Here is a 57,671-nt window from a genome sequence, read left to right on the forward strand (position 1 = left end):
GGGCGACCGAGTCGACACGGTGGAGACCACCCACCCGTCCTCGCGCCACTCGGCACCGGACATCGCGGTGCTCAGGCGCAGATGCCGCTCGAGGCCCTCGTCGCGCACGATCCCCTCGAGGTACGCGCGGATCTCCGTGCCCGGGGCGAAGGTGCGAGACCAGTCGGGCGACGGGTGGCTCGAGAGCCCGTAGAGGTGCGCGGGAACGTCGCACGCGACCCCGGGGTACACGTTGTCGCGCCATGTTCCGCCCACGGCATGCGCCCGCTCGAGGATCACGAAGTCGGAGATCCCCTCCGCGCGCAGGGCGAGCGCCGCGGCGATGCCGGCGAACCCCGCGCCGACGATCACGGTCTCGACCCGGCGCGGCAGATCCGAAGGGATCTGCAGATCCGAAGGCGCGGTCATCCGGCTCCCTCTTCGGATGCGTCGACCCCTTCGGATCCGCGGCGTCCGGTGGCCCGCACCGCGGTGAGCCCCGCGCGGATGGGCGCATCGCCGTAGGTCGTGGAGCGCTGGCGGAAGGGGCGGAACAGGCGTCGCGCGATGTCGCGCGCCTCGGAGATCGGCAGCTCGAGTCCCCGCTCGACGCCCGCACCGGGAAGCACGCGCCCGTCGAGCAGCGTGCCGCCGAGGTCGTCGCCGCCCGAGCGCAGCAGCTCGACGGAGGTCGGTACGCCGTGCCGGGTCCACGGGATCTGGATGTGCGGGATCACTCCCGACAGGAAGAGTCGCGCGACGGCGACCATCGCGCGGTGCTCGTCGAGCGTCGCCCGCCCCGCGACGAGCGGAACCCCGCCGCCCATCGGCTGCGGCAGAGGGATCGGCACGAACTCGGTGAAGCCGCGGGTCTCGCCCTGGATGGCCGCGAGCTCGCGCAGGTGCGCGATCCGCTCGGCCGCCGTCTCGACGTGTCCGTAGAACAGCACGGACGTCGAGCGGAGCCCCGCGCGGTGCGCGGCGGCGATGTTCTCGCGCCAGCGGTCGATCTCGAGGTCCGTGGGGGCGATCAGGCCGCGCACGCGCTCGCTCAGCACCTTGACGCCGGTGCCGGGAACCGTGTCGACGCCCGCCTCGCGCAGCGCCGCGAGCGCGCCGCCGAGTCCGAGGCCGGAGCGGTCGGCGAGGTCGGCGACGTCCTGCGGGCGGAACGCGTGAAGGTGCATGCCGCTTGCGGCATCCTTGATCGTCCGGGCGATGTCGAGATACGCCTCGGCGTCCTGGCCCGGGGCGACGAGGCCTTGCACGCAGATCTCCGTGGCACCGAGCTCGGCGGCGTCGCGCGCGATGGAGGCAAGGGCCTCGAGGTCGAAGGTGTCTGGCTCGCCCGTCGCCACGCGCCGGAAGTGCGTGGAGGCGACGTTGCGGTTCGCCACGATCGTCAGCGCCTCGCCGACGGTGTAACGCCGCACGTCATCGGCGGTGGCGGCGAGGGCGTCGACGTCCGCGCCCTCGGCGCGCAGCAGGATCTCCCACTCGCCGTCGTCGAGCGAGGACGGGTCGGATGCGGCGCGGGAGAGGAGGCGGGGGAAGGGGGCGGTGGCGGCGCTTTCGACTCGCTTCGCTCGCTCAAGCCGTTTCGACTCCGCTTCGCTCCGCTCAACGACCGGGGCGGTGGATCCGCTGCCGCCGGCGGCGCGGGTGGCACTGTCGCTTCGCTCCACGCTCGCTTCGCTCGCACGGGGCACCGGCTGCGGGCGCACAAGGGTTCCGTCCGCGGCGGTGCGGGCGAGGCGCGTGTCCGGGTCTGCGAGCGCGTAGGTCGCATCGCGGATGGCGGGATCGAGCCAGGCGTCGTTCACGTACGGCGGGTGCGCGGTCAGACGCTCCTTCAGCGCGAAGCCCGCGTCGGCGGTGAAGCGCGCGAGATCGTCAAGGTGCGGCCACGGACGCTCGGGGTTGACGTGGTCGGCGGTGAGCGGTGACACCCCGCCCCAGTCGTCGGCCCCGGCGCGCACAAGCAGGTCGAACTCCTGCGGGTCGGACAGGTTCGGCGGCACCTGGATGCGCATCGCCGACCCCATCACGAGCCGCGCGACCGCGACCGCCGCCACGTACTCGACGAGGTCGGCGTCGGGCGCATCCTGCATCGCCGTCCGCGGCTTGGCGCGGAAGTTCTGCACGATGATCTCCTGCAGGTGACCGTGACGATCCTGGATCTCCCGCAGCGCGACGAGCGACTCGGCACGGTCGCGCAGCGTCTCGCCGATGCCGACGAGGATGCCGGTCGTGAACGGCACGCGCGCCTCGCCGGCGTCCTCGAGCAGCCGCAGGCGCACATCCGGGTCCTTGTCGGGGGAGCCGAAGTGCACCTGGCCGGGCTCCTCGTAGAGGCGGCGGGACGTGGTCTCGAGCATCACGCCCATCGACGGGGCGGTGGGGCGCAGCATGTCGAGCTCGTCGCGCGTCATGATGCCGGGGTTGAGGTGGGGGAGCAGGCCGGTCTCGGTGGCGATCGCGCGCGCCATGTCGCCCACGTACTCGAGGGTCGAGGCGTAGCCGTGCTCGTCGAGCCAGGCGCGCGCCTCGGGCCACCGGTCCTCCGGACGGTCGCCGAGGGTGAGCAGCGCCTCCTTGCAGCCGAGGGCCTGGCCCTGCCGAGCGACGGCGAGCACCTGCTCGCGCGACATGTAGGTCGGCTTGTGCTGCTTGAGAAGCTGGCCGGGCGTGTCCACGAAGATGCAGTAGTGGCAGCGGTCGCGGCACAGGGTCGTGAGCGGGATGAACACCTTGCGCGAGTACGTCATCACGCCGGGCCGGCCGATGGCGACGAGCCCCTCGTCGCGCACGCGGGCGGCGACGGCAAGCAGCCGGTCGAGCCCCTCGCCGTCCGCACCGAGCAGGGCCTCGGCATCGTCCACGCCGATCGTCTCTCCCGCCTCCGCGCGCGTCAGCGCATCCTCGAGAGCGGCGGCGTCGGCGTCGAGGCGCCGACCGGCACGGTGCGGATCGAGCAGGGTCACCGAATCAGTCTCGCACCGCGAGCAGGTCGAGGGGCCGAGCGATCGTTGCCGTCCTGTGAGGGCGGGCCGGTGCCGAACCGGGCAGGATGGAGCCATGGTGACTCTGCTTCTTGACCAGCGTCAGCTGGAGATCGTGCTCACGCGCGTCGAGCGGCTTCTCGCCGCGCAGCGCGGCGACCTCCGGATCGATCGCGGCTCGATCGCGAAGCTGCAGCTCACCGACGAACCCGCGACCTGGCTGCGCGGAGTGCGCGCGCCGGGAATCCACGTGCCGCGCCTGCTCTCGCTCGGCACGTGGCGTTCGGCGCAGGGGAACGACTTCGTCGCCATCCGTCACGGACGCCCGGGCGTGGTGATCGACCTCGATGGCGACGCGCGCTTCAGCCGCCTGATCCTGTCGACTCGTCACGGGCACGCCCTGGCCAAGGCGCTGCGGCTGGAGGCCGGCGAAGCCGAGGGCTGAGCCGGCGCGCGGTTCCGGCCGCGCGCGACGCGGATCAGCCGTGGTGCTGCCCGTGGTGCTCGCCCTCGTGGTGCTCGCCTTCGTGGTGCCCGCCTTCGTGGTGCTCGGGCTCGACCTCGGCCTCAGGGGAGTAGTCGGCCTCGGCCGACTCGCCGTCCGCGGCGAAGTCCTCCGACTCGTCCGACTCTCCCGACTCGTCCGGCTGCGCGGATGCCTCCGGCTGCTGCTCGGACTCATCCGACGGCTCGGTCTTGTCCGCGGCGGGCTCGTGGTCCTGCTCGGACGGCGGCGCCCAGGCGGCGAGCCCCGGCCACGGCGCGCGCTGACCGGCCTCGTCCGGCGTCTCGCCCTCCACGGGTTCGGCGACAGGCTCGCCCTCCGCGGGCTCGCCGGCGTCGGCATCGGTGACGAATCCGTCGGCGTCGCCCTCTTCGGCGGCGGCCTCATCCGGAGTCTCCGCGGGGATCTCGGCGTCGTCTCCGTCCGGCAGCTCGATCACCGAGTCGGGCGTCTCGAGCGCGTCGGGGTCGTCGCCATCCTCGGGGTGGGGCGAGGGGATGTCCTCGGGCGTCGGCACCCAGCCGGGCGTCGGCTGCTCGCCCTCGGGCGAGGCCGCGATGAGCTCGGCTTCGCCGGCGACGACGTCCTTCTCGACCTCCGAGAGAGGGCGGGTCAGGAAGGCGAGCGGATCGCCGTAGCTGCGGGCCGGGGCGTCCAGCACCGTGGCGATCGGCTGCTCGTCGACCGCGACCTCGGTGTCCACCGTGGCGGGGGCGAAGGGAAGCTCGTCGACGGTCTCGACCTGCGCGCCGGCCTCATCCGTGGTCTTCTCGGCGGCGGCGGCGGTCTCGGTGTCAGCGTCCTCGGCGACGACGGCCTCGGGCATAGGCGGAACCTCGCCGGCGACCGGCTGCGCGGCCTCGGCCTGGCCTTCGGCTCCCGCCTCCGCCTCTGCCCCGGCCTCATCCGCCGCGGCGCTCGCGGGCCCGGCCCACGTGCCGTTGACGATCTTCAGGAAGACGTCCTCGAGGCTCTGCTGCTTCAGCTGCAGCGACGACAGCGGCACCCCGGCCTCCGCCGCGAGCTCGCCGATCTCGGAGGTGGACGCGGCGGCGACGTTGATCCCCGAGCGCAGCAGCTCGAACTCGTAGCCGCGCTCGCGGAGTGCATCCCGCAGCGCGGAGCGGTGCGGCGAGTCGACGGCGACGACCGCATCGACGTCGGCGAGCGTCTCGATGCCGCCGCTGAACAGCAGGCGCCCGTTCGAGATGATCAGGATGTTGTCCGCGACCTGCTGCACCTCGCTGAGCACGTGGGACGACATCAGCACCGTGCGCCCCTCCTCCGCCAGGCGGCGCATCAGCAGGCGCATCCAGCGGATGCCCTCGGGGTCGAGGCCATTGGCGGGCTCGTCGAAGACCAGCACCGCGGGGTCGCCGAGCAGCGCCTCCGCGACGCCCAGTCGCTGCCGCATTCCGAGCGAGAAGCCGCCGATGCGCATGTTCCCCACGCCGCCGAGCCCCACGACGTCGAGCACCTCGGTCACGCGGGTCGCCGGCACGCCGATCGCGCGGGCCGTCGACAGCAGGTGCCGTTCGGCCGTGCGGCGGGGGCGGTACTGCTGGTTCTCCAGCAGCGCGCCGACGACGCGGCGCGGCTGCGACAGCCTGGCGTAGGGAACGCCGCCGATCAGCGCCGTGCCCTCAGTGGGCCGGATGTCCCCCAGCAGGATGCGCAGCGTCGTCGACTTGCCGGCCCCGTTCGGGCCGACGAAGCCGGTGACGACGCCGGGCTCGACGCGCGCGGTGAAGTCGGACACCGCGGCGACATCACCGAAGATCTTGGTGACTCCGCGGAACTCCAGCACCTTGCCGTCGGTCATCCGCTCCCTCTCGTGCCTGTACAGATCTCTCGGCCGGGCGCGACTCTGTGCCCGGGTCCTCCCCCTATCTTGGCGGACAACCCGCGGATCCTCGGGATTACGGGGGCCCCGGGCGATCCGGACCCGCGCCGGAACGCCCCCCGACCCGCACCTCGCGCTCCCGGGACGGCGGTGCGTCGCGCCCGCGGCGGGCGGAGGGCATCGGGTTACGGTGGACGCGTGACCTACCCGACGTCGGATCCTCGCGTGCTCGCCCACCGCCAGGGCGGGCTGGGCACCATCACCCTCAACCGACCGGAGGCGATCAACGCCGTCACGCGCGAGATGCTCCACGCGGTCCGCGAGGTGCTCGAGGCGTGGCTGACGGATCCGGATGTCCAGGTTGTGCTGTTCGACGCGGTGGGGGATCGCGGTTTCTGCGCGGGAGGCGACGTCCGCGTGCTCCACGACGCGATCCGCGAGGGGCGGCTCGCCGAGGCCGAGGCGTTCTTCCGGGACGAGTACACGACGAACGCGTACATCGACGAGTACCCGAAGCCGATCGTCGCCTTCGCCGACGGCGTCACGATGGGCGGGGGGATCGGCATCGCCGGGCACGCCCGCGTGCGGGTCGTCACCGAAAGGTCGCAGCTGGCGATGCCCGAGACCCGCATCGGCTTCACACCGGACGCCGGCGGCTCGTGGCTGCTCGGCCAGGCGCCCGGCCGCACCGGCGAATTCCTCGCCCTGACGAGCTGGGCCATGGGCCCGGCGGATGCGATCTTCGCCGGGTTCGCGGACCACTTCGCGCCGTCGGATCGGCTCTCATCGCTGCGCGAGGCGCTCACAACGCGCGCCGACCCGTCGACGCCCACCGAGCTCGTCCTGCTGTTCGACGAGACGCTTCCCGCCGGGCCGATCGAGCGGGCGCGGGGGTGGATCGACGACGCGTTCGCCGCGGACACCGTCCCCGAGATCATCGATCGGCTGCGCGCGCTCGCCGCGGACGGCGTCGGCGAGGGCGAGGAGGTGAGCCCGGCGGCGGCGCTCGCCGCGCTCGCCGAGCGGTCTCCCGTCGCGCTCACGGTGACGCTCGCGGCGATCCGGTCCTCCCGTGCGGTGCGGGGGCTGCGCGATGCCGTGTCGCAGGAGTTCGTGCTGGTGACGTGGTTCATGACGACCCAGCCGGACATGGCCGAGGGGATCCGCGCGCAGATGGTCGACAAGGACCGGTCGCCGAAGTGGCGCCCGGCCACCCTGGCGGAGGTCGACCCCGGGATCGTGGGCGAGGCCTTCGCGTTCGAGCCCGAGCGGCCCCTGTTCGGCTGACCGGGCGCTGCGCGGCGAGCCGCTGCGCTGTCGCGTGAGCCGCTGATCCGGCCCTCGTCCGCCCCGCCGCTGGAAGACTTGGCGCATGACTGACTTCGGGACGTACGGGGTGTGGCGCGGAGCGGCGGCGCTCGACGCGCGGTTCGCGACGACGGTGGAGCGGCTCGGCTACGGCGCGCTCTGGATCGGCGGGTCGCCGAGCGGAGACCTGCGCATCGCCGAGGAGCTGCTCGACGCGACGGAGCGCATCGTGGTCGCCACGGGCATCGTGAACATCTGGAAGGACGACGCGGCCGAGGTGGCGCGCTCCGTCAGACGCATCGAGGAGCGGCATCCGGGAAGGTTCGTCGTCGGCATCGGCTCGGGCCACCGCGAGGCGACCGCCGACCGCGTGCGACCGCTCGCGTCGCTCGCCGCGTACCTCGACGTGTTCGACGCCGAGGGCATCGGCCGGGACCAGCGGCTGCTCGCCGCCCTCGGCGACCGCACGCTCGCGCTCGCCGCGGAGCGCTCGCTCGGCGCGCATCCGTATCTCACGGTGCCGGCGCACACGGCGCGCGCCCGGCGGATCCTCGACGAGAACCGCCCGGGCGCCCTGCTCGCTCCCGAGCAGAAGGTCGTGATCCATCCGGATCAGGAGGAGGCCCGCGCGATCGCCCGCCGCTACCTGAAGCGCTACTTCGGCCTCGAGAACTACGTCGGCGCGCTCATCCGGCACGGCGTCGCGGAGAGCGCGTTCGCGGACGGCGGCTCGGACGAGCTGATCGATCTTGTCGCGTCCAACCCCACGGTCGCCGCCGCGGTCGCCGGGCTGCGCGCGCACCTGGACGCCGGCGCCGACCACGTGTCGATCCAGGCGCTGGGCGACGACCCGCTCGCCTCCCTCGAGCAGCTGGCGGAGGGCCTGGGCCTCTCGGCCTGATCGCGGGCAGGCCGCCGGCGGCGGTCAGCGCGGCGGGCCGGAGGAGGCGCGCGCGTGGAGCGCGGGGTTGAGCACGACCCGGTGGGTCGGACGCGACGGGTCGGCGAGCCGATCGAGCAGCAGGTCGACCGCCGCCCGCCCGACCGCGGCGCGGGGCGGGGCGACGGCCGTGAGCGCGGGAGTGAAGAGCTGTGCGACCTCGTCGTCGTAGGCGACGATCGACAGGTCGCCGGGCACGGTGAGACCGCGCGAGAGCGCGAGGTCGACGAAGGCCATCGCCTCCGGGTCCGAATGCACGAGCAGCGCCGTGATGCCCGACCGGCGCACCGTGTCGAGGATCGCGTGGACGGTCGCCGAGAACTCCGGGGTGCTGCGGTCGGGAAGCACCCGCTCGACGTGCTCGCCCGGCGTCAGGCCGAGCTCGCGGCAGGCGGCGTTCCAGCCCGCGACGATCTTGCGCGACGTCGGCGAGTTGCGCGAGATCACGAGGCCCACCTTGCGGTGCCCGAGCGAGGCGAGATGCCGGGCGGCCAGCACGGCGCCGTGCGCGTGATCCGTCGTCACCGACTCGGCCGGCGATCCGCCCGGCGGCGTCGCGTCGCGCTCGACGAGCACGTACGGAAGGCCGGTGTCGGCGAGCCACTCGAGCACATCCTGCGAGTGCGCGGTGTCGGTGTTCGGGGCCAGGATGAACCCCGACGCGCCCTCCTCGACCATCCGCGCCAGCACGGGGCGCTCATCCTGCAGTTCGTACGACGTGCCGCGCAGCACCACCGACGCGCCGCGCTCGCCTCCATGCCCCGCACGACCTCGGGCCAGTAGTAGTTCAGCGACGGCACAAGCACGCCGATCGCGCCCGCGGGGCGCAGCACCCCGTCGGCGCTCACCCGGGGAGCGACCGGCCCCGGCTCCCGCTGGGTCGCCACCGCGCCGTCGTGCACGCGCACAAGCAGCCCCTCGGCCTCGAGCAGCTGCAGATCGCGGCGGAGGGTGACCGCCGCGACGTCGAGCTCGGCGCTCAGCTCGGTCACGCGCACGGCGCCGGCGCGCGAGAGAGCCGACAGGATGTGCGCGCGCCGCGCCGCCGCGAGGCGCGGGTTCTGAGCGGGGGCGGTCACGGGGTCTCCTGCGTCAGGGTCACCGCGAGCTCGGCCCGGCCGCGCACGTCGAGGTCGAGGCGGGCGAGGCTCGCGCCCCACACCTCGGTCAGCATCGGGTCGTCGAACTCCTTCACGACGGTCGCGGCGGGAACCCCCGGATCCCACGACAGGATGAGCGGCGGCGCCGCTTCGATCGGCGTCACGCGGGCGCGGCCGGGGGCGAGCTCGACCGCTCCGGCGAGCACAAAGCGCACCGAGGTGTCGGGCTCGTCGTCCTCGCCCTCCCACGGCTCGAGGTCCCACGCATCGCGGATGACCACGCGGCGCTCGCCGCGGTCGAGCCGCGCCTCCCGCCGCCAGGACCGCAGGGCGGCGACGTCGTAGGCGTCGGCGAGCTCGAGCGCGAGGGCGTCGGGGGAGTCCTCGACGTCGCGCGCGGCGAACCGGCGACCGGCGCTCTGACCGGAGCCGCGGATGAACGGTGCCGAGTGCCAGTCGCTCTGCATCATCCACATCGAGTAGCGGGCGGCGCTGAACGTCTGCGCCGTGTACGTCGGGCGGCCGGGATCGACCACCACCGGCACCGCGCCGGATGCGACGATGACCGATCCGACGTCGTTGTGGTCGTGGTTCTCGGCGTTGTTGCCGCCCTTGATGACGAGCGTCAGCCCGCCGCCGCGCTCGCGGGCGACGAGCATCTGCGTGGACGGCAGGAAGACCGAGCCCTCCTCGGCGCTCGGCGTCACGACGGGCGCCGAGCCCCCGAGCCACTCCGGATCGGTGGCGCCGCGGAGCAGGCGGCCGAGCCCCTCCGCCTCGTGCGCGGCCGGCGCACCCTGGGCGCGGTACGACAGCGCGTGCGCGGCGGCCTCGGCGTCGCCGGCGCGGCGCGCGGCGCGCAGCAGCGAGTGCCACGGCTGCGTGCGCGGCGGCAGGGCCTGCCCGTCCGAGACGTTGACGTACCAGCCGTCGCCGAGGTGCATCCGGTGCGGGAAGGCGACGATGCCGCGCAGCGCCGCCACCTCGGGAACCGGATCGAGGTTCTCGCCCGTCGCGTGCGCCAGCACGTCGAGCGCCTCGAGCAGCCGGCAGGCGCCGTTCCACCAGTAGGCGTAGCCCTCGTCGATCGCGCCGTCCTCCGGCAGCACGGCGACGTAGCGGTCGAGCCCCTCGATGCACAGCGCGACGATCCTGGCGCGCTCCTCGCGATCGTCGGGGCCATCCAGCAGGCGCAGGGCGGCGACCAGCACGTTGCCGTGGATCCAGGGGTTCCAGTTGTGCACGCGGCCGTCGAGCCCGATCCAGTGCCAGTCGCGGCGGCGGACGAACGGGTCGAACACGCGCACGCGCGCCTCGTGCCGCAGGCGCTCGCGGACGCCGGGGTAGCGGGAGTCGAGCCGGTCGCCGAGCACGTGGTCGAGCCAGGCGAGCTGCCCCACGACCTCCCCCGCTCCGAGGTCGAGGTAGGGGTCCGTCACGGTCGCGAGCACGGATCCGTGCCGGGTGCGGGTGTCGTCGTGGGCGGGCCAGCACCAGGAGCTCTGCTCGCACAGCAGCCACGCCCCGTCGACGACCTCGTCGAGCCAGCGGTCGGATTCCTCGCCCGGCGTCGCTGCCGCGAGCAGCACCGCGCGGCTCAGCCGCTCCTGAAGCGCGAAGGCGGGCGTCTCCCACGAGACCCGGTCGCCGTCCGTTCGCGAGCTCGGCGACCAGTCGACGTCCAACCGCCGGACGCTGCGCCAGTACATCCACGAGAACGGCGTGAAGTCATGCCAGATCGTGATGGGCGTGACGTCACTTCACGAGGGCTCGATGTGGAACACGATGCCGGCGCACACGCACGACCGTCGCACCGAGTGCTACCTGTACTTCGACCTCGCCGACGACGCGCGCATTGTGCACCTGATGGGCGAGCGGGAGGAGACGCGCCACCTCATCGTCGCCGACCGCCAGGCGATCATCTCGCCCAGCTGGTCGCTTCACTCGGGCGTCGGCACCGCCGCGTACTCGTTCGTGTGGGCGATGGCCGGCGAGAACCAGGCGTTCGACGACATGGATGCCGCGCCGATCGGCGAGCTGAAGTAAGCCAGACCCTCACCTGAACGGCCGTTCCGCCTCCCGGCGGGACGGCCGTTCGTGCGTTTCCCGCCCGACGCAGACCTGTCCTCCAGATGGGGGACAGCGTTTGTCCCCCATCTGGGGGACAAATCCAAAGGCTCCCTTAGGGATCGCTTGATCGTGGCTTGAGTTCGTTTCCCTAGTGTTCATCTCGGCGCGGCCGTGAAGACGGCCCGAACCGATCGCCGCCCTCGCCTCAGCCCCCCTCGAGGCCCGCGCGCGGAGCGGCCGCGCCATACCCCAACCCGAACTCGCGCCGCGCTCCACGCTGCGCCCTGCTCAAGGAGCCCCCGCATGTCCACGGACACCCGTCTCAGCCGCAGCAAGAAGAAGATCATCGCCGTCCTCGCGGGCGTCGCCGTCGCGGCGGCCGTCAGCGCCTCGGCCTCGACCCTGGGCGGCGCGGGGGGCGAGGCCCTCGGCGCCGACGCCGGCACCGCGGCCTCGGCCGTGACCAAGGGCGTCGTGGTGACGTGGGACACCGCGTTCTCGACCGCGACCAACGAGTACGTGGTCACGGGCGTCACGCTCAAGACCAAGGACGGCGCGACCGAGACCTTCCCGAAGGGCGCCGACGTCAAGCTCAGCGTGCTCGGAAACGCCGCGGGCAAGGCCGCCGACCCGCAGTCGAAGCTCGCGGAGTTCAGCGACCTCAACCTCGCGGCCGCCAAGAACACGATCACCTGGCCGACGTCCATCCCGGCACAGGACGTGCTCGGCGTCGCGGTCGTCGTCGACGGCAACGCGGTTCCCGCCACCGTCAACTGACGCTCCGCCCACCCCCTGCCCGATCCGGAGACCCCGTGACGACCACCGCGACCCTCATCTCGGCCCCTGGGGCCGAGGGTGGCGCCGCCGCGACTGCGGCCGGATCGCGCGCCGTCCGCCCGTCCGCGCGCTCCCGCGGACGGGCGCGCGGGATCGTCGGATGGCTGCTGCTCGCGCTCGCGGTCGTCCTGCTCTGGCCCGCGCAGTTCGGCGGCCTGACCGGCCTCACCGTGGTCAACGGACAGTCGATGGAGCCCGTGTACCGCACGGGAGACCTCGTCGCCTCGTTCCGGCAGACGGGCTACGCGGTCGGCGATATCGTCTCGTACCGGGTGCCGCAGGGTCAGCCGGGTGCCGGCGGACGCGTGATCCACCGGATCGCGTCCGCGAGCGACGTCGACGGCGAGACCGTCTACACGACGCAGGGCGACAACAACCCGCAGGCAGACCCGTGGACGATCCGCGACGGCGACATCCTCGGCCGCGCGATCGTCGCGGTCCCCGGCATCGGGGCGGGACTCACGCCGGAGGGCGCGCCCCTCATCCTCGCGCTCTCGCTCGGCGTCATCGTGACCGTCCTCCTGTGGGGAGACGGCGGCCGCGCTCGCGCGCGGAAGAACTCAGACCACCGCCCGTGACGGGGCGGCACGGCGGTCGGCGGGGTCGGGGGATCCCGTCCGGCCAGCTCCTCTTCGCCGGCCGGGGGGTCGGCGGAGGGGGAGCGCGCCGCGGCGTCCTCGCGCACACCGCGCGGGGCGCCGCGGCGCTCATCCTGTCCCTCATCGTCCTCGTCGGCGCCGTGAACGCCTCCGCCGCGACGCTCGGCGGGGCGTCGGCGCACTCCCTCGGCGCGGCAAGCACCGCCAACGCGCGGGCGAGCGGCGTCACGATCGACTGGACGGGCACCCCGTCCGGGGCGGCATGGAACGTCGACGGCGCCACCGTGCGCGCGGAGGGCGGCTCCTTCGCGGCGGGCGACACGGTGAAGCTCACCGTCGCCCCGGCCGCCGGCCACACGGGAGCCCCGTGCGAGGTGCGGACGACCCCGGCCGCGGCCTCCGCCACCGTCGCCTTCCCCGCGGCGGCGTTCGCCGCGTGTGGAGTGCTGCGCTTCGACCGCCTCGGCACCGTCGCGGTGGCGGTCTCCGGCGCGCAGGTCGCGGTCGCCGCCTCCCGCGTCGGCGATGTCCGCTCCGCCCTCACCGCGCACTCCGGCCCGGTGCTCAACGCCGACCGCGCGCTCGTCGCCCGCACCGAGGCGGTCGTCGACGGCGGTGTCTCCTATGTCGGCCGGATCGCCGTGGACGTCACGCGGGGCGCCACCGTCGAGGATCTCGTCGGAGAGCGCCTGGATGTCGCGCTGCTCGGGCCGGACGGAACCGTCCGCGCGCGCGTCGGCGGCGTGATCTCGGCGGCAGCGGATGCGCCCGTCCGCGTCACGATGGAGGCCGGATCCGCCATCCCCACCGTCGTGATCGATCCGCGCGCGAACCTGCCGCGGGCGTCGTGGCAGCGCTCCGGCGACGTGGCGAGCGTGTCGGGACTGCTCCTTGCTCCCCAGCGGATCGGCGAGGCGCCGTCCCCAGCCCCCGCGTCGCTGGTGTCCGCGAACGCGCAGCCCGCGACGCCGCCCGTCCGCTACGCGATCGAGGCCGTCGCGCTCGACCCGCGCCTGACGTACACCTACACAACGCCCGCGAACGACCGGAACTCCCTCAGCTACTGCCACACGTTCAGCGTGACCAACACGAGCGCGCAGCCCGTCACATGGCAGGTGGTGTTCGATACGTCCCTCCCGCCGCTGTGGGGGATGGATCCCACCAAGGCGGGCGCAATCGGCAGCCAGTGGGGTTACGTCACCAAGAGCTACGTCGCCGCCACGCATCTCTGGACAATCGCCGGCAGCGGTGCCAACGCCGTGCTGCAGCCCGGACAGACGCTGTCGGGAATGGGCTACTGCGCCGCAGACGTCCCGCAGCCTCCAGTCGACCCCTCCGGATTCACGACCGCGGTGTCGGTGGTTGCTGGAGCCACCGATTACCACGTGCAGCTGCGGGTCAGTGTCCGGTCCGACCGGATCTATAACGCCCCGTGGGAGATCACGGTCGACCTCGCCGACTATGTGTGCGCCGCCAGCCTCACGGGCAAGGCCATCACCTTCAGCCGCGTGCAGGCGACACCCGTGGCGGGCAGCCGCACGAAGTACGTTATCCGCGGCCTTGCGAACGATACGCAGTATGTCTCCGCCTCGCATTCCCGCGACTTCGTGTTCGCCTCGTACTCCCCCGGAGGCCCCGGCTGGGCGAAGCCGTGCCGCTGACTTTTCGGAATACTGAGATCCCCGACAATTCCAATGTCGCAAGTGACGTCATATATCGCCAGAATGGCGCGTTCTGGCGCGTCTTCTGCGATATCGTCATGCCCGATTCGTATCGAGGGGGAGGGGTGGGGGTGGACCATCCGCGCGTGGCTGTCGTGGTCGAAGACGACCCCGACATCCGTGGGCTCCTCACCGAGGTCCTGACGCAGGGCGGCTTCGAGGTTCACGCCGCATCGAACGGCGTCGAGGGTGTCGAGTTTGTGCGGCGGTTCGATCCTGTCGTCACCACCCTGGACGTCAGCATGCCGGGCATGGACGGGTTCGAGACGGCCAAGCGCATCCGGGAGATCAGCCCGACGTATCTTGTCATGCTCAGCGCGCGGTCAGAGGAGATCGACGTGCTGCAGGGACTGCAGGCGGGCGCCGACGACTACGTCACCAAGCCGTTCCGTCCGCGCGAGTTGCGCGCCCGCATCGAGGCGATGCTGCGGCGTCCACGCGGCGCCCACGTCGCCTCCGGCACGGCGCCCACCTCCGAAACCGAGGCCGGGAACGAAGGCTGGCTCGAGCACCGCGGCCTGCGTCTTCACCCGGAATGGCGGACAGCGGAGGCCGACGGCATGTCGCTCGACCTCACACGCACCGAGTTCGACCTGTTGCAGGAGCTGCTCGACGCGGGATCCCGCGTCGTGTCGAAGCACCAGCTCACGCTCGCATTGCGGGGCGAGCGCACGAACGGGTTCGTCAGCGACAGCGACCTGCGCTCCATCGAGGTGCACATGGCGAACCTGCGGCGCAAGATCGGCGAGTCGGCAACGAGCCCGCGCTGGATCGAGACGGTGCGCGGCGTCGGCTATCGGCTCACGACGGGCTGAGACGCCGCGGTCACCGGGCCTCAGCCCCCTGCCCTCATCACCGGCATGCCCGAGGCAGACGCCGAGCGGCGCGCTGCCTCGCGCGCGGCCTGCGCGAGGATGTCCGGATCGTAGCCATGGTCCTCGGCCAGCGCGTACCCGACGCCGATGGCAGGGAGGACGGCGTCCTTCAGCGCGGCGAGATCGTCGATGAGACCCTGGCGCAGTTCGTTCCCCGCAGCGGCGGCCTGCTCGGCGGAAGGCGCGTCAAGGACGATGGCGACGGTGCTGTCGTCCAGAGAGCCGGCCGGCGCATGGATTGGGAGATGCCGATGGACCGCGCTGTGCCAACTCACCTCGATGAGTTCCGCCGTGTCGGGGCCGAAGGCTGAGGCGATCTCGTCCAGCCCGTCGATTCTGATCGCGAGCAGCGTCAGCGGCGCGCCCGCGCGCTCGCCCCGGCCCGCCATGTCGGTGGCGGCCGCCATGAAGACGTCGCGCGACAGGAGGACGCTGCGTCGTCGGGCATCCGTCACCGAGCCAGGTACTGCGGGCGAACTGACAGAGGCGACCCGCAGCACCGACGTGGACACCACGGCCACCACGGTGAGGGCGACGGTTACGAGTGACGTCATGTTGGTGCCGAACCACTCCGTGAACAGCACGCTGTCAGGGCCGGCGGTGAGGAATACGGCGGTCCGGGCCAGGTAGTAGAGGGCCGCCGCTCCCAGGACGAAGGTGAGCCCCCACGAGGCGAACACCTCCCGCAGTGCGCCGCGCAGCGTCTCGAACGCGCCCAGCGCCGCAAATATCGCGATGCCCAGGAAGAGTGCAGGGGCACCCGCCCAGTCACCGGCCTCCCGCTCCAGGAGGGCAGACCCGAAAGCAACCAGTGCCGCTGCCGCGGCCGACGCCTGATGGATCGTGCCGAGGTGGCCGTTGTACACGCGGCACCCCAGCCACATCAGTCCCATCTGCGAGACGAACGCGGCGTTGCCGAGCGCGACCGCGATCCAGAGGCCGCGGTCGATGGCCCATGCCATGTAGCAGAAGGCGACGAGGATGCCGGCGACGAAGGCAGCGGCCCAGTACCGGCCGGACCCACTCTCGCGGCGTACGACGGTCTCGAGCAAGAACACGGCGCCGGACGTGATGACGACCAGAGCCGTGAGGAACTGCGCCGTGAAGAGATCGAGCGCGCTCATCGCTGCTCCTCGGGAACCCGGGTGTGGGGCTCCTCGGGGGCCACGACGCCGGGCCCCCGTGCGGGCAGCGTGACGACGAAGGTGGCACCCTCGCCCGGGACGCTCTGCACCCGGATATCACCTCCATGTGCGCGCACGATGTCGCGGCTGATGGCCAGACCCAGACCGCTGCCGTGGGTGCTCGAGCGCCGCACGGCATCGGCGCGGTAGAAGCGCTCGAACAGCTGCTCCTGTTCGGCAGGCGCGATGCCAGGACCGTCATCCCGCACGGCGATGATGGCGTGATCGCCCTCGTTCGTGCAGCCGATCCAGATGCGGCCCTCATGATATGCGTACTTGATCGCGTTGGAGAGCAGGTTGTCGACGACCTGTCGCACGCGCGCGGCGTCCGCGTGCGCCGTGGTGGGTTCGATCCCCTCGACATCGATGACGATGTGGCGCGCGTCCGCGCGCGGCACTGCCGCCTCCACTGCCTGACGCAGGATCGCCGCCACGTCGATCGGCGTGAGCCGGAGTCGGGCGTCGAGGTCGGCGTCGGGGTCGGCTGAGGCCGACAGGATGTCGCTGACAAGCGCGAGGAGCCGTTGTGTATTGCGCTCTGCGACCTCGAGATCGCGGCGTGCGGAGGAAGGCAGGTCGGGCGCGTCCAGCGCGAGGTCGAGATAGCCCATGATCGACGTCAGCGGCGTCCGCAGCTCGTGCGAGACGGAGGCGACGAGGTCGTCTCGAGCACGCAGCGCCGTGCGCTCGGCCGTGACATCGCGGGAGACCACGACGATGCCTGAGTTGCCGTCCGCGCGTACGCGCCGTGCCGTGACGTGGAGGGCGCGACGGCCGCTGCCGAGACCGCCGTGCCAGATCTCCACACCTTCGAACGTCTCGCCGCGGCGCGCGCGGGCGAGAGGTCGTTCGTCGGGTGGCAGGGGGGTCACGCCATCTGCACGGAACAGCGGCGCGTTCTGATCGCCGTAAAGACGCGTGTGGGCGGGGTTGGTCACGGCGACGCGCCCATCGTGACCGACGCGCATGACGCCGAAGTCGACTGTCTGCAGCACTTCGCTGACCAGCGCCTCCTGGCTGCGCGCGCGCTCGAATGCCCCCTGCAGGGTGCGCGACTGGCGCGCGAGCAGGGTGCGCTGCCCCAGCGAGCGGCGGGAGAGGAACTGCCCGAAAGCGGCGAGCCCAACAACCGTCAGCGGGAGCATGGCACCACGGATCTCGAACCCCTCCGTTGTCAGGAACAGCAGTGTCCAGTAGATGATGATGACGGCGCCCGCCACCGCCACTGTCAGGAACACGCTGAACATGACGGCCACCCACAGGACCGGGAACAGCCACAGCAGCCCGAGACCTCCGGACGGGTGCGCGATCTGAAGGAACGTCAGCGCCACCACGTCCACGATCGGGACCAGCCCGACCGCGTTCGGTGGGAGCCGGTCCCAGCGGACGACCACAGCGCAGGCGCTCGCGGCGAACACGATGCCGATCCCGATGACGAGTGCGACCGGATCCTCGTAGTCGTCCGACAGCAGCACAAGAACGCCCGCGAACAGCGTGACCAGCCCCAGCAGGAGCTGGTTGAGGATGACGGTGCGCTCTCGAGACGGATCTCGGGGCGACCGGATGTCCGGGACCATGGAGCGACGTTACCGCGGGCCGCGGACGCGCTCGGTGCGGTTCCCGGGGAGCGGGCCGGGCCGGAGGATTCCGCCTTCAGCGGAGAGCGGGCCGGCGCGGTGGAGGAATGTCGGATGGGGGTGGCAGAGTCGAGCCGTCCTCGCGTGCGCCCCAGCGCGCGATCCCGTCCCTGGAGGCCCCGTGCTCGGCAAGCTCCTTTTCCGTTATCTCCTGCGCTACCGATGGCTCCTCGCCGGCGTGCTGGTGTTCCAGTTCGCCGCAGCCCTGGCCGCTCTCTACCTTCCGTCCCTCAACGCCGACATCATCGATGAGGGAGTCGCCAACGGCGACACCGGCTTCATCGTCCGCACGGGGCTCGCGATGCTCGCGGTCTCGTTCGGCCAGATCGTCGCCTCGATCATCGCCACCGCGTGCGCCGCCCGCTCGGCGATGGGTGCCGGCCGCGACATCCGCCGCGACGTGTTCACCAAGGTGAGCTCGTTCTCCGAGCGCGAGGTGTCGCAGTTCGGCTCCGGATCCCTCATCACCCGCAACACGAACGACGTGCAGCAGATCCAGATGCTCGCGATGATGGGCGCCACGATGCTCGTGCAGGCGCCGATGCTCGCGATCGGCGGCATCATCATGGCGATCCGCCAGGACGTCGGCCTCAGCTGGATCATCGGCGTCGCCGTGCCGGTGCTGCTCGTTGTCGCCGGCCTCATCATCTCCCGCATGGTGCCGCTGTTTCGCAGCATGCAGGCGAAGCTCGACGGCGTGAACCGCATCCTGCGCGAGCAGCTCACCGGCGTGCGGGTCGTGCGGGCGTTCGTCCGCGAGGACATCGAGGAGGAGCGCTTCCGCGAGGCGAACGACGGGATCACCCTCGTCGGCCGCAAGGTCGGGTCGCTGTTCGTGCTGCTGTTCCCGCTCGTGATGCTCGTGCTGAACGTCACGGTCGTGGGAGTGGTGTGGTTCGGCGCGTTCGAGGTGAACGACGGCAACACCGAGATCGGCACCCTGTTCGCCTTCATGCAGTACGTCGGTCAGATCCTCGGCGGCGTGATGATGGCGACGTTCATGACGATCATGATCCCGCGCGCGGCCGTGTCGGCCGACCGCGTGGGCGAGGTCCTGGCGGTCGACAGCTCGCTGAAGCGCCCCGCGCAGCCGGTCACGACGATGCCGAGCCCCGGCTCGGTGGAGCTCGAGAACGTGTCGTTCACGTACCCCGGCGCCGACGAGCCCGTCATCGACGGAGTGAGCTTCCGCGCCGCACCGGGCGAGACCGTGGCGATCATCGGGTCGACCGGCGCCGGCAAGACGACGCTCGTCAACCTGATCCCGCGCCTGTTCGACGCGACCTCCGGCACCGTGCGGGTGCACGGCGTCGACGTGCGCGAGGCCGACCTCGAGACGCTGTGGAACGGCATCGGGCTCGTGCCGCAGCGGCCGTTCCTGTTCACGGGCACGATCGCCTCGAACCTCCGGTTCGGGCGCGAGGAGGCCACGGACGAGGAGCTGTGGGAGGCGCTCGAGATCGCGCAGGCGGCAGACTTCGTGCGCGAGAAGCCGAAGGGGCTGGACGAGCCGATCGTGCAGGGCGGCACCAACGTGTCGGGCGGTCAGCGCCAGCGCCTCGCGATCGCGCGGGCGATCGTGAGCCGGCCGGACATCCTCGTGTTCGACGACTCGTTCTCTGCGCTCGACCTCACCACCGACGCCCGTCTGCGGCAGGCGCTGTGGCGTGAGCTTCCGCACATCACCAAGATCGTCGTGGCGCAGCGCGTCTCGACGATCACCGACGCCGACCGCATCCTCGTGCTCGAGGACGGCCGCGTGGCGGGCATCGGCACCCATCAGGAGCTGTTCGAGAGCAGCGAGACATACCGCGAGATCGTCGACTCGCAGCTGGGGGCGAAGGCATGAGCGCCGTGACCGACCGCACGCCGGACGAGGCGGCAGACGACGAGCAGGCCCGCGTCGAGGCCGAGCTCGCCGAGAAGGCGCGGCAGGACGGCGGCGGATGGGATGCCCCGCCGCCCGGCAAGCCGAAGGATCTCGGGCGCAGCTTCGCCCGGTTCATCGGACTGCTGGGGCCGTACAAGTGGGTCTTCGGCCTGGTGATGCTGCTCGGCGCCGTCGGCGTCGTGCTGTCGATCATCGCGCCGCGGGTGCTCGGCGAGGCGACGAACATCGTGTTCGAGGGCGTCATGTCGCTGACGGTGGGATCGCAGTTCCCCGCCGGCACGACGCAGGAGCAGGTCGTCGAGGCGCTGCGCGCCGCGGGGCAGGCCGACCTCGCCAACACGATCGCGGCGATGCACCACTTCGAGGTCGGCGCCGGCATCGACTTCATGGCGCTGCGCGGCGTCATCGTGTGGGTGCTCGCCCTGTACGTCGTCTCCTCGCTGCTGCAGTGGGTGCAGGGCCACGTGATCAACGTGATCATGGTCCGCACCATGTGGCGCGTGCGCGAGCGCGTCGAGGCGAAGATCAACCGCCTTCCCCTGTCGTACTTCGACAAGGTGCAGCGCGGCGACCTGATCTCGCGCGTCACGAACGACATCGACAACATGACGAACACCCTGCAGCAGTCGCTGTCGGGCGCGGTCACGTCGATCCTCACCGTGGTCGGCGTGCTGATCATGATGTTCACGATCTCCTGGCAGCTGGCGCTCGTCGCCCTCGTCGCGCTGCCGCTGATGGGCGTCATCTTCGGCGTCATCGGCCCGCGCTCGCAGAAGGCGTTCCAGCTTCAGTGGGCGAAGGTCGGCCGCCTCAACGCGCGCGTCGAGGAGGCGTTCTCCGGCCACGCCCTGGTGAAGGTCTACGGCCGCGAGAAGGCCAACGAGCAGGCGTTCGACGCGGAGAACGACGAGCTGTTCGACGCGGCGTTCCGGGCGCAGTTCTTCTCGGGCCTGATGATGCCGGGCGTGCAGTTCATCGGATCGCTCACCTATGCCGGCATCGCCGTGCTCGGCGGCGTGATGGTGGCGAGCGGGCAGCTGCGCATCGGCGACGTGCAGGCGTTCGTGCAGTACTCGCAGCAGTTCACCCAGCCCCTCATGGAGCTCGGCGGCATGACCAGCGCGGTCATGTCGGGAACCGCGTCGGCCGAGCGGGTGTTCGAGCTGCTCGATGAGGACGAGCAGGATCCGGATGCCGAGGACGCGCCGACCGCGCCCGACGGGCGCGGCGTGATCGAGTTCCGCAACGTCTCGTTCTCGTACACGCCGGAGCAGCCGCTGATCCGCGACCTGTCGTTCCGGGTCGAGCCGGGGCAGACGGTCGCGATCGTCGGCCCGACCGGTGCCGGCAAGACGACGCTCGTGAACCTCATCATGCGGTTCTACGAGCTCGACGGCGGTCAGATCCTGCTCGACGGGCAGGACATCTCGAAGATGACAAGGCACGACGTGCGCGAGCGCGCCGGCATGGTGCTGCAGGACCCGTGGCTGTTCTCGGGCACGATCCGCGAGAACATCCGCTACGGCCGCCAGTCGGCGACGGACGACGAGGTGATGGAGGCCGCGAAGGCGACCTACGTCGACCGCTTCGTCCACACCCTGCCGGAGGGCTACGACACGGTGCTCGAGGAGGACGCGGCGAACGTGTCGGCGGGCGAGCGCCAGCTGATCACGATCGCGCGCGCGTTCGTCTCCCGGCCGAGCGTGCTCATCCTGGACGAGGCGACGAGCTCGGTCGACACCCGCACCGAGCAGCTGCTGCAGCACGCGATGGCGGCGCTGCGTCAGGGGCGCACCTCGTTTGTGATCGCGCACCGTCTGTCGACGATCCGCGACGCCGACCTCATCCTGGTGATGGAGCACGGCGACATCGTCGAGCAGGGAACGCACGACGAGCTGATCGGCCGCGAGGGCGCCTACTGGCGCCTGTACCAGTCGCAGTTCGAGCACGCCGCGGTCGACCTCGACGCCGTCGAGGCGCAGGAGGTCTCCACGGCGACGGGCGCGGTCGACGTCCCGGCCGCCGCCGGTGCGCCCGCCGACGCGGCTTCCGTCGGTCCCGACACGGCCTGACGCCGCACAGCGAGGGGGCGACTCCGGATGGAGTCGCCCCTTCGTCGTTCCGGTCCTACTGGAGCCCGAACAGCTCCAGAGGGTGGGTGAGGCGCCAGATCAGGTCGGGGCCGGCGATGTCGCCCTCGAGCGCGAGCGGGATGCTCGTCGAGTCGAACGGGCCCGTGGCGGTGAACTCGCCCACGTTGGCACCGTCGGCGAGGCCGACCTCGATGTCGTACTCCGACTCGATCGCGGGAAGACCGCCGTCCCACAGGATGACCGAGGCGTCCCGGGTCGTGACGACCTCGGCGCTCTCGCCCCACTCGGTCGTGACGGTCGCGATCGTGGTGCCGGCCGTGACCGACGGGCTCGTCTGCAGCGACTGCTCCGCCTGATCCAGCAGCGTGCGGCTCACGACCTCGCGGCCCTCCTCATCCGGCTGCCCGAGCACGGCCGCGTAGACGCGCACCGTGGTCTGGCCGAGGGTGATGTCCTTCGCGGTGAGCAGGTTCCACTGCTCCTGCCAGCCGTCCAGAAGCGTGCCGGTCTTGATGCCGGCGACGCCCGGCTCGCCGAGCAGGGGGTTCGTGTTCTCGACCTTGCCCGCGCCGGGGAGATCGATCTCGGGCATGGCGACGATGTCGGCGATGATCGGATCGGCCATCGCCGCGCTCGCGAGCTTGATCAGCGCCGCGGGGGTGGCGGTGTTCTCGGGGTCGATGCCGCTCGGATCCACCATCGTGATCCCGGAGAGCCCGTGCGCCTCGAGCCACTCCGGCACGGCCAGCACGAACGCGTCCTTCGAGCCCCACAGCTCGGTCGTGAGCCGGTCGACGTAGTTGTTGGCGGAGCCGACAAGGATGCCCTCGAGCAGCTGGCGCTCGGTGAGCGTGCCGTCGATCGGCACATCCAGCGCTGACTCGTTCTGGTACCGGTACTGCCAGTAGAGCTGGCTGTCCTCGGCCGTGAACGAGTAGGACGGGCCGTCCTCGCCGACGCCGAGCGGCGCCTTCTCGAGGATCATCATCGCGGTGACGAGCTTCGTGATGCTCGCCATGGGAGCTGCCGCCTCACCCGAGGCGGCGACGGTGCCGAGGCCTTCGGCGCCGAGGGCGGCCGAGCCGTCGACGGGCCACGTCACGCCCAGCGGCTTGCCCGCGGCGGGCTGCACGGTCGCCTCGGCCACGGTGGGCTCCACCGCGCCGAGCGGCCACAGCGCGCAGCCGGCGACGTAGGCGATCGCCAGCGCGCCCGCCGTCAGCAGCGGCGCGGCCACCGATGCGCGGCGGCCGTCGCGCACGGGCGGCAGCAGGTCGGCGGTGGCGGGAACGTGCGGCGAGGTGCTGAGGGCCGCCGGCGCGGGGCGCGCCGCGATCGCGGCCGGATCGACCCACGCGAGCGCGGCGGTCGTCAGCGCGACCGGCTCGGGCCGTGGCGCGGGGGATCCGGATGCCTTCGGGGCCGGGTTCTCGAGGCCGAGCGCCTCGATCACGATCGCCGTCTCGCGGCGCGCGCGACGTCCGCCGGGCATGGGCTGGGGCTGCGGGTCGAGCTCGTCGGCCGACACCGCCCGCCGGATCGCGCGCTTCTCGAGCTCGATCAGCCCGGCGACATCGAGCGCCTGGGTCGCGCCGAGGGCGTCATCCGGTGCTGCCGGCTCGCGGCGCGCGGTCGCATCGTCGGCGGTCTCCGCGGCGCGCGTGGGCGCCGCGTCGCCTGCGGCGCTCGCATCGAGCGCGCCGCGCGGGGGGAGTTCGTCGGGGGCCACCCGATTACGGTACCTGCGGATGCCCGGGAGTTGCCGGAGATCCGCTGGTCAGCGAGCGCGCCGCGCTGGTCATAGAATCTCCACCAACACCACGGGAGTCCGGCGAGCCGGGCTGAGAGGAAGCGAACCGCGCTTCGACCGTCGAACCTGACCCGGATCATGCCGGCGCAGGGAGGAGAGAGATGAACACGTCCACGTCTGCGTCCATCACCAAGGACACCACAAAGCCGTCGGGCCGCCGCACCTGGCGCGTCGTCGACATCGTCGTCGCCAGCGTCATCGGCGTCGCCGCCGGTGTCGTCTTCTGGCTGTGGGGCCTCGCCTGGCCGGGCCTCGACAGCCTGCTCGCCTTCACCCCGGGGCTCTCGGGCCTCCTCGCCGGCGGCTGGCTCTTCGCCGGCGTGCTCGGCGGGCTGGTCATCCGCAAGCCCGGCGCCGCCCTCTTCACCGAGGTCGTCGCGGCCGTGGTGTCGATGGCTCTCGGCACCCAGTGGGCCTTCCTGACCTTCGTCTGGGGCCTCGTCCAGGGTGTCGCGGCCGAGCTCGGCTTCGCGCTGCTGCTCTACGCCAACTGGCGCCTGCTGGGTGCGCTCACCTCGGGTGCGCTCGCCGGCGTCGCGGTCGCCGTGCTCGACACGAACTTCTCCTCGGTCGCCGCGCTGGCGTTCGAGGCGCGCGCGGTCTACTTCGTGTCCGCGATCGTGTCGGGCGTCGTCATCGCCGGTCTGCTGTCGTGGGTGATCGTCCGGGCCCTCGCCGCGACCGGCGCGCTCGATCGCTTCGCGGCGGGGCGGGAAGCCCGCGCTGTCGGATCCGACGCCGCGTGACCGCACGTGACGTCACCCCCGCCCGCGTGGAGGCGCGCGGCTGGGGGTGGCGGCACGCGGGGCGCTCGCGCTGGGCGCTGCGCGGGGTGGATCTGCGGATCGAGCCGGGGGAGCGCGTCCTTCTGCTCGGGGCGAGCGGATCCGGGAAGTCCACGCTGCTCCGCGGCCTCGCCGGCGTGCTCGGCGACGAGGAGGACGGCGAGAGCACCGGCGCGCTGACGATCGACGGCCTCGCTGCGGCGGAGGCCCGCGGGCGGGCAGGGCTTGTGCTGCAGGATCCCGACGCCCAGGTTGTGCTCGCGCGCGTCGGCGACGACGTCGCCTTCGGGTGCGAGAACCTCGGCGTCCCGCGCGACGAGATCTGGCGGCGGGTTCCGGCCGCGCTCGAGGCTGTCGGGCTCTACGTGGCGCTCGACCGGTCGACGACCGCGCTCTCCGGCGGCCAGAAGCAGCGCCTCGCGCTCGCCGGGGCCCTCGCGATGCGGCCCGGGCTGCTGCTTCTCGACGAGCCGACCGCGAATCTTGATCCGGATGGCGTGACCGAGGTGCGCGACGCGGTCGTGCGCTCGGTCGCGGCCACGGGCGCGACGCTTGTGGTGGTGGAGCACCGCGTCGACGCCTGGGCGCCGCACGTCGACCGAGCCATCGTGCTCGGCGCGGGCGGCGAGGTCGTCGCCGACGGGCGGCCGGACGACGTCTTCCGCGGGCACGCCGCATCCCTCACAGAGGCGGGGGTGTGGGTTCCGGGCGTCACGCCGCGCGTTCCGCGCACCCCGGTGGCCGGCGAGGCGGAGGACCTGCTGACCCTCGACGACCTCGCCGTAGGCCGCCGCCCGTTCGGTGCGCGCGAGGCCGTCGTCGCCGCGTCCGGCGTCGGCGCCACCGTCCGCAGCGGCAGACTGCTCGCGATCACCGGGCCCAACGGCGCCGGAAAGTCGACGCTCGCGCTCACGCTTGCGGGCCTGCTCGAGCCGGCGGCGGGCGAGGTCGCGGCCACCGCCGCGCTGGCGGGATCCGGGGATCCCGGGGCCCGCCGACGACGCGGGCGGCAGCCGTCGGCGGGCGACTCGCCGCACGCCTGGTCGTCGCGCGACCTGCTGACGCGGATCGGGATGGTGTTCCAGTCGCCCGAGCATCAGCTGCTCACCGCGACCGTCCGCGACGAGCTCGCCGTCGGCCCGCGCGCGCTGGGCCTGGACGACGCTGCCGTCGCCGCGCGCATCGAGCCGCTGCTCGAGCGCCTCGGGCTCGCGCGGCTCGCCGCGGTGAACCCGTTCACGCTCTCGGGCGGCGAGAAGCGTCGGCTCACGGTCGCCGCGATGCTGGCGACCCGGCCGCGGATGCTGGTGCTCGACGAGCCGACCTACGGGCAGGACGCGCGCACCTGGCGCGAGCTCGCGTCGCTGCTGGACGACGTCCGCGCGAGCGGGGCCGCGGTGGTGTGCGTGACGCATGACCGTCCCCTCGTCGATGCGCTGGCGGACGACATCCTGTCGCTCGCGGCACCCGCGCAGAGCGGGGCGGTGTCGTGAGCCTGGTCGCCATCGACGCCCGGCACAGTCCGCTCGCGCGCGTGAACGCGCTGGCGAAGCTCGCCGCCACGCTCGTGCTCGGCGTCGCGCTCATCCTGTCCATCGACTGGGTCTCGGCGGGTGTCTCCCTCGCGCTGACCGCGATCCTGCTGCCGTTCGCGCGCCTGCCGTGGCGGCAGCTGTGGCCGCGGATGTGGCCGATCCTGCTCGCGGCGGCGATCGCGGCGGCCGCGACCGTGCTCTACGGTCGCCCCGACGGGCAGATGCATGTCGAGTGGGGTCTGCTGCGGATCAGCGACGGGTCGATCGCGCTCGCCCTCGCCATCCTGCTGCGCGTGATGGCGATCGCGCTGCCGAGCGTTGTGCTGTTCGCGACGACGGATCCGACGGATCTCGCGGATGCGCTCGCGCAGCTCGCCCGCCTTCCCTCGCGGTTCGTGCTGGGGGCGCTCGCGGGGCTGCGGCTCGTCGGGCTGCTGATCGACGACTGGCGCGAGCTCGGTCACGCCCGCCGGGCGCGCGGCGTCGCCGACACCGGGCGGCTGCGCCGCCTCGCGGGGCAGACCTTCGCGCTGTTCGTGCTCGCCATCCGGCGCGGCACCAAGCTCGCCACGGCGATGGAGGCCCGCGGCTTCGGCGCCCCGGGCCAGCGCACCTGGGCGCGCCAGTCCCGACTCAGTCCGGCGGATGCGGTCCTCGTCGTGATCGCCGTCGTGATCGCGGGCGCCGCGATCGCCACCTCGATGTGGGCCGGCACCTGGACCTGGATCCTCGGCCTCTAGCCCATCGCTTGTTCGTTGAGCGAGCGAAGCGCCCGGAACCACCGGCACGGAGTCAGCGAGGCGGAGGGGGTCTCGGTCGTCGGGAGGGGGTGAGCGAGGAACGAGCGAGCCGGGCCCCCGCTGACGGACGAGAACCCCCGCAGCTGAGCGGATGCCGCCCACGGCGGCAGCAGCCGAGCGGATGCCGCGACCCCTGGGGGCGCGTCCGGTGCGTTTCGACTCCTCGCTGCGCTCGTCGCTCAACGAGCGAGGGGACGCGGCGTCAGCGAGGCGACTCAGCGAGGCGGAGGGGGTCTCGGTCGTCGGGAGGGGGTGAGCGAGGAACGAGCGATCCGGGCCCCCGCTGGCGAACGAGATCCCCCGCAGCTGAGCGGATGCCACCCACGACGGCAGCAGCCGAGCGGATGCCGCGACCCCCGGGGTGACTCCGGGGCGTTTCGACTCCTCGCTGCGCTCGTCGCTCAACGAGCGAGGGGACGCGGAGTCAGCGAGGCGACTCAGCGAGGCGGAGGGGGTCTCGGTCGTCGGGAGGGGGTGAGCGAGGAACGAGCGAGCCGGGCCCCCGCTGACGGGCGAGATCCCCCGCACCCGAGCGGATGGCACTCACGGCCCTGCAGGCTCAGCCCAACTCCCGCACAAGCCGCAGGCGGAACAGCCGCACCTGCCTGCCCGAGTCGCGCTCGTAGGTGCGGTAGCCGGGCCACTGGCGCTCGATCCGCTTCCACGCGGCCTCGCGGGCGCCCGGATCCGTGTCGATCCGCTCGGCGACGACGGCGTAGCGGCGCCCGCGGACGGTGATCTGTGCCTCCGGGTGCGCGATGAGGTTGTGGGTCCAGGCGGGGTGGCGCCCGCGCGCGAAGTTCGTGCCGGCGACGATGGCGCATCCGCTGCCGTCGGGCGTGTACATCAGTTCGCTCGCGCGGAGCTCGCCCGTGCGGGCGCCGACCGAGTGGAGCGTGAGCGAGGGGACGAGCAGGCCCGAGACCTGTGCGCGTCCGCCGGTGAGAGCGCGCACGACCCGCTCGGCGACGGGAAGCAGGATGGGCCCGGCCCGGCGGAACAGGCGCGTGCGGGTGAGGGGCGCCAGCGCCGCCCGCACCACGTGCACAACTCGCGACATGCCTTGATCCTGCCCCCGGATCAGGTCGCGTTCCAGAGGGCGCGGTAGTACGTCGTGCGGAGCGGATCCGGATCGATGCCGTACGCCTCGAGGAACAGGTCGTCCCACCCGGGGCCGTAGTTCCATTCGAGGCTCATCGTCGCGACCGCGATGTCCGCCCATCGGTCGGCGACGCCGAGCGAGCCGAAGTCGACGTGGGCGGTCCAGCGGCCGTCCTCGCCGAGCAGCGTGTTCGGCGCGCACGCGTCGCCGTGGCACACCACGAGCCGGTCGGTCGGCGGCGGATCGCGCAGCTCGTCGGGCAGGAGGATCCCGCGCCCGGCGGCGCGGGACGCCCGCAGGGGCACCGACCAGTCGAACGGGCAGTCGTCGACGGGCAGCGCGTCGTGCAGCGCGCGCAGCCCCTTGGCGATCGCCCGCACGGCCACCTCGGGCCGGGCTACCCAGCGCGGGGCAACGGCCGACGCGCCTGCGAGAGCCTCGGTGACGAGCCACTCCTCGGCCTCGGTCTCGCCGTGCGCGAGCACGCGCGGCACCGGCGTGAACGGCGCCGCCCAGCGAAGCCGCTCGGCCTCCTCAGCCATCGACGCCTCGCCGTGCCGCGGCCCGTGCTTGATGTACGTGCCGCCGGCCCGCCAGGTCACCCCGCCCAGCTGGTTGCGCCAGACGGGCGCGAGCTCGGCGCCGCCCGCCAGCGCCCGCACGCGCGATGGCGCCTCGATCGCCTCGAGCGGGATGGCGCCGAGCGGGGAAGGTGTGGACATGCGCCCATCCTGCCCGCTCCCTGCGGCCTCGACTCGCTTCGCTCGCTCGGCCCGTTTCGACTCGCTCCGCTCGCTCAACGACCGAACGGTGTCAGCCGCCGAAGGCCTTCACGATCGCCTGCACCGCCTGGTAGACGCCGAGCACGATGAACAGCAGCGCGGTGATGCCGAGCGCGACGTTCAGGTACCACTTGTTGCGATACTCGTGCGGCACGCGGTCTGTGTTCAGGATCGGCAGCAGCGTGATCGCGAGGAACGGCATGAACAGCGCCCCGAGGAAGCCGTACAGCAGGATCAGGAAGATCGGCTGGTCGAGCAGGAGCAGCAGCATCGGCGGGAACGTCAGCCACACGAGGTAGACCTTGAACCACTTGCCGCCGGCCTGCGAGTCGGGGTGCGCCGATCCCTTCCCGGTGACATTGCCCATGAAGTCGGCGAACATCAGCGAGACGCCGTTCCACACGCCGAGCACCGACGAGAAGCCCGCGGCCCAGAACCCGACGAGGAACCACACGCCGATGAAGTCGCCGTACCGCTCGCGCAGCACGCCGTCGAGCGCGAGCAGGCTCTGGTCGCCGCCCTCGAGGGTGACACCCGCCGCGCGGACCACCTCCGCACCGACGATGAGCATCGAGATCACGAAGATGCCGGTCATGATGTACGCGACGGTGTTGTCGATCCGCATCACGCGCAGGAACTTCGGCTTGTCCCAGCCCTTCTCGCGCAGCCAGTAGCCGTACGCGGCGAGGGTGATGGTGCCGCCGACGCCACCCGCGAGGGCGAGGGTGTTGAACACGCCGCCCTCGGGCATCATCGGCACGAGGCCGGAGATCGTCTCCAGGAAGTTCGGTGCCGCGATGACGGCGAGGATCACGATGGTGACGAACATCAGCCCGACGAGCACGGCGGTGATCCGCTCGAAGACCTTGTACTTGCTGAACCAGATCATCGCGAAGCCGAGGAGGCCGGTGAGGACGGCCCAGACCCAGGTCTGGGCGCCGAAGCTCCCCTCGGGGAACAGCGCAGCGATCGGCAGTGCGGTCGAGCTCATCGCCGATGCGCCGTAGACGAAGCCCCAGATCACGATGTAGGGAGCGAAGTACCAGACGGGCCAGCGGCCGAGCGAGCGCCAGCCCTCGAAGATCGTCCTGCCCGTCGCGACCGTGTAGCGTCCGGCACCCTCCACGAGCACGATCTTCAGGATGACGCCGACGACCACCGCCCACAGCAGCATGTAGCCGTAGTTCGATCCGGCCACCAGCGTCGCGACCATGTCGGCCGATCCGACGCCCGTCGCGGCCACCACGAGGCCGGGGCCGATCACCCGCCAGCGGGGCGTGTCGGTTGTGTCGTCGGGTGTCGTCTGCGTGCTCATGGCACTCCTCACCTCATCGTGCGGACAGGGTTCCTGGACACATCCTTTCGCGGCGCGCGGGCGCAGAAGCGCGACGCGCCGGGGAAGTGGGCAGAAGTGCCCGCGGAGGACCGCTGGGTCAGGGAGTGACCGCGAGCGCGGCGACGTCCGCCGGATCGGCCGCGTCGGGCGCGTTCACGCACACCGTGTCGGCGAGCCCGGCGAAGCGGGCGCGCAGGCCCTCGCGCACCTCGCCGGGCGTGCCGGCGACGGCGAACGCGTCGAGCATGTCGTCGTCGACGAGCGCGGCCATCTCGCGCCACTCGCCGCGGCGGGACGCGTCGTGCAGTCGGTCGGCGGTCTCGTCCCAGCCGTGCAGCTCCATCACGGGGCGGTATGCGGGCGTTGACGCGTAGAACGCGATCTGCTGCCGCACCGCGGCCTCCTGCTTCGCGCGCGCGGCGGCATCCGACGCGACGATCACGAACGGCAGCGCGATCAGCTTCACCGGCTCGGTGAGCGCCGAGCGGGTGCGGCCCTTCGCGAGCGCCGGCACGCTGACCTCGGCGAGGTATTCGCGCGTGGTGAAGGCGTGCGCCACGAACCCGTCGGCCGCCTCGCCGGCGAGGCGGGTCATCGCGGCACCGACGCCCGCGAGCCAGATCGGCGGGTTGCCGTGCGGGTTGGGGCCGGGGTCGAACACCGGCGACATCAGCGTGTGCTGGTAGTGCTCGCCGCGCACCTGGAGCCGCTCGCCGGTCTCCCACGCGTGCCAGATGGCGCGCAGGGCGGCGATGAACTCGCGCATGCGCGGCACGGGCGCCGACCACGGCATCGAGAAGCGCTTCTCGATGTGCGCCTGCACCTGCGACCCGAGGCCCAGGGCGAAGCGCCCCTCGGCCGCGAGGTGCACGTCGTTCGCCGCCATCGCCACGGTCATCGGGTTGCGGGCGAACGCCACGGCGATCGCTGTCGATACCCGGATGTCGCGTCCCGCGCGCTTCGCCTCGCGCGCCGCGAGGGCGCAGCCGATGAACGGGTCGTGCTGCGTCTCGGTCAGCTGCAGGCCGCTGAAGCCCGCCTCCGCCGCGAACCGCGCCGCCTTCTCCGCGCCGTCGGGGCTCGCGTCGCGCGTGCCGATCTCGATGTGGAACTCCGTCGTCTCACTCACCCGGCCATTCTGCGGGGAGGCGACGGCGACGGAGGCATCCGTTGTCGGATCCCCACGAGAAGGATCCGGACTCGACCACGGGCCCCGGTGCGCCTACTATCGATCCTATAGGATTTTGGATCGCGGGCGATGAGGCCCAGAGAGGAAGCGGCGCGATGACGCGACTGTTCAATGACCCGGCGGCGTTCGCCGACGAGATGACCCAGGGCTTCGCGGACGCGGCATCCCGCTGGGTGCAGCGCATCCCGGGCGGCGTCGTGCGCTCGACCCGCTCCGAGGACCAGCAGGTCGCCCTCGTCATCGGCGGCGGCAGCGGTCACTACCCGGCCTTCGGCGGGCTCGTCGGCCCGGGCATCGCGCACGGCGCGGCGATGGGCAACCTCTTCGCCTCGCCTTCGGCACACCAGGTGTACTCGGTGGCGAAGGCCGCCGACCAGGGCCGCGGCGTGCTGCTGAGCTACGGGAATTACGCCGGCGACGTGCTCCACTTCACCCAGGCGCAGGACCGCCTGAACGCCGAGGGCCACGACGTGCGCACCGTGCTGGTGACCGACGACATCTGGAGCGCGCCGCGCGAGCGCATCGATCAGCGCCGCGGGATCGCTGGCGACCTCGCCGTGTTCAAGGTCGCGGGTGCCGCAGCCGAGGCGGGCTACGGCCTCGACGGCGTCGAGCGGGTCGCCCGGTTGGCGAACGCCCGCACCCGGTCGTTCGGCGTGGCCTTCTCGGGCTGCACGCTGCCCGGCGCCGACGCGCCGCTGTTCGAGGTGCCCGAGGGCCGGATGGCCGTCGGCCTCGGCATCCACGGCGAGCCGGGGATCGACGAGGTCGACATCCCGACCGCCGCGGGCCTTGCCGAGATGTTCGTGACGAAGCTGCTCGAGGAGCTTCCCGACGGCGTGAGCCTCGGCGGCGCGCGCGTTGTGCCGATCCTGAACGGCCTCGGCAGCGTGAAGTACGAGGAGCTCTTCGTCGTCTACCGCACAGTTCACCGCCTGCTCGCCGAGCGCGGCGCGGTCGTGGTCGAGCCCGAGGTCGGCGAGCTGTGCACGAGCTTCGACATGGCGGGCTGCTCTCTCACGCTGCTGTGGCTCGACGAGGAGCTCGAGACGCTCTGGACGGCACCCGCCGACACCCCCGGTTACCGCAAGGGATCGGTCGCGCCGCAGCGGCACGTGGAGGTGCAGGTCGACGAGGCCGACGAGGAGCAGCCGATCGGGCCCGCGAGCGACGAGTCCCGTGCGCTGGGCCGCGCCATCGCCGACGGCCTCGACACCGTGGCCGGCGCCCTGGACGAGGCGGCCGACGACCTGGGCCGGATGGATCAGGTGGCCGGCGACGGCGACCACGGCATCGGCATGCAGCGCGGATCCCGCGCCGCCCGGGACGCCGCGCACCGGGCGGTGGACGGCGGCGCCGGGGCGCGCACCGTGCTCGCCCACGCCGCGGAGGCCTGGAGCGACAAGGCGGGCGGCACCTCGGGCGCCATCTGGGCCGAGATCCTCCGGACCGTCGGCGAGGCGCTCGGCGACGAGTCGACGGCGGATGCCGCGGCGGTCGCCGCCGGCGTGACGGCTGCGAAGGACGCCGTGATGGCCTTCGGCAAGGCGAAGGTCGGGGACAAGACGATGGTCGACGCGATGGTGCCCTTCGCCGACGCGCTAGCCGCGGTGGTCGCCGGCGGTCGAGGGCTCGCCGACGCGTGGGACCGCGCGACCACGGCGGCGGAGGGAGCCGCGCAGGGCACCGCCGACCTCGTCGCCACGCTCGGCCGGGCCCGCTCGCACGGCGAGAAGTCGATCGGCACTCCCGACCCGGGGGCGGTCTCCTTCGCCCTCGTCTGCCGCACCATCCACCGCACCCTCGGATAACGAACCGCGACACCGCGATCCCGCGGAGCTAAGGAGCAAGGAACATGGCACTTCGTCTCATCGTCGGCAGCGACGACGCCGGCTACCAGTACAAGGAGGCGCTGAAGGCGGACCTCGAGCAGAACGACCTCGTGGCGAGCGTCGTCGACGTCGGCGTCGACGCCGACGGGCACACCTCGTACCCGAAGATCGCGATCGAGGCCGCCGAGCGCGTCGCGCGCGGCGAGGCGGATCGCGCCCTGCTGATCTGCGGCACCGGTCTCGGCGTCGCGATCGCGGCGAACAAGGTCACCGGCATCCGTGCCGTCACGGCCCACGACTCCTACTCGGTGGAGCGTTCGGTGCTCTCCAACAACGCGCAGGTGCTGTGCATGGGGCAGCGGGTCGTCGGCCTCGAGCTCGCCCGGCGCCTCGCGCGCGAGTGGCTGACGTACGAGTTCGACGAGACCAGCCCCTCGAACGAGAAGGTCCAGGACATCTGCTCCTACGAGGGCGTCTGATCCCGTGTTCGTCATCGGGGCGAGCCTGAAGCTGTACTTCGGGCGGGAGCGGACGATGGCGTGGGCGCGCGCGGTCGCCGAGCTGTGCGCCTCGCACCCGGCGGTCTCGTCGGGTGTCGTGGAGCCCTTCGTCATCCCGAGCTTCCTGTCGATCCCTGAGGTCGTGGAGCTCGCGGGCGACGGGCCCGTGCGCGCCGGGGCGCAGGACGTGTTCTGGGACGAGGGGCCGTACACGGGCGAGGTGTCGGCGCGGCAGCTGGCGGAGTTCGGTGTGAGCTTCGTCGAGATCGGCCACGCCGAGCGCCGCCGGATGTTCGGCGAGACGGATGAGACCGTCGCCCGCAAGGTGGACGCGGCGCTCGCCGCGGGCCTCGTGCCGCTCGTCTGCGTGGGCGAGGAGGTGCACGGGTCGCCGGCCGCCGCCGCGGACGCCTGCGTGGCCCAGCTGCAGGCGTCGATCGGGCCCGCGCTCGCTGCGGGCCGGACGGGGCGGGTGCTCGTCGCGTACGAGCCGGTGTGGGCGATCGGAGCGGCCGACCCGGCCCCGGACGAGCACATCCGGGCGGTCTGCCTCCGGCTGCGGGAGGCGCTCGGGGAATCGGGGGCCGGTGACGGCTCGGCGGTGCTGTACGGGGGGAGTGCGGGGCCGGGGCTGCTGTCGCGGATCGCGGATGCCGTCGACGGGCTGTTCCTCGGGCGGTACGCGCATGATCCCGCGGCGTTCGGCCGTATTCTCGATGAAGCCCTCGCTTGCGCGAGTGCGGGCGGTCAGCGTTCAGCGGCCGGGGATGAGGGGCGCGGCGGCGACGTCGCGGAGAGGAGTGGGCGATGAGCAGTCTGCCGCTCGGGCGCGTCGTCGAGATCGAGCGTCGCGGTCTGCGCGACCGCGTCTACGACATGATCCTCGAGATGCTCCTCACCGGTGAGGTGGAGCCCGGGTCGCGCCTTTCGATCGACTCGATGGCGAGGCTGCTCGACGTGTCGCCCACGCCCGTCCGGGAGGCGATGGTGCAGCTGGAGCGCACCGGCCTCGTGACGCGCGAGGCGCTGCGCGGGTACCGCGTGGCCCCGCCGCTCGGGGCGGACGAGCTGGCGCAGCTGTTCGACGCGCGTCTCGTCATCGAGCCGGCCGCGGCTGCCGGCGCCGTGGCCGCGCGGGAGGAGCACGGCGAGTCCCTGCGTGCGGCTCACGCCGCGCACGTCGCCGCCGCGCAGCAGGTGATCGACGAGCACACGGATGCGGGAGTCCCGCTCGAGGTGACGAAGAGCTATTTCGCGGCGGACGGCGAGTTTCACCGGCAGCTGTTCCTCGCGGCGGGCAACCATTACCTGCTCGAGATGTACGACGGGCTCGGCGCTCTCGTGCACCGGATGCGGCAGGCGGTGCTCGGCGGCCCGGATGACGTGCGCGAGGCGGTGGCCGAGCACGAGGCGGTGCTGCACGCCGTGGAGCGCGGCGACGCGGAGGCCGCGGTCGTATGCATGCGGAGCCACATCCAGAACGTGCGCGGCCGATCGCTGCGCGACACCGAGCGCGCGTAGTCGCGGCGCTGGATGCGCACCCGGCGGCGGGTGCGCACGGACCCGGCGCCGGGGGTGCCTAAGCAACCCGGGCGAAGTGCGCTCAGCCAGTGACGCTGAGCGCGTTGCCTGCGACGCGGCCGGTGGAGCCCGTGCGGCTGCGCGGGCCCGTCATCTCGTCTCGCTTCGCTCGCTCGATAACCGAGCTGGCTGGCTCTCGCCTGGCGTGTGCGCTGTTGCCTGCGAGGCGACCGGCGCGGAGCCCGCGCGGCTGTGCGGGGCTGTCATCGTCGACTCGCTTCGCTCGCTCGATAACCGGATTGGCGCGGAGCCCGTGCGACACTGCGCGCCCATCTTCTCGGCTCGCTTCGCTCGCTCGATAACCGGATGTGGCTGCCCGCCCGCGTCAGGCGGCGCGCGGGGGCGGGTCCCAGAGCCAGCGCAGCGGGGACTTCGAGCGCAGCTCTCGCGGCGGGCCGTCCGGCGGGTGGAGCATGTGCGGGCCCGTGCCGTCGCGGCGGATCCGATGGCCGCGGTGGTGAAGGTTCATGTGGTGATACCGGCAGAGCAGGACCCCGCGGTCAATGTCGGTGCGCCCGCCGTGGGCCGCCCACTCGTCGATGTGGTGCGCCTCGCAGTACGAGGCCGGCATCGTGCAGCCGGGCCATACGCAGCCGCCATCCCTCACCGCCAGCGCGAGGCGCTGCTTCGGGGTGAACAGGCGCTGCTCCCGCCCCACGTCGAGCGGGTTTCCGCACGAGTCGACCGTGACCTCGACTGTGCCGGTGGTGCAGACAGCCTGCTCGACCGCCGCCGCGGGGAGGGCATCGCCGCCGTCCTCGAGATGCCCGACCGGATCGTCCTTCACGACGACGACGCGCACCCCCGGCTGCCGGGCGCCGAACACCTTCTCGGCGTCGGCGGTCGCCCCCGCACGGAGCACATCCATCAGCAGGTCGTACGCAAGCTGCTCGTTCGTGCGCGGATCGTCCACCAGCTGCTGCGCCCGATCGGCCTCGGCCGGGTCGACGAACCGGGGACCGCCGCGGCGGGGCCGCAGCGCGGCGTCGATCATCGCCTGCACCCACGCCGCGCCGTGGTCGTCGTACCGGATCCGCGCGTGACGCACCCCGTCGGCGTCGGTCCACATCCGGAACGACCGCGCCTCGTGCCGCGCGAGGTATCGCGCCTCGGCGCCGGTGGGATCGAGCCGGTCGCGGATCTGCCGCGCCACCGCCCCCAGGTCTTCCACCGTGCGCACCGCCACCTCGCCGAGCAGCTGCTCGGCGGCAAGGCGCCAGGCCTCGACCGCACCGGCGTCCGACGCGTCCGCTCCCGGCTCGACCGGTGGTGCACCGAGACCGCGCAGGATCGCATCCGCCTGCGCCGTCGTCGCCCGCCCGTCGAGCACGGCCGCGTCGACGGGCTCGTGCCACGGCACCGTCCGCTCGACGCCAGACCCCTCGTCCGACGACGGCTCGGCACCAGCGCCAGGCAGCGCCGCCTCGACAAGCGACTCCCCGAGCCGCACGTGCCTCACCGCCTCCGCCCGCGACGATCCGGACAGCTCCTGCACCAGATCGACGGCGTTGCGGTGCCCGCGCGCCTGCGCCAGGCCGCCGTGTCCCGCCTCCCGCGGCGATCGTGCGGCGACGACTCCCGCCCCGATCGACTGCATCCGCTGCCCGGCCTTCACGAGGGCCGCCCCGAGCCCCGTGAACCGCACGACGTCCTCGTCCGAGAGGGCCGCGATGGACTCGACGTCGACCGCCGCGAACGACGCGATCGCGTCGATCCGCTGCTGCAGTTCGGTGAGGAAGTCCATGCCCACAGTCTTCCCGGGGCCACCGACATTCAGGCGCGAAATCCCCAGTTCAGAAGGCACATCCGCGAATCGGTGGATAACTCGCCGCTGAGGCATCCTGTGGACGAAAGGCAACAGCCGATCACCCGCCGACCAACCCCCACCCAGGGCCTAGAACAGCCCCCGGCGACCCAGCCCCCTTGACTACCCGCTCCCTCGATCCTATAGGATCTTCGGTGGCGCCACGATGGCGCTCGGAATGCAACGGAGCACACCTATGGCGACTTCCTCGTACGAGTACACCAGGGAAGCCTGGCCCATCGCGACCTGCCTGCACGGGTTCCCGACCGTCGGCAAGGACGGCACTGCCCTGCATGACGCGTCCCCCGAGGTCTGGGACGACATGTTCGAGCAGATCGAGGACGTCGGCTTCACGCTCGCCGAGCTCGCCGACAGCCACGTGCGCCCCGCCGACCTCGACGCGAGCCGCACCGACGAGTTCCTGTCGATCGCCAAGGCGCACGGCGTGCGGATCCCGAGCGTTCACCTTCAGCGTCAGAGCGTGATCTGGCCGGGCCGCGAGGAGCAGAACCTCGCCTACGCCCACCGCACGATCGACGCCGCGGCCGAGTGGGGGATGGACGTCTTCTCCACCGGCCTTCACCAGCCCTTCACCGAGGCGCAGCGCAAGGCGCTGTGGTTCTGGACCGCGCAGGGGCCGAAGGATCCGGATGACCCCGAGGTCTGGAGCGCCGCCGTCACGCGCCTGCGTGAGCTCGGCCGTCACGCCGCCGAGGTCGGGCTGCAGATGTCGCTCGAGATGTACGAGGACACGTACGTCGGCACGGCCGACAGCGCCGTGCGCCTGATCGAGGACATCGGCCTCGACAACGTCGGCATCAACCCCGACATCCCCAACCTCATCCGTCTTCACCGGCCCATCGAGGACTGGCGCGAGATGTTCGCGAAGACCCTCCCGTACACGAACTACTGGCACGTGAAGAACTACACGCGCGACGAGGCGGCCGACGGCTCGTGGGCGACCTCCGTTCCCACGTCGATGGAGCTCGGCCTCATCAACTACCGCCAGGTCGTCCGCGACGCCATCCACGACCACGGCTTCCGCGGCATCTTCCTCATGGAGCAGTACGGCGGCGATTCGCTCGGCGTCTGCGCCACGAACGCGGCGTACCTGCGCACGCTCATCCCCCGCACCGTCACCGACATCAAGGAGTGACCGAATGACCACCATCGCCATCGTCGGCTCGGGCTACATGGGCGGCGGCATCGCCCAGGTGCTGGCCCTCGCCGGCTACGACGTCCGCATCGCCGACCTCTCCGCCGAGATCGCCGCCGCCAACCTCGAGCGCCTGATCACCGAGGCCGGCCAGTTCGTCGCCGACGGTCTGTTCCCGGATGACGCGGTGCAGCGGATCCAGGATCGGATCAGCGCGGCCGAGTCGATCGAGGACGCCGTCGCCGACGCCGACTTCATCGAGGAGGCGGTGCCCGAGAAGATCGAGATCAAGCACGCGACCCTCTCGCGGATCTCGCAGGCGGCCCGTCCGGATGCGGTCATCGGATCCAACACGTCGACGATCCTGATCGCCTCCCTCGCGACCGCGGTGGAGCGCCCGGAGCGCTTCCTCGGTGTTCACTTCTCGAACCCGGCGCCGTTCATCCCGGGCGTGGAGATCATCCCCCACGAGGGGACGGACGAGGCGCTCCTGCCGTTCGTCGAGGAGATCGTGCAGGCGACGGGAAAGCAGACGGCGCGGGTCAAGGACTCGACGGGCTTTGTGCTGAACCGCCTGCAGTACGCGCTGTTCGCCGAGGCCTCGCAGCTCGTCGAGGAGGGCGTCGCGTCGGCGACCGACATCGACACGATCGTCCGCACCACGTTCGGATTCCGGCTGCCGTTCTTCGGCCCGTTCGCGATCGCCGACATGGCCGGGCTCGACGTCTACGCGTTCTGCTACGAGTCGCTGCAGACCCGCTGGCCCGAGCGCTTCGCCACCCCGGCCGCGCTCAAGGAGCTCGTCGACGCCGGCAAGCTGGGCACGAAGTCGGGCGGCGGCTTCCTCGACCTGCCCACCGAGCGCACGCCCGAGCTGATCGCGTACCGCAACAAGGCGTACGTCGCGATGCAGAAGCTGCTCGACGAGCTCGGGCCGGCCCCGATCCACGCGCCCGCCGACGAGGCCCGGGAGGCGACCGCATGACGACGTTCCCCGAACAGCGCAGCGTGATCCTCACCGGCGCGGCCTCTCCCCGCGGCATCGGCCGGGCGACCGCCCACTTCCTCGCCGAGCGGGGCTGGAGCGTCGGGATCATCGACCTCGACGAGTCCGCCGCTCAGGCCGTCGCGGCCGAGGTCGCCGAGACCCACGGTGTCTCGGCGGCCGGCGCCGGCGCGAACGTCGCCGACGAGCAGCAGGTGCGTGCCGCGTTCGACGCGCTCGAGCCGCAGCTGCCGCAGCTGGTCGCGCTCGTGAACCTCGCCGGGGTCTCGTCGGCCGACCCGTACCTCGAGGTCACGCCGGACGAGTGGAACCGCGTGATCGGCGTGAACCTCAACGGCGTCCACTACGCCACCCGTCGCGCCGTCGAGACGATGACCGCGAACGGCGTCGGCCGCGTCGTCAGCATGTCGTCGATCTCGGCCCAGCGCGGCGGTGGCACGTTCTCGAAGACCGCCTACTCGGCCGCGAAGGCCGGCGTGATCGGCTTCACGCGGTCGGTGGCGCGCGAGCTCGGCCGGCACGGCGTCACGGTCAACGCCATCGCGCCCGGCCCGATCGACACCGACATCATGGGCGGCACGCTCACGGAGGAGCGCAAGAGCACCATGGCGGCCGACGGCGTGCTCGGCCGGATCGGCACCCCGCGCGACGTCGCGGCGGGAATCGCCTACCTCATCAGCGAAGACGCCGGCTATGTGACGGGCCAGACCCTGAACATCGACGGCGGCACCTACATGCACTGACGGGACATCCATGAATCTGCGCAGCTGGTCGAAGAGCCGCCTGATCTTCCTGGGCCTGGGCATCGTCCTGGTCGCGATCGGCATCTGGCTGATCGTCCCGGAGATGCTCGCCGGCTGATCGGCCCGACAACCGCGGCCAGCCACCGCGATCGGGCCGGCCCCCGCGATCGGGCCGGCCCCCGCGGCCGGCCCATCCGGTCCTCATCCCAAAGACACTCAAAGGAGAGTTCACTCATGGCAGACACCGCGACACTGCGGACGGAGCCTCTCGCCAGTGCGGTCCGCAAGGCGACACGGCACCTCATGCCGATGCTCGTCATCCTGTACTTCGTCGCCTTCCTCGACCGCACGAACGTCGGCTTCGCGGAGGACGCGCTGCAGATGGAGCGCGGGATCTCGGCGGGCGCGTTCGCGCTCGGCGCGGGCATCTTCTTCATCGGCTACGCGATCTTCGAGATCCCCAGCAACCTGCTGCTGAAGAAGTTCGGGGCCCGCTGGTGGCTCGCCCGCATCGCGATCACGTGGGGCATCGTCGCGGCGGCGTTCGCGTTCACGACGAACGACACGATGTTCATCATCCTGCGGTTCCTGCTCGGTGTGACCGAGGCTGGTCTGTTCCCGGGCGTGATCATGTTCCTCGCCGAGTGGTTCCCGAACAAGGTGCGCGTGCGCATGTTCGCGATCTTCTACCTCGCGCAGCCCTTCTCGCAGATGCTCGGGGCTCCGCTCTCGGGCGGCCTGATCAGCTTCGGTGACCAGTACACCCCGTGGGCGGGCTGGCAGGTGATGTTCTTCAGCGAGGGGATGCTCGCGGTCATCGCCGGAATCGCGGCGATCTTCCTCCTGATCGACAGCCCGCAGAAGGCGAAGTGGCTGGATCCGGATGAGAAGGCCGCGCTGATCGACGTCATGGAGCGCGAGGACTCGGTGCGGCAGGAGGACGGCCCGACCGGCGTCTGGCGCGCGATGTCGAACTGGAAGGTCTGGTACTTCACCGTCATCTACTTCTGCCTGCAGATCGCGGTGTACGGCACGACGTTCTACCTGCCGCAGCAGGTGTCGGGGCTCATCGGCCAGGAGGTCGGCTGGCAGGTCGGCCTGGTCGCCGCCATTCCGTGGCTCGTCGGCCTGTTCGCCTGCTACTACTTCGGCAACAAGGCCAACACGATCAAGCGCCGGCGCAACTGGGGGACGATCTTCTACATCCTCACGGGAGTGTTCATCCTCGGCTCCGCGTGGGCGGGTGCCTCGAACCAGCCGGTGCTCGGCATCCTGTGCATCACGGTCGCCGTGGCGAGCTTCCTCTCGGTCGGCCCGATCACCTGGTCGTACCCCACGGCGTTCCTCACCGGAACGGCCGCGGCGGCGGGTATCGGCCTGATCAACTCGCTCGGAAACCTCGGCGGGTTCGTCGCGCCGCTGATGCGCACCGCCTTCAACGAGGCGATGCCGACCGACAGCGGCGCGTGGGGAGTCGTCTCGCTCGGTGTGTTCGCGTTCCTCGCCGCCGCGATGATCGCGGGAACCCGGTACTTCCGGGCGAAGGCGGACGACCTGCTGGAGGAGGAGGCGCTGACGACGCCCTCCCACTGATCGCGTCACGCCGATCATCGGCGGAGACGACCGGCTGGTGCGGGTGGTCGACCGCCTCGTTGCGGCTCAGCCGGCGCCGCGGCCGCGCATCCCGGCTCACAGATAGATTGGCGACGGTGCGCCCCTCGGCGCGCCGATCCCCTCAGCAACAGCGTCGTCGATGAAGGAGAACCCGATGTCCGAACCCGCCAGGCAGCGCCAGGCCCTCGTCGTGCGCGGCGGATGGGACGGGCATCACCCCGTCGAGGCGACCGAGCTGTTCATCCCGTTCCTGCGGGAGAACGGCTTCGACGTGCGGATCGAGGAGAGCCCCGCCGTCTACGCCGACGCCGACGTCATGGCGGCGACCGACCTCATCGTCCAGTGCAACACGATGAACACGATCGAGAAGGACGAGCTGCTCGGGCTGCGCGCGGCGATCGAGGCGGGCACCGGGATGGCCGGATGGCACGGCGGCATCGCCGACTCGTATCGCAACAGCTCCGACTATCTGCAGCTCATCGGCGGGCAGTTCGCGACGCATCCGGGACGGCACCCCGACGAGCGGCCGGGGAACGAGGAGGACAACTACCTTCCCTACACGGTCGAGATCACCGACCTCGGTCGCACGCACGAGATCACCGCCGGGATCGACGACTTCGAGCTGAACACCGAGCAGTACTGGGTGCTGCACGACGACCTGATCGACGTGCTGGCGACCACAACGCACCCCACGCAGCCGTACCACCCGTGGCACCGCCCCATCACATCGCCGGCGGTCTGGACGCGCCTGTGGGGTAAGGGGCGGATCTTCGTCGCCACGCCGGGCCACTCGGTCGACGTGCTCGAGGGCCCGAACGTCCGCACGATCATCGAGCGGGGGATGCTGTGGGCGAGCCGGTGACGCGCGGGGCCTGGACCCCGGGATCCGGTCCCCTCCGGGTCGGCGTCGTCGGATGCGGCAACATCGTCGAGCAGTACCTGCAGACGCTGCCGCGCCTTCCCGACGTGCGGCTCGTCGCCGCGGCCGATCTCGACCGGTCGCGCGCCGAGGCGGTGGCGGCCCGCGTGGACGGCGCCCGGGCGCTGACGGTCGACGAGCTCATCGCCGACCCCGACGTGGATCTCGTGCTGAACCTCACGATCCCCGCCGCGCACGATGCGATCGCGCTCGCCGCGATCCGCGCCGGCAAGCACGTGCACGGCGAGAAGCCGCTGGCGGCCGTGACCTCGGCGGCGCGCGCCGTGCTGGATGCCGCCGCCGAGGCGGGCCTCGTCGCGAGCTGCGCGCCCGACACGGTGCTCGGCACCGGCACGCAGACCGCGCGCGCGGCCATCGACGAGGGCCTCATCGGGCAACCGATCGCCGCCACCGCGGTCATGCTGACCCCGGGTCACGAGCGCTGGCACCCGAACCCCGACTTCTACTACCAGCCGGGCGGCGGCCCCCTGTTCGACATGGGGCCGTACTACATCTCGGCGCTCGTGACGCTGCTCGGGCCCGTGGTCTCGGTCGTCGGCGCCGCGAGCAGCCTGCGAGACGAGCGGGCGATCGGGTCCGGATCCCGCGCGGGCGAGGTCATCCCGGTCGACGTCGACACCCACGTCACCGGAGTGCTCGTGCACGAGTCGGGCGCGCTGTCGACCCTCGTGATGTCGTTCGACGCGGTCGCGACGCGCTCGTCGAACATCGAGATCCATGGCACCGCCGGATCGATGATCGTGCCCGACCCGAACCACTTCGCCGGAGACGTCGAGGTCAACGCGCTCGGCGGTGACGGGTGGCAGACGATCCCGCCCTCCGGTGGGTACGTCGACGCCGGCCGCGGCATCGCGCTGCAGGACTTCGTGGCCACGGGCGCCGCGCCGCGCGCGTCCGGCGCGCTCGCCTTCCACGTGCTCGATGTCATGGAGTCGTTCATCCGCGCCGCCCACGAGGGCCGCGCGATCGAGGTCGCCAGCACGTGCGACCGCCCCGCCCCCGTCCCGCTCACGGAACTGGATTGATCCGATGCATCACAAGCCCGCCCTCCGCGTCGCCCTGATCGGCTACTCCTTCATGGGGAAGATCCACGCCCAGGCGTGGCAGACCGCCCCGCGCTTCTTCGACGTCGAGGCCCGCGTCGACCTCGTGGTCGGCCGCGACGAGACCGCCGTTGCCGACTTCGCCCACCGGTTCGACATCCCGCGATGGGCGACCGACTGGCGCGACGCCGTGAACGACCCGGACATCGACGCGGTCGACATCTGCGTGCCGGGCGACCTTCACGCCGAGATCTCGGATGCCGCGCTCGCCGCCGGAAAGCACGTGCTGTGCGAGAAGCCGCTCGCCAACTCGGTCGCCGACGCCGAACGGATGGCCCGCATCGCCGCCGACGCCCGCGCGAAGGGCGTGCAGTCGATGGTCGGCTTCAGCTACCGCGGCACGCCCGCGCTCGGGGCGATGAAGAAGCTGATCGAGGACGGCCGGATCGGCACGATCCGCCACATCCGCGCCACGTACCTGCAGGACTGGATCGTGGACGAGGACTTCCCGCTCGTCTGGCGCCTGCAGCGCGACAAGGCGGGATCCGGATCGCTCGGCGACATCGGCGCGCACATCGTCGACATGGCGACGTTCCTCACGGGCCAGCGCCTGACGGGAGTGAGCGCCCTGACCGAGACCTTCGTGAAGGAGCGGCCGCTCGTCGCCTCCTCCGGTTCGCTCGCCGCGACGGCCGGCGAGGGGACGGGCGTCGTGGACGTCGACGACGCCGCGGTCTTCATCGCCCGCACCGACGGCGGCGCGCTCGCCACGTTCGAGGCGACGCGCTTCGCCGCGGGACGCAAGAACGCGATCCGGATCGAGATCAACGGCTCGAAGGGATCCGTCGCCTTCGACTTCGAGCGGATGAACGAGTTCGAGTTCCACGACCACACGCTGCCGGGCGCCGAGGCGGGCTTCCGTCGCATCGTCGCGACAGAGCCGGAGCATCCGCACCTCGACGCGTGGTGGCCCGCGGGCCACGGCCTCGGCTACGAGCACACGTTCACGCACGAGGTGGTGGAGTTCGCCCGCGCCGTCGCCGCCGGCACCGCGCCGAGCCCCTCGTACGAGGATGGCCTGTACGTGCAGCGGGTGCTCGACGCGGTGGAGCGCTCGGCGGCCGCCGGGGCGGGGTGGGTCGCGCTGGAGGGCTGATCCTGCGGCGGGCGCACCAGCGTGATCCCAGCCGCTCTCCCGTAGCCTTGACCCCATGACCGACACGCCCGCGCGCACTCCCTCCGACAGGCCTGTGAACACGCCCGTCCGTGCGACCGGCGTGCGTCAGGTGCGCCCCAAGACCGAGGGATGGCAGCAGGCGAAGGATGAGACGGGTCGCCCGCTGCTCCAGTTCGCGAGCCCGAAGCGCGGCAAGCCGCCCGTGCACCTCGCCGACCTCACGCCCGAGCAGCGCGTCGAGAAGGCGAAGGAGCTCGGCCTGCCGGGCTTCCGCGCGAAGCAGCTGGCGAAGCACTACTTCCAGCACTGGACGAGCGACCCGGCCGACATGACCGACCTTCCGGCCGCCGGCCGCGAGGAGCTCGTCGCCGGCATGCTGCCGAACCTCCTCACCGAGGTGCGTCGTCTGCAGACCGACAACGGCGACACCATCAAGTTCCTCTGGCGCCTGCACGACGGCGCGCTCGTCGAGTCGGTGCTGATGCGCTATCCCGGCCGCATCACCCTGTGCGTCTCGTCGCAGGCGGGCTGCGGCATGAACTGCCCGTTCTGCGCCACCGGCCAGGCGGGCCTGACGCGCAACATGTCGTCGGCCGAGATCATCGAGCAGATCGTGCGCGCGAACCGCGCCATCGCGAACGGCGAGCTCGGCAAGCGCGAGCACGCCGACGAGCGCGTCACGAACATCGTCTTCATGGGGATGGGCGAGCCGCTGGCGAACTACGCCCGCGTGATGCACGCCGTCCGCACGATGGTCGACAAGAAGGACGGCCTCGGGATGAGCGCCCGCGGCATCACGGTCTCGACCGTCGGTCTCGCGCCGGCCATCCGGAAGCTGGCGGATGAGGACATCCCCGTCACCTTCGCGCTCTCGCTTCACGCGCCCGACGACGAGCTCCGCGACGAGCTGATCCCGGTCAACTCGCGCTGGAAGGTCGACGAGGTGCTGGATGCCGCGCGCGGCTACTTCGAGAAGACCGGCCGCCGGGTGTCCATCGAGTACGCGCTGATCCGCGACATGAACGACCACCCGTGGCGCGCCGATCTGCTCGCCGAGAAGCTCAACGCCCGCGGCCGAGGCTGGGTGCACGTGAACCCGATCCCCCTCAACCCGACCCCCGGATCCGTCTGGGATGCGTCGGAGCGCTCCGTCCAGCGCGAGTTCGTGCGCCGCCTCAACGACGCCGGCGTGCCGACCACCATCCGCGACACCCGCGGCAAGGAGATCGACGGCGCCTGCGGTCAGCTCGTGGCGACGGAAGAGGACCAGGCGGCCGCGACCGCCGCCGTCTGAGGCCTGCCGCCGCTCGCACCCCGCCTGCCGCCGAGCAGGCATCCCGACGCCCAGCAGGCATCTGCACGCATGCCTTCTCGCGGCGGAGATACCTGCTCGCGACGCCGGATGTGCTCTCGGCGAGGTCAGTCGATCTGCTCCGGCTCTGAATCCCAGAGCTGCGACAGATTAATAGCCTGATCAGGCGAATTCGCGCCGTCGCACCCCCCGGCGCGCGATAGCGTTAGGCCATGGTCAACTATCGCTATCTCGGCAACAGCGGCTTCAAGGTCTCGGAGATCACCTACGGCAACTGGGTGACCCACGCGTCGCAGGTCGAGAACGACGCCGCGATCGCCACGGTCCACGCCGCGCTCGACGCCGGCATCACCACGTTCGACACTGCCGACACCTATGCCAACACTGCGGCCGAGGAGGTGCTCGCCGAGGCGCTGAAGGGCCAGCGTCGCGAGGGGCTCGAGATCTTCACGAAGGTCTACTTCCCGATCGGCCCGATGGGACCGAACGACACCGGCCTGTCGCGCAAGCACATCATGGACGGGATCCACGGGTCGCTGCGCCGCCTGAACGTCGAGTACGTCGACCTGTTCCAGGCGCACCGCTACGACTACGAGACCCCGCTCGAGGAGACGATGCAGGCCTTCGCCGACATCGTGCGCCAGGGCAAGGCGCTCTACATCGGCGTCTCGGAGTGGACGGCCGAGCAGCTGCGCGAGGGCCACGCCCTGGCGAAGCAGCTGGGGTTCCAGCTGGTCTCGAACCAGCCGCAGTACTCGATGCTCCACCGCGTGATCGAGGGCAAGGTCGTCCCCGCCTCCGAGGAGCTCGGGATCTCGCAGATCGTCTGGTCGCCGATGGCGCAGGGCGTGCTGAGCGGCAAGTACCTCCCCGGTCAGCCGGTGCCCGAGGGAAGCCGCGCGACCGACGAGAAGAGCGGCGCGAACTTCATCCAGGGCTGGCTGCGCGACGAGGTGCTCACCGCCGTGCAGAAGCTCAAGCCGATCGCCGAGCAGGCCGGCCTCACGATGCCGCAGCTCGCGATCGCGTGGGTGCTGCAGAACCCGAACGTCGCGGCGGCGCTCGTCGGCGCCTCGCGTCCCGAGCAGCTCGCCGACACCGTCAAGGCGTCGGGTGTCAAGCTCGAGGCCGACGTGATGACGGCGATCGACGAGGCCCTCGCCGGCGTCGTGAACGACGACGCCGAGGGCACCTACAGCGTGTCGCCGAAGTCGCGCCTCGTCTGACGTCGTGTTACCGCCGGGAGGGCGCCGGACGGCGTCCTCCCGGCGAACCTTGGCATGATCTACTCGTGACCTCTGCCCGCCTCCCGACGCCGCTGCGTGTCGTCTACGGGCTCTTCGGCATCGCCGCGCTCACCGCGCTCGCCTTCACGGTCGTGTTCTTCACGCGCTGGGTCTCGTCGCTCGGCCCGGTCGAGGCTTTTCTCGCCGCGTACCCCGGCACGCCCCCGCTCCCCGAGGGGCAGGGCATCGGCATCCCGCCCTGGCTGTCTTGGACGCACTTCCTGAACGCGTTCTTCCTGCTGCTGATCATCCGGTCCGGCATCCGGATCCGCGGCGAGAAGACCCCGAGAGGGCTCTGGACGTCGCGACGCGTGAAGAAGCGCAGGATGAGCCTCACGATCTGGTTCCACCTCGCGATCGACGTCCTCTGGATGCTCAACGGCGTCGCGTACGTTGTGCTGCTGTTCGCCACGGGGCACTGGGTGCGCATCGTCCCGACGAGCCTCGACGTGTTCCCGCACGCGCTCTCGGCGCTGATCCAGTACGTCTCGCTCGACTGGCCGACCCACGGCGGCTGGACCGGATACAACGGCCTGCAGCAGCTGTTCTACTTCGCGATCGTGTTCCTCGCGACGCCCCTCGCCATCCTGACGGGCGCGCGGCTGAGCGCGTTCTGGCCCCGCGGCGACTCGCGCCTCAACCGCGCGTTCCCGGTCGACCTGGCGAAGGCCATCCACTTCCCGACGATGCTGTTCTTCGTCGGCTTCGTGATCGTCCACGTCGGTCTTGTGCTCGCGACGGGCGCGCTGCGCAACCTGAACGCGATGTACGGCGGGCAGGATGCCGTCAACTGGACGGGCTTCTGGATCTTCGTCGCCTCGCTCGTCGCGATGGCCGGCGGATGGATCGCGGCACGCGACCGCGTCATCGCGCCGATCGCGCAGCTCTTCGGCGACGTCCGGATGCGCCCGTCCCGCTGAGCCTCACTCGACGGTGAACGTCGCGGGCTCGGAGCTGACGTGCAGGCCGTCGCCCGCCATCAGCTCGGCCTCGCCGGGACCGGCGTCCTCCGGGACGGTGAAGGATCCGCTGAGCGTGCCGTCCTCGGCGACGCTCGCCTCGCCGAGGTCCACGGTCTCGCCGTCCTGGATCCAGTGGACGTCGACGACCGAGACGGCGTCGGCGCTCGTCGGCTGGCCTGTGTCCCCGCACACCACGTAGCCCTCGCCGGCGACGTCGAACCGGGTGCCCGGCGTGCCGCGATCCGGGGACATGGTCAGCGTCGCCGCGGCGCACGCGGAGGAGGACGAGACGCCGCCCGAGTTCTCGGCGGGCGCCGGCGCGGGGGCGGACGCGCAGGCGGTGAGCATCAGTGCGAGCCCGAGGAGGGACGCGCTGGCCGCGGACGGACGAGCCATCGCGATCACGCCGCCGGGTAGGGCCGCAGCTTCTCGACGCCGGGCGGGCAGGATGCCGGGCGGGCAGGATGAGGCCGCGTTCGCCGCGGGGGCGACGGTCACGCTGGCCGTGACGGCGAGGACGAGCGCACCAAGCAGCGCGGGGATTCGCATCGGTCGGCTCCGATCGTCGAGGGATTCGCGGCGCTGTTCCCCTGTGCGCGCCGCACACGATGATCCACCACCCTCGTGGCGGGCAGGGCTCCCCATCCTGTTCAGCGGGCGTCGCGACGGAAGGCGGGAAAGAGTGAGGCCCCTGACGTCACCCGATAGACGGCAGGGGCCTCGTTCCACCGGTCAGAGAGCCGGCGGATGCGTCGTCATCGTGCCATCGGCACGCCCCCGCGACGACGCAGGATCAGGAGAAGACCACCGGCGGCGATGAGGCCGGCCGCGGCGAGGGCGAGGCCCCACGGCGACTGCTGCGCGCCGGTTGCCGCGAGTGCGCCCGAGGCGACGACGGAGAGCTGCGCCGTCACCGGGTCGAGGCCCTCCGACGTGATCTCGAGCGTGTGCGGGCCCACCTCGAAGTCGGCCGGGATGGCGATGTCGAACGCGATCGCACCGTTCGCGTCGGCGGCCGGGAGACCCTCGACGACGATCGGGTCGCTGAACAGCGTGGCGCCGACGACCTGGCCGGGCTCGAGGCCCGTCAGCTCGACGCCGAGCGTTCCGCCCTGCTCGACCGTGGTCGAGCTCAGCTCGATCTCGACCCACGCACCGGCCGGATCCTGCGGCTCCGGCGTCTCGGTCGGCGCCGGCGTCGGGGTCGGCTGCGGCTCGGTCCAGACGCTGGCGCGGCCGAGCGGGGCAGGGTCGACGACGTCGACGGCCTCGAAGTAGTCGACCGTGGCCGCGAGGTCCACGAGGCCCGAGTCGGCGGTACCGGTGCCCTCGGCGAGCGTGGTGAACCCGTCGCCGCCCGACGCGAGGAACGAGTTCGTCACGACGACGAACTCATCCGTCGGCGCGATCTCCTCGCCCTGGTAGGTCATGTTCACGATGTGCTCGCCCGCGGGAGCGTCCTCGACGTACTCGTACGCGAAGCCCTCCGAGACGCCCAGGTGCAGCTTGGGACGCTCGGCCCCGGGCTGCCACTGCTCCTCGAGCACCTGTGCGAGCTGCTCACCGGTCAGGGTCAGCGTCACGAGCGTGTTGCCGAACGGCTGGACCGCCGCGACGTCGGCGTAGGTGACGGTGCCGTCGCCCTCGAAGAGCAGGTCGTCGCGCAGGCCGCCGGGGTTCATCAGCGCGATCTGCGCATCCTGCTCCCCGCCGTAGTTCTCGTACTCCGACGTCGCCCAGAGGTAGATGTCGGCGACGAGGTTGCCCATCGTCGACTCCACGCCGCGGTCGTCGCCCGACGGCGTTCCGCCGCGCAGGATGTCCGCCGAGATCTTTCCGACGGCGACGGATCCCAGCACCTCGGCCTCGGCCTCGGCGTCGGCGACGATCTGCGCCACCGTCTCATCGGCGGGGAAGTTCGCCACCGGCTCCTCGCCCGAGTCGTCGACGAGGTCGACGGTCGAGCCGGCGATGGAGATCAGCTCGTTCGTCGCCGAGTCGACGACGATGTCGAGGGCACCGAGCGTGGTGCCGTACTGGTGGGCCTGGATGACCGGGCGGCCGTCGACCTCGCAGTCGACGAGCTGGTGCGTGTGACCCGACACGATGGCGTCGATGTCAGCGGAGGCGCCGCGGACGAGGTCGCCGTACTCCGACTTCTCCGTCGCCAGGGCCTCGCAGTCCTCGCCGGCCGAGCCCGAGTGGGTCAGCAGCACAACGACGTCCGCCTCGCCCGAGGCGGTGATCTCCTCGGCCACGCGGTTCGCCGCCTCGAGCTGGTCGCCGAACTCGATGTCGGCGATCCCCGCGGGGCTCACGAGCGTCGCGGTGTCCGACGTGACGGTGCCGATGAAGCCGACCTTCACGCCGCCGACCTCGCGGATCGCGTACTCCTTGAGCGCGGGCTCGGTCGTGCCCTTCTTGTAGACGTTGGCGCCGAGCGCGAACTCCGTCCCGTCCATGCCGGTCTTCTCCGCGAAGCGGGGGATGACACGGTCGGTGAGGTCGGAGAAGCCCTGGTCGAACTCGTGGTTGCCCACCGCCGAGACGTCCAGGCCGCCGGCCGACAGCGCGTCGATCGTCGGCTCGTCGTCGGCGATGAACGACGTGAACGTCGAGGCGCCGATGTTGTCGCCCGCCGAGGCGAACAGGGTGTTCGGGTTCGCATCCCGGTACTGGGCGACGGCGCCCGCGAGCACCGCGGCACCCGCCTCGTCGCCGTTCGCCGAGACGCGGCCGTGGAAGTCGTTGATCGTGAGGACCTGGACCTCGGTCGTGCCGTCCTCGATCGTCCACAGCGTGGTCGATCCGGTGACCTCGTTGCCCACGGCGAGCATCGGCTTGCCCGTGGGAGACTCCTCCGCCGGGATGAAGTCGAGGCCCTCGGGGCCGAGGTCGCCCGCCGAGTTCACGAGCGCCGCGATCTCGGCCTCGCTCGCGCCGGCCTCCTCGAGCGCCTCGACCTCGTCGGCCAGGTTCACCGAGAAGTCGCGGTTGTCGACGTACGAGACGTACGCCGGAGCGGCGGGGTCGGTGAGGTCGTAGACCATGACGCCGCTGAGGCGCTCGAGCCCGATGAACGCGTAGGGGCGGCCGTTGACCTCGCCGATCGTGAGGTTCTCGGGCTCGACGCCCTTCGCGTCGCTGCGGCTCTCGGCCTCGTTGTCGTCGTGACCGGCGTTGAAGACGACGCCGTCGATGCCCGAGGTGATCTCCTCGAAGGCGGCGCCCGAGTCGAACACCAGGTCTCCGGTGGTGGTCCAGACCGAGAACGAGCGGCCGCCGTAGGTGTACAGCTCGCTGTAGCAGCCCTGGGCCTCGTCGAAGCCGTCCTCGATCGAGACGTCGAGGCGGCCGAGCTTGTCGTCCTCCACGAGCGGCTCGAGCTCGGCGCAGACGGGGCCGTAGCCGTAGATGTCGCCCTCGGCGTCGGTGTCCTCGTTGTCGTCGCCCAGATCCTTCACGCGGGCGGCGTCGACGTAGTCGCCCCACTCGCGCACGTCACCCTCGTTGGCGGTGACGAGGAACGTCTGCCCGTTCGCCTCGTACGAGGCGATGCCATCGGGCATGTACATGCCGTGAAGGCCCGGGTACTTCGCGATGTTCACCGTCGGTGCGTCCTCGGGGTCGCGGTCGGAGGCGTCGATGCCGACCTCCGCGTAGTCCTTGGTGCCCAGCGGCAGGATGTCGGTCACGGTGGCGGTCGTGAGGTCGACCACCGCGAGCGAGTTCGCCTCCTGCAGGGTCACGTAGGCGGTCGTGCCCGAGACGGTGACGTACTCGGGCTCGAGGTTGCGCGACACGGGGAGGTCGTCGCCGTGCGGGGTCGGGCCGAACGTGCGGACGCCCTCGGGGAGGGCGTCGCCCTCGAAGGCGTGGAAGTCGGCGGTCGCGACCGCATCCTGTCCGGGGTTCGCGATCGTCTCGGGGAGCGCGATCACGCTGATCGTGCCCTCCGGATCCGTCGAGAAGTCATCCGCGGGCTCCCCCTCGTTGGCGACGACCGCGTAGGCGCCGTCCGGGGAGACCGTGACCATGTCGGGAAGCGACCCGACCGCGACCGTGCCGAGCACGGCGCCGTCCGCCGAGTCGGCGTTCGCGTCGAAGAACAGCACGCGCCCGGGAAGGGTCTTGTCGCCCGAATCCTCGAGCGCGACGACGCCGAGGCCGTCCTCGCGGATCGCGACCGAGTTCGCCACGGCGCCCTCGGCGCCGAGCTCGAACAGCTGGGTGGGGTTCGCCGGGTCGCTCGCATCGATCACGAACACCGTGCCGGCGGCGGCGTTCACCGAGAACAGGCGCTCGCCGTAGTGCTGGACGATCTCGGAGGCGCCCTCGTCGAACAGTCCGGTCTCGAAGGTGCCGGTCGGCGACAGCGTGAACGGCGCGCCCTCGGCGGTGTGGTTGGTGGGGTCGGCGACGATCGCGGCACTCGCCGAGAACGGCACGAGCGCTAGGGCGCAGGCGGTGGCGGTGGCCGCGGCCGTCGCGGCGACGCGACGGCCCAGCGCGGCGGGGGAGCGGTGGGAAGAAGGCATCGGTGTCCTCGGGGTGACGGGGGGAAACGCGTTCGGGACGACGCTTCCCCCAGTCCTAAGCGGCCGAGGTTGCGGGAAGGTGAACTGGGCATCACGATCGGCTCGTGCTCTCGTCCTGGGGCGGGCTGGCATGCTGGGAGGACCCACGCGAGGAGGCAGGATGACCGACAGCGACGCGCAGACGAACGCCTACGAGACGATCCGGGTGGAGACCCGCGGCAGGGTGGGCTGGATCACGCTCGATCGCCCCGAGGCGCTGAACGCCCTCAACCGCCAGGTGATGCGGGATCTCGTGGCGGCCGCGACCGCCTTCGACGCGGACGAGGGGATCGGCGCGATCGTCGTGACCGGATCGGAGCGCGCGTTCGCCGCCGGGGCCGACATCAAGGAGATGGAGGGACTGCACGGCCGCGACTTCGCCGTCGGCGGCGGCTTCGACCAGTGGCGCGCGTTCGCCGACATCCGCACGCCGGTCGTCGCGGCCGTCGCGGGATACGCGCTCGGCGGCGGGTGCGAGCTCGCCATGATGTGCGACGTGATCCTCGCCGCCGACTCCGCGAAGTTCGGCCAGCCCGAGATCACGCTCGGGGTCATCCCCGGGATCGGCGGCACGCAGCGCCTCATCCGCACGATCGGCTACTACAAAGCGGCGGAACTTGTGCTGTCGGGCCGCACGATCGACGCCGCCGAGGCCGAGCGGATCGGCCTCGTCTCGCGCGTGGTGCCGGCCGCCGAGCTGCTCGACGAGGCGGACGCGCTGGCGCAGGGGATCGCGGCCAAGCCGCTTCCCGCGCTGTACGCCGCGAAGGCCGCGCTCGACGCGGCGCTCGAGGTGCCGCTGGCCGAGGGCCTGCGCCTCGAGAAGCACCTGTTCGCCTCGCTGTTCGACACCGAGGACCAGAAGGAGGGGATGGCGGCGTTCCGCGAGAAGCGCCCTCCGGAGTTCCGGCACCGGTAGTCCGCTCGGGCGGCGGGCGACGTCAGCGCACGACGGACGGGGACCAGGCCTGAGGGATGAGCACCCGCGGCTCGGCGCCCGGGGCGAGGTCGATTGCCCAGACGTCGGTCACTCCCGCCTCGTCCGCGCGCGGCAGGCCGTAGAGCACGGTGTCGTCATCGAGCCACTCCGGCTGGTCATCGACGGAGCGCGCCTCGCCGAGCATCCGCTCCCGCCCCGTGGCGAGGTCGAGCACCGCGATCGCCCACTCGCCGTCGCCCCGGCTCTTCTTGTACGCGACACGCTCGCCGTCGGGTGAGATCGAGGGGCACTCCGCGTTCTCCCGGACGGCGCTGAGCGTGCGCTCCTCGAGGTCGCCGCGCACGAGCCAGGTGCGGCCGGCGGATGCCGCCGTGGCGTAGAACCCGTCTCCGCCCGTGAACGTCACGCCCCACATGTTGCGGTCGACCGCGTCGTACTCGGTGCCGTCGACGAGCAGGGTGAAGTCCTCGATGCTGCCGTAGTCGCGGCCCGCGGTGGTGCGCACCTCGGTGCGGGTCGAGAAGCCTGTGCCGGCGTACGAGTGCCCCGTGACGAACGATGTGGTCGCAATGAGGGAGCCGTCGGAGGACATCCTCGTTCGGCTCGGCAGGCCCGCGAGCGGCCAGGAGGCGACCTCGTTCCAGGATGCGTCGAGCAGGCTCCCCTGGAACGTCGTGACGACGCCGCGCTCGGTGCGAAGGCACGTCGCCTGCCCGGCCGCCGCGTACACGCGGTCGCACGTGGCGCCGGTGATCGCGCGCGGCCCATCCGGATCCGTCAGCGGCACGAGCGCGACGCGGCCGTGGTCGGCGCCGGACGCGGTGCTGCGGAAGACGATGTGCGGATCGGCCCGCACGGTCGCGAGATCAGCCTGGGCGACCGGGGGCGCGGTGTCGCGGGCGCTCACATGCGCCGCGTAGGCGTTCAGCCCGAACAGCACCACCGCTGCCGTCACGGCGACGACGATGCCCGTCAGGATGAGCCCCCGCATCCGGGGCAGCGCACCGTCCGTCACGACACAGCCTGCGATTCCGCGGAGGGCGGCCGGTTCAGGCGCCGCACCGCGACGAAGCAGAACGGCAGGCTCAGCGCCAGCAACGCGCTCACGACCAGCAGCGACTCGGTGCGTCCCAGCGCGTACCAGAGCGCGCCGAACACCGCCGAGGCCACCATGCGGCACACGGCCACCACCGCCTGTGCTGCGCCGATCGCGCTCGCCCGCACCGACGGGTCGACGAGCGATCCGGCGACGGCGGCGAGGACGCCGTCGGTGGCGGCGTAGAACGCGCCGAGCAGGGCGAGGCATCCGAGGACGGGACCGAGCCCCGCGCCGGGAACGAGCGCCAGGGCGTACGCGCCGAGCAGCCCGAGATGACCCAGAATGAGCACCCGCGCGCGGCCGAAGCGGTCGGCGAGGCGCCCGAGAGGCGTGGCGAGCGCGATGTAGACGACGTTCGTGCCGACGAACAGCAGGGGGAACCACTGTGCCGCGAAGCCGCTGCGCTCCTGCAGCGAGAGGTAGAGGAAGCCGTCGCCGATCGTGAGCAGGCTCAGCACGGCCATGACGACGAGCAGGATGCGCAGCCGCGGCTCGGCGAGGTTCCGCCAGCGCACGCGTTCCAGTGCGGCTCCGGTGGCGGTTCGCTCCCGCCGCGGCCGGCGATCGGGCACGAGAAGCCCGAGGATCGCGACGCCGATCGTCGCGGCACCGAGCGACAGGACGAACACCGCCGTGTAGCCGTCGGGGATGACCGAGAGGATCACGAAGGCAAGCAGCGGACCGAGGGCCGCGCCGACGGTGTCGAGCGCGCGGTGCACCCCGAACGACCGCGCGAGGTCATCCGGATCCGCGCTCGCCGCGATCAGCGCATCCCGCGGCGCGGTGCGGATGCCCTTGCCGATCCGGTCGACCGTGACGAGGGCGGCGACGGCGGCGAGGCCCTGCGCGGCGATCAGCCAGCCGCGCGTCAGGGCGGACAGCAGGTAGCCCGAGAACGCGACCCACTTCGGACGGTCGGTGCGGTCGGATGCCCAGCCCGCACCGATCCGCACCACGGCGCCGGCGCCCTGGAAGATGCCGTCGACGAACCCGTAGGCGATGAGCGACAGCCCCATGGCGCTCGTCAGGTAGAGCGGCAGCACGGCCGCCACCGACTCCGACGAGATGTCGGTGAGCATCGACACGATGCCGAGCGTGACGACCGTGGAAGAGACCCGCCCCCGTCGCGCACGTGGGGGGATGGCGTCGGAGGCGGGCCGGTCTCGGAGGCTGATGTACATGCGGCTCAGCGGGTCTCGTCGAGGATGCCGAAGACGGTGAAGAGCGATCCGCCGGCCTGCGGCCGCGCGGAGATCACAACCGTGTGGCCCTCGCGCGTGAAGGACACGGCGGTGCTGTCGTCGGGGGCCTCGGCGGTGCTCCACGTGAATCCGAGCGCGACGAGACGCTCGGTGTAGCGCGCGATCACGTCGGCGACCGGCGCGGTGTCGGTGGCCTCCAGTGAGGCCTGGATCCGCTCGCCGTCGCTTGTGAGCGATGAGGACAGCACCGTCGAGCTGTCCGCGAGGGCGATCACGTCGGAGGGGAATCCCTTCACCAGATCATCGTGCGCGGCGATCGGCGCCGCGGGCCCGGCCGGAACGTCCATCGCCGGCGGCGTCGGCAGAGGGCCCACCACTCCCGGCGGCCGTGGCGACTCCTCCGGCTCGGGTGCCGCTTCGATGCCGGGGCTGTTCGCCCCGGGTGCCGCGCTCGAGCCATCCGTGTCGTCGCCGGGTGCCGGGTCATCCGCCTCCGCGTCGGTCCCGTCGGTCGACGCCCCGGCTGTCGGCGTCGTCGCACCGGACGGGGGCGGGTCCATCGTGCCGCTCGCGCGTCCGGACGGCGCGGCTGGAGCACCGACGCCCGGGTCGTTCGCGGATCCGATCCAGAGGAAGATGCCGACGCCCACCGCGACCCCGATGGCGGCGGCCAGCGCGATGCGCGCGGCGACGACGGCGGGGCGGGGCGCATCCATGTGTATCGGGAGGCGCATCCGGTGCTCCTGATACCGGACGATACGGAGGTCCCATGACCCGACGGATGGCTCGACAGCGGCTCAGGACGCTGCCGGCGACGCTCGCGCTTGTGCTGTTGATCCTGCCGATCGCCGTCGTGGTGTCGGCGCCGGCCTCTGCGGAGGCGGGCCCGTGCGGCGCCGGCGGCAACGAGATCGCATGCGAGAACTCCCAACCGGGCACGGATCCCGAGGTCTGGGACATCGAGGGCGCCGGATCGGCCGACATCCAGGGCTTCGCCGCCGACATCAGCGTCGACGCCGGCGGGAGCATCGACTTCAAGATCGACACCGATGCGGATGACTACACGATCACGATCTACCGGACCGGCTGGTACCAGGGGAAGGGCGCTCGCGAGGTCGACACGGTCGAGCCGGTCGACACGCCGCCGCAGCCGGAATGCCGCCGCGACCTCACGACGGATCTGTACGACTGCGGCGAGTGGGCCGTGTCCGCGACGTGGGATGTGCCCCAGACAGCGGTCTCGGGCGTCTACGTGGCGCGGCTTCACCGCGCCGACACCGACGGCGCCAGCCACATCACCTTCGTCGTGCGCGATGACGACAGCGATTCGGACATCCTGTTCCAGACGTCGGATACCACCTGGCACGCGTACAACACCTACGGCGGCTCGAGCTTCTACCAGGGTGCGCTTCACGGCCGCTCAGCTACAACCGCCCCTTCGCGACCCGGGGCATCGCCTCGGGCCGGGACTTCTACTTCTCATCCGAATACGCCATGGTGCGCTTCCTCGAGCGAAACGGCTATGACGTGAGCTATACGACGGATGTCGACTCCGACCGCCGGGGCGAACTCATCCAGAACCATCGGGTGTTCACCTCGACGGGACACGACGAGTACTGGTCGGGCCCGCAGCGCGCGCACATCGAGGCCGCCAGGGACGCCGGCGTGAACCTCGCCTTCTTCACCGGGAACGAGGCGTACTGGCGCATTCGCTGGGAGGCGGCGGCGGCCGGCGACCCCATCCCGTATCGCACGATGACCTCCTACAAGGAGACGTGGAGCAACCGCAAGCTCGACGCCTCGTCTCCGCAGTGGACGGGCACCTGGCGCGACCCGCGCTTCGCGTCGCAGGCAGACGGCGGCGGCCTGCCCGAGAACGCCCTGACCGGCACGGCGTACATGGTCAACTACTCCGACCTTCCGGTGACGGTCTCGGCCGCGGAGGGAGCGCTGCGCCTCTGGCGTCACACGTCT

General features: G+C 71.8%; 46 protein-coding genes, 2 pseudogenes and 1 riboswitch (2 of these 49 cut by a window edge). Of the genes and pseudogenes, 29 read left to right on the forward strand and 19 right to left on the reverse strand.

Going from position 1 to position 57,671, the window contains the following annotated elements; translation table 11 throughout:
- Together ABD161_RS01380 and cofG are read right to left on the reverse strand one after the other, a co-directional pair.
- Window positions 1-408: the 5' end (the start) of a flavin-containing monooxygenase gene (locus ABD161_RS01380; protein WP_343998959.1), read on the reverse strand. 1,098 nt of this gene lie to the left of the window's left edge; only the first 408 of its 1,506 coding nucleotides appear in the window; it begins with the start codon at window positions 406-408; its stop codon lies off the left edge, out of view.
- Window positions 405-2,963 (reverse strand): 7,8-didemethyl-8-hydroxy-5-deazariboflavin synthase CofG, encoded by a 2,559-nt coding sequence (cofG, locus tag ABD161_RS01385; protein WP_343998961.1) that lies wholly within the window; start codon window positions 2,961-2,963, stop codon window positions 405-407. Before cofG ends, ABD161_RS01380 begins: the two co-directional genes overlap by 4 nt.
- Before the next feature lie 94 nt (window positions 2,964-3,057).
- Here cofG and ABD161_RS01390 point away from each other — a divergent pair, with 94 nt between their 5' ends.
- Window positions 3,058-3,426 carry a hypothetical protein gene (locus tag ABD161_RS01390; protein ID WP_343998963.1) on the forward strand — a complete coding sequence of 123 codons (369 nt, stop codon included), beginning with the start codon at window positions 3,058-3,060 and terminating at the stop codon, window positions 3,424-3,426.
- Window positions 3,427-3,460: 34 nt separating this feature from the next.
- On the opposite strand, the gene ABD161_RS01395 is transcribed toward ABD161_RS01390, so the two are convergent.
- Window positions 3,461-5,308, reverse strand: coding sequence for an ATP-binding cassette domain-containing protein (locus ABD161_RS01395; protein ID WP_343998966.1), 1,848 nt, complete (start codon window positions 5,306-5,308; stop codon window positions 3,461-3,463).
- A 219-nt stretch (window positions 5,309-5,527) separates the two neighbouring features.
- On the opposite strand from ABD161_RS01395, the gene ABD161_RS01400 reads away from it, so the two are divergent.
- Together ABD161_RS01400 and ABD161_RS01405 are read left to right on the forward strand one after the other, a co-directional pair.
- Window positions 5,528-6,616 (forward strand): 3-hydroxyisobutyryl-CoA hydrolase, encoded by a 1,089-nt coding sequence (locus tag ABD161_RS01400; protein ID WP_343998968.1) that lies wholly within the window; start codon window positions 5,528-5,530, stop codon window positions 6,614-6,616.
- A gap of 85 nt (window positions 6,617-6,701) precedes the next feature.
- Window positions 6,702-7,538, forward strand: coding sequence for a TIGR03620 family F420-dependent LLM class oxidoreductase (locus ABD161_RS01405; RefSeq protein ID WP_343998970.1), 837 nt, complete (start codon window positions 6,702-6,704; stop codon window positions 7,536-7,538).
- A gap of 24 nt (window positions 7,539-7,562) precedes the next feature.
- Here ABD161_RS01405 and ABD161_RS01410 read toward each other — a convergent pair whose 3' ends face one another.
- The 3 genes and pseudogenes from ABD161_RS01410 to ABD161_RS01420 form a co-directional block, all read right to left on the reverse strand.
- On the reverse strand, window positions 7,563-8,312 hold the full coding sequence (locus ABD161_RS01410; protein ID WP_343998972.1) for a LacI family DNA-binding transcriptional regulator: 750 nt from the start codon (window positions 8,310-8,312) through the stop codon (window positions 7,563-7,565).
- A 200-nt stretch (window positions 8,313-8,512) separates the two neighbouring features.
- Window positions 8,513-8,737 (reverse strand): annotated as a pseudogene (locus ABD161_RS01415) (DeoR family transcriptional regulator); the annotation flags it as partial.
- Window positions 8,653-10,362, reverse strand: a complete 1,710-nt coding sequence (locus ABD161_RS01420) for a heparinase II/III domain-containing protein (protein ID WP_343998974.1) — start codon at window positions 10,360-10,362, stop codon at window positions 8,653-8,655. The gene ABD161_RS01420 and the pseudogene ABD161_RS01415, both read right to left, overlap by 85 nt.
- A gap of 22 nt (window positions 10,363-10,384) precedes the next feature.
- On the opposite strand from ABD161_RS01420, the gene ABD161_RS01425 reads away from it, so the two are divergent.
- The 5 genes from ABD161_RS01425 (at window position 10,385) to ABD161_RS01445 (ending at window position 14,719) form a co-directional block, all read left to right on the forward strand.
- Window positions 10,385-10,723, forward strand: a complete 339-nt coding sequence (locus tag ABD161_RS01425) for a 5-deoxy-glucuronate isomerase (RefSeq protein WP_343999118.1) — start codon at window positions 10,385-10,387, stop codon at window positions 10,721-10,723.
- A 327-nt stretch (window positions 10,724-11,050) separates the two neighbouring features.
- The gene (locus ABD161_RS01430; RefSeq protein ID WP_343998976.1) at window positions 11,051-11,524 is read left to right on the forward strand and encodes a hypothetical protein; all 474 of its coding nucleotides are present in this window, start codon (window positions 11,051-11,053) and stop codon (window positions 11,522-11,524) included.
- Between the two features lie 35 nt (window positions 11,525-11,559).
- On the forward strand, window positions 11,560-12,162 hold the full coding sequence (locus ABD161_RS01435) for a signal peptidase I (protein ID WP_343998978.1): 603 nt from the start codon (window positions 11,560-11,562) through the stop codon (window positions 12,160-12,162).
- Window positions 12,159-13,844 (forward strand): hypothetical protein, encoded by a 1,686-nt coding sequence (locus tag ABD161_RS01440; RefSeq protein WP_343998980.1) that lies wholly within the window; start codon window positions 12,159-12,161, stop codon window positions 13,842-13,844. Before ABD161_RS01435 ends, ABD161_RS01440 begins: the two co-directional genes overlap by 4 nt.
- Before the next feature lie 98 nt (window positions 13,845-13,942).
- The gene (locus ABD161_RS01445; protein WP_406916730.1) at window positions 13,943-14,719 is read left to right on the forward strand and encodes a response regulator transcription factor; all 777 of its coding nucleotides are present in this window, start codon (window positions 13,943-13,945) and stop codon (window positions 14,717-14,719) included.
- Window positions 14,720-14,739: 20 nt separating this feature from the next.
- Here the strand turns inward: ABD161_RS01445 and ABD161_RS01450 are convergent, their stop codons facing one another.
- Both ABD161_RS01450 and ABD161_RS01455 read right to left on the reverse strand, forming a co-directional pair.
- Window positions 14,740-15,903 carry a hypothetical protein gene (locus ABD161_RS01450; RefSeq protein ID WP_343998985.1) on the reverse strand — a complete coding sequence of 388 codons (1,164 nt, stop codon included), beginning with the start codon at window positions 15,901-15,903 and terminating at the stop codon, window positions 14,740-14,742.
- Window positions 15,900-17,540, reverse strand: a complete 1,641-nt coding sequence (locus ABD161_RS01455; protein ID WP_343998988.1) for a sensor histidine kinase — start codon at window positions 17,538-17,540, stop codon at window positions 15,900-15,902. The genes ABD161_RS01450 and ABD161_RS01455 overlap by 4 nt, the downstream gene beginning before the upstream one ends.
- A 181-nt stretch (window positions 17,541-17,721) precedes the next feature.
- Between ABD161_RS01455 and ABD161_RS01460 the strand changes: the two genes are divergently transcribed.
- A complete protein-coding gene (locus ABD161_RS01460; protein ID WP_343998990.1) occupies window positions 17,722-19,449 on the forward strand; it encodes an ABC transporter ATP-binding protein in 1,728 nt (575 codons plus the stop codon).
- The gene (locus ABD161_RS01465) at window positions 19,446-21,563 is read left to right on the forward strand and encodes an ABC transporter ATP-binding protein (RefSeq protein ID WP_343998992.1); all 2,118 of its coding nucleotides are present in this window, start codon (window positions 19,446-19,448) and stop codon (window positions 21,561-21,563) included. Before ABD161_RS01460 ends, ABD161_RS01465 begins: the two co-directional genes overlap by 4 nt.
- A 55-nt stretch (window positions 21,564-21,618) precedes the next feature.
- Here ABD161_RS01465 and ABD161_RS01470 read toward each other — a convergent pair whose 3' ends face one another.
- Window positions 21,619-23,313: a D-alanyl-D-alanine carboxypeptidase gene (locus ABD161_RS01470; RefSeq protein WP_135114437.1), complete on the reverse strand. Its 1,695-nt coding sequence runs from the start codon at window positions 23,311-23,313 to the stop codon at window positions 21,619-21,621.
- Window positions 23,314-23,394: 81 nt separating this feature from the next.
- Window positions 23,395-23,504, forward strand: a riboswitch (TPP riboswitch).
- On the opposite strand from ABD161_RS01470, the gene ABD161_RS01475 reads away from it, so the two are divergent.
- From ABD161_RS01475 to ABD161_RS01485, 3 genes are all read left to right on the forward strand, one after another.
- Window positions 23,496-24,140: an ECF transporter S component gene (locus ABD161_RS01475; RefSeq protein WP_343998995.1), complete on the forward strand. Its 645-nt coding sequence runs from the start codon at window positions 23,496-23,498 to the stop codon at window positions 24,138-24,140. Its footprint overlaps the riboswitch before it by 9 nt.
- Window positions 24,137-25,672, forward strand: a complete 1,536-nt coding sequence (locus ABD161_RS01480) for an ABC transporter ATP-binding protein (protein WP_343998997.1) — start codon at window positions 24,137-24,139, stop codon at window positions 25,670-25,672. The genes ABD161_RS01475 and ABD161_RS01480 overlap by 4 nt, the downstream gene beginning before the upstream one ends.
- On the forward strand, window positions 25,669-26,454 hold the full coding sequence (locus ABD161_RS01485; RefSeq protein ID WP_343998999.1) for an energy-coupling factor transporter transmembrane component T family protein: 786 nt from the start codon (window positions 25,669-25,671) through the stop codon (window positions 26,452-26,454). The genes ABD161_RS01480 and ABD161_RS01485 overlap by 4 nt, the downstream gene beginning before the upstream one ends.
- Before the next feature lie 619 nt (window positions 26,455-27,073).
- Here ABD161_RS01485 and ABD161_RS01490 read toward each other — a convergent pair.
- The 4 genes from ABD161_RS01490 to ABD161_RS01505 all read right to left on the reverse strand — a co-directional run bounded on the left by ABD161_RS01490 (window position 27,074) and on the right by ABD161_RS01505 (window position 30,863).
- On the reverse strand, window positions 27,074-27,574 hold the full coding sequence (locus ABD161_RS01490; protein WP_343999001.1) for a nitroreductase family deazaflavin-dependent oxidoreductase: 501 nt from the start codon (window positions 27,572-27,574) through the stop codon (window positions 27,074-27,076).
- Window positions 27,575-27,594: 20 nt separating this feature from the next.
- A complete protein-coding gene (locus tag ABD161_RS01495) occupies window positions 27,595-28,338 on the reverse strand; it encodes a phosphotransferase (protein WP_343999003.1) in 744 nt (247 codons plus the stop codon).
- Window positions 28,339-28,429: 91 nt separating this feature from the next.
- Window positions 28,430-29,713 carry an Nramp family divalent metal transporter gene (locus ABD161_RS01500; RefSeq protein WP_343999005.1) on the reverse strand — a complete coding sequence of 428 codons (1,284 nt, stop codon included), beginning with the start codon at window positions 29,711-29,713 and terminating at the stop codon, window positions 28,430-28,432.
- 118 nt (window positions 29,714-29,831) lie between these two features.
- A complete protein-coding gene (locus tag ABD161_RS01505) occupies window positions 29,832-30,863 on the reverse strand; it encodes a TIGR03617 family F420-dependent LLM class oxidoreductase (protein ID WP_343999007.1) in 1,032 nt (343 codons plus the stop codon).
- 155 nt (window positions 30,864-31,018) lie between these two features.
- Here ABD161_RS01505 and ABD161_RS01510 point away from each other — a divergent pair, with 155 nt between their 5' ends.
- Genes ABD161_RS01510 through ABD161_RS01525 form a run of 4 tightly spaced genes read left to right on the forward strand, consistent with a single transcriptional unit; the run spans window position 31,019 to window position 34,776 of the window.
- Complete coding sequence (locus ABD161_RS01510) at window positions 31,019-32,734, forward strand: dihydroxyacetone kinase family protein (protein ID WP_343999009.1); 1,716 nt, start codon at window positions 31,019-31,021, stop codon at window positions 32,732-32,734.
- A gap of 44 nt (window positions 32,735-32,778) precedes the next feature.
- Entirely contained in the window at window positions 32,779-33,234 is a 456-nt protein-coding gene (locus ABD161_RS01515; RefSeq protein WP_343999011.1) for a ribose-5-phosphate isomerase, read from the forward strand.
- Between the two features lie 4 nt (window positions 33,235-33,238).
- Window positions 33,239-34,066, forward strand: coding sequence for a triose-phosphate isomerase family protein (locus ABD161_RS01520; protein WP_343999013.1), 828 nt, complete (start codon window positions 33,239-33,241; stop codon window positions 34,064-34,066).
- On the forward strand, window positions 34,063-34,776 hold the full coding sequence (locus ABD161_RS01525) for a GntR family transcriptional regulator (RefSeq protein ID WP_343999015.1): 714 nt from the start codon (window positions 34,063-34,065) through the stop codon (window positions 34,774-34,776). Before ABD161_RS01520 ends, ABD161_RS01525 begins: the two co-directional genes overlap by 4 nt.
- 385 nt (window positions 34,777-35,161) lie before the next feature.
- On the opposite strand, the gene ABD161_RS01530 is transcribed toward ABD161_RS01525, so the two are convergent.
- Window positions 35,162-36,580, reverse strand: coding sequence for an HNH endonuclease signature motif containing protein (locus ABD161_RS01530; RefSeq protein WP_343999017.1), 1,419 nt, complete (start codon window positions 36,578-36,580; stop codon window positions 35,162-35,164).
- Between the two features lie 256 nt (window positions 36,581-36,836).
- On the opposite strand from ABD161_RS01530, the gene ABD161_RS01535 reads away from it, so the two are divergent.
- The 10 genes from ABD161_RS01535 (at window position 36,837) to ABD161_RS01580 (ending at window position 47,837) form a co-directional block, all read left to right on the forward strand.
- On the forward strand, window positions 36,837-37,796 hold the full coding sequence (locus ABD161_RS01535) for a sugar phosphate isomerase/epimerase family protein (RefSeq protein WP_343999018.1): 960 nt from the start codon (window positions 36,837-36,839) through the stop codon (window positions 37,794-37,796).
- A gap of 4 nt (window positions 37,797-37,800) precedes the next feature.
- Complete coding sequence (locus tag ABD161_RS01540; protein WP_343999020.1) at window positions 37,801-38,781, forward strand: 3-hydroxyacyl-CoA dehydrogenase family protein; 981 nt, start codon at window positions 37,801-37,803, stop codon at window positions 38,779-38,781.
- Complete coding sequence (locus ABD161_RS01545; RefSeq protein WP_343999022.1) at window positions 38,778-39,545, forward strand: SDR family NAD(P)-dependent oxidoreductase; 768 nt, start codon at window positions 38,778-38,780, stop codon at window positions 39,543-39,545. The genes ABD161_RS01540 and ABD161_RS01545 overlap by 4 nt, the downstream gene beginning before the upstream one ends.
- 234 nt (window positions 39,546-39,779) lie before the next feature.
- Complete coding sequence (locus ABD161_RS01550) at window positions 39,780-41,138, forward strand: MFS transporter (protein ID WP_343999024.1); 1,359 nt, start codon at window positions 39,780-39,782, stop codon at window positions 41,136-41,138.
- A gap of 175 nt (window positions 41,139-41,313) precedes the next feature.
- Window positions 41,314-42,021 carry a ThuA domain-containing protein gene (locus ABD161_RS01555; RefSeq protein WP_343999026.1) on the forward strand — a complete coding sequence of 236 codons (708 nt, stop codon included), beginning with the start codon at window positions 41,314-41,316 and terminating at the stop codon, window positions 42,019-42,021.
- Complete coding sequence (locus tag ABD161_RS01560; protein ID WP_343999029.1) at window positions 42,006-43,124, forward strand: Gfo/Idh/MocA family protein; 1,119 nt, start codon at window positions 42,006-42,008, stop codon at window positions 43,122-43,124. Before ABD161_RS01555 ends, ABD161_RS01560 begins: the two co-directional genes overlap by 16 nt.
- 4 nt (window positions 43,125-43,128) lie before the next feature.
- The gene (locus ABD161_RS01565; RefSeq protein ID WP_343999031.1) at window positions 43,129-44,298 is read left to right on the forward strand and encodes a Gfo/Idh/MocA family protein; all 1,170 of its coding nucleotides are present in this window, start codon (window positions 43,129-43,131) and stop codon (window positions 44,296-44,298) included.
- Window positions 44,299-44,353: 55 nt separating this feature from the next.
- On the forward strand, window positions 44,354-45,613 hold the full coding sequence (gene rlmN, locus ABD161_RS01570) for a dual-specificity RNA methyltransferase RlmN (RefSeq protein WP_343999033.1): 1,260 nt from the start codon (window positions 44,354-44,356) through the stop codon (window positions 45,611-45,613).
- A 230-nt stretch (window positions 45,614-45,843) separates the two neighbouring features.
- Window positions 45,844-46,857: an aldo/keto reductase family protein gene (locus ABD161_RS01575; RefSeq protein ID WP_135114420.1), complete on the forward strand. Its 1,014-nt coding sequence runs from the start codon at window positions 45,844-45,846 to the stop codon at window positions 46,855-46,857.
- A 65-nt stretch (window positions 46,858-46,922) separates the two neighbouring features.
- Window positions 46,923-47,837 carry a cytochrome b/b6 domain-containing protein gene (locus tag ABD161_RS01580; RefSeq protein ID WP_343999036.1) on the forward strand — a complete coding sequence of 305 codons (915 nt, stop codon included), beginning with the start codon at window positions 46,923-46,925 and terminating at the stop codon, window positions 47,835-47,837.
- 3 nt (window positions 47,838-47,840) lie between these two features.
- Here the strand turns inward: ABD161_RS01580 and ABD161_RS01585 are convergent, their stop codons facing one another.
- Complete coding sequence (locus tag ABD161_RS01585) at window positions 47,841-48,428, reverse strand: hypothetical protein (RefSeq protein WP_135114419.1); 588 nt, start codon at window positions 48,426-48,428, stop codon at window positions 47,841-47,843.
- Window positions 48,429-48,634: 206 nt separating this feature from the next.
- Window positions 48,635-52,417, reverse strand: a complete 3,783-nt coding sequence (locus tag ABD161_RS01590) for a choice-of-anchor I family protein (RefSeq protein WP_343999038.1) — start codon at window positions 52,415-52,417, stop codon at window positions 48,635-48,637.
- Between the two features lie 160 nt (window positions 52,418-52,577).
- On the opposite strand from ABD161_RS01590, the gene ABD161_RS01595 reads away from it, so the two are divergent.
- Window positions 52,578-53,375 carry an enoyl-CoA hydratase-related protein gene (locus ABD161_RS01595; protein ID WP_343999039.1) on the forward strand — a complete coding sequence of 266 codons (798 nt, stop codon included), beginning with the start codon at window positions 52,578-52,580 and terminating at the stop codon, window positions 53,373-53,375.
- A gap of 22 nt (window positions 53,376-53,397) precedes the next feature.
- Here the strand turns inward: ABD161_RS01595 and ABD161_RS01600 are convergent, their stop codons facing one another.
- The 3 genes from ABD161_RS01600 to ABD161_RS01610 form a co-directional block, all read right to left on the reverse strand.
- Window positions 53,398-54,411, reverse strand: a complete 1,014-nt coding sequence (locus ABD161_RS01600; protein WP_343999041.1) for a TolB family protein — start codon at window positions 54,409-54,411, stop codon at window positions 53,398-53,400.
- Window positions 54,408-55,574, reverse strand: coding sequence for an MFS transporter (locus ABD161_RS01605; protein WP_343999120.1), 1,167 nt, complete (start codon window positions 55,572-55,574; stop codon window positions 54,408-54,410). Before ABD161_RS01605 ends, ABD161_RS01600 begins: the two co-directional genes overlap by 4 nt.
- Window positions 55,575-55,681: 107 nt before the next feature.
- Window positions 55,682-56,431, reverse strand: a complete 750-nt coding sequence (locus ABD161_RS01610; protein ID WP_343999043.1) for a hypothetical protein — start codon at window positions 56,429-56,431, stop codon at window positions 55,682-55,684.
- Window positions 56,432-56,478: 47 nt separating this feature from the next.
- On the opposite strand from ABD161_RS01610, the pseudogene ABD161_RS01615 reads away from it, so the two are divergent.
- Window positions 56,479-57,671 (forward strand): annotated as a pseudogene (locus ABD161_RS01615) (N,N-dimethylformamidase beta subunit family domain-containing protein) (its annotated part continues 210 nt past the right edge of the window); the annotation flags it as partial.

The organism is Microbacterium paludicola (genome assembly GCF_039529675.1).
Classification (GTDB): Bacteria; Actinomycetota; Actinomycetes; order Actinomycetales; family Microbacteriaceae; genus Microbacterium; species Microbacterium paludicola.

Excerpts from the sequence above, each read along its gene's own strand:
- ABD161_RS01510 (WP_343999009.1), top strand. The coding sequence starts at position 31,019 with ATGACGCGACTGTTCAATGACCCGGCGGCGTTCGCCGACGAGATGACC.
- ABD161_RS01500 (WP_343999005.1), bottom strand. The coding sequence starts at position 29,713 with ATGAGCACGCAGACGACACCCGACGACACAACCGACACGCCCCGCTGG.
- ABD161_RS01475 (WP_343998995.1), top strand. The coding sequence starts at position 23,496 with ATGAACACGTCCACGTCTGCGTCCATCACCAAGGACACCACAAAGCCG.
- ABD161_RS01445 (WP_406916730.1), top strand. The coding sequence starts at position 13,943 with ATGCCCGATTCGTATCGAGGGGGAGGGGTGGGGGTGGACCATCCGCGC.
- ABD161_RS01450 (WP_343998985.1), bottom strand. The coding sequence starts at position 15,903 with ATGAGCGCGCTCGATCTCTTCACGGCGCAGTTCCTCACGGCTCTGGTC.
- ABD161_RS01490 (WP_343999001.1), bottom strand. The coding sequence starts at position 27,574 with ATGTCGCGAGTTGTGCACGTGGTGCGGGCGGCGCTGGCGCCCCTCACC.
- ABD161_RS01585 (WP_135114419.1), bottom strand. The coding sequence starts at position 48,428 with ATGCGAATCCCCGCGCTGCTTGGTGCGCTCGTCCTCGCCGTCACGGCC.
- ABD161_RS01495 (WP_343999003.1), bottom strand. The coding sequence starts at position 28,338 with ATGTCCACACCTTCCCCGCTCGGCGCCATCCCGCTCGAGGCGATCGAG.
- ABD161_RS01395 (WP_343998966.1), bottom strand. The coding sequence starts at position 5,308 with ATGACCGACGGCAAGGTGCTGGAGTTCCGCGGAGTCACCAAGATCTTC.
- ABD161_RS01405 (WP_343998970.1), top strand. The coding sequence starts at position 6,702 with ATGACTGACTTCGGGACGTACGGGGTGTGGCGCGGAGCGGCGGCGCTC.
- ABD161_RS01530 (WP_343999017.1), bottom strand. The coding sequence starts at position 36,580 with ATGGACTTCCTCACCGAACTGCAGCAGCGGATCGACGCGATCGCGTCG.
- ABD161_RS01575 (WP_135114420.1), top strand. The coding sequence starts at position 45,844 with ATGGTCAACTATCGCTATCTCGGCAACAGCGGCTTCAAGGTCTCGGAG.
- ABD161_RS01545 (WP_343999022.1), top strand. The coding sequence starts at position 38,778 with ATGACGACGTTCCCCGAACAGCGCAGCGTGATCCTCACCGGCGCGGCC.
- ABD161_RS01455 (WP_343998988.1), bottom strand. The coding sequence starts at position 17,540 with ATGGTCCCGGACATCCGGTCGCCCCGAGATCCGTCTCGAGAGCGCACC.
- rlmN (WP_343999033.1), top strand. The coding sequence starts at position 44,354 with ATGACCGACACGCCCGCGCGCACTCCCTCCGACAGGCCTGTGAACACG.
- ABD161_RS01550 (WP_343999024.1), top strand. The coding sequence starts at position 39,780 with ATGGCAGACACCGCGACACTGCGGACGGAGCCTCTCGCCAGTGCGGTC.
- ABD161_RS01565 (WP_343999031.1), top strand. The coding sequence starts at position 43,129 with ATGCATCACAAGCCCGCCCTCCGCGTCGCCCTGATCGGCTACTCCTTC.
- ABD161_RS01595 (WP_343999039.1), top strand. The coding sequence starts at position 52,578 with ATGACCGACAGCGACGCGCAGACGAACGCCTACGAGACGATCCGGGTG.
- ABD161_RS01555 (WP_343999026.1), top strand. The coding sequence starts at position 41,314 with ATGTCCGAACCCGCCAGGCAGCGCCAGGCCCTCGTCGTGCGCGGCGGA.
- ABD161_RS01430 (WP_343998976.1), top strand. The coding sequence starts at position 11,051 with ATGTCCACGGACACCCGTCTCAGCCGCAGCAAGAAGAAGATCATCGCC.
- ABD161_RS01535 (WP_343999018.1), top strand. The coding sequence starts at position 36,837 with ATGGCGACTTCCTCGTACGAGTACACCAGGGAAGCCTGGCCCATCGCG.
- ABD161_RS01465 (WP_343998992.1), top strand. The coding sequence starts at position 19,446 with ATGAGCGCCGTGACCGACCGCACGCCGGACGAGGCGGCAGACGACGAG.
- ABD161_RS01525 (WP_343999015.1), top strand. The coding sequence starts at position 34,063 with ATGAGCAGTCTGCCGCTCGGGCGCGTCGTCGAGATCGAGCGTCGCGGT.
- ABD161_RS01610 (WP_343999043.1), bottom strand. The coding sequence starts at position 56,431 with ATGCGCCTCCCGATACACATGGATGCGCCCCGCCCCGCCGTCGTCGCC.
- ABD161_RS01605 (WP_343999120.1), bottom strand. The coding sequence starts at position 55,574 with ATGCTCACCGACATCTCGTCGGAGTCGGTGGCGGCCGTGCTGCCGCTC.
- ABD161_RS01390 (WP_343998963.1), top strand. The coding sequence starts at position 3,058 with ATGGTGACTCTGCTTCTTGACCAGCGTCAGCTGGAGATCGTGCTCACG.
- ABD161_RS01590 (WP_343999038.1), bottom strand. The coding sequence starts at position 52,417 with ATGCCTTCTTCCCACCGCTCCCCCGCCGCGCTGGGCCGTCGCGTCGCC.
- ABD161_RS01515 (WP_343999011.1), top strand. The coding sequence starts at position 32,779 with ATGGCACTTCGTCTCATCGTCGGCAGCGACGACGCCGGCTACCAGTAC.
- ABD161_RS01540 (WP_343999020.1), top strand. The coding sequence starts at position 37,801 with ATGACCACCATCGCCATCGTCGGCTCGGGCTACATGGGCGGCGGCATC.